Raw genomic sequence first — 57,671 nt, 5'->3', positions numbered from 1 at the left:
GGAACCTGACCGAGTGGTTCATCAACGACAGCCGCGGTCTGGAGCAGGGGTGGGATATCCGGGTTCGTCCCGAGCGAGCCGATCCGGGCGCCGCGCTGCAACTGCACCTGAGCACCCGCGGTAGCGTCCTGCCGCGGGTGAACGAAAGCGGAGATTGCGTTTCCTTCCACCACGAGCACGGCGGTAGCGCGCTCAGCTACGGTGGCCTCAAGGCTTGGGATGCCGAGGGCAAGAAACTTCCCGTGCGTTTCGAGCAGGGAGAGGGGAGGCGCTTCCGCATTGCGGTGGAGGACCAAGGGGCGCGCTATCCCATCACGATCGATCCCATCGCCCAACAGGCTTACTTGAAGGCTAACCACCGGGCTTATTGGTTTGGTGATTCCGTGGCAATCTCCGGCAACACGGTGGTAATTGGCGCTTCCATCGACGGTTATCAGACCGGCTCGAACAGCGGCACCGCATTTGTCTTCACCCGCAGCGGTGGAGTCTGGACCCAGCAGGCCCGTCTGAAAGGCAGCAATACCGAAAGCGGCGATCTGTTCGGCCGGTCGGTAGCGATCTCCGGCGACACTCTGGTGGTCGGGGCGATCGGCGAGGATAGCAGTTCCGGAGGCGTGGGCGGAAACCAAGCCGACAACTCGCTCTCCAGTTCAGGGGCCGCTTACGTCTTCACCCGCAGCGGCACGACTTGGACCCAACAGGCTTATATCAAGGGCGTCCTTCACTACGCCACGGGAGTCAGTTACAACTTCGGAAACTCCGTGGCTATCGAGGGGGATCTGTTAGCGGTGGGTGCTCCCGGCGCCGGTGCCGTGAAGGAGAGAGGTGCGGTTTGTACCTATATCCGCAGCGGCGGGATTTGGACGGAGCAGTCTCTCATCGAGGCTCACTCTGCGCCTCAGTTCTCCTACTTCGGCCAGTCTGTGGCCATCTCAAACGGCACCTTGGTCGTTGGAGCCTCCCGCCAGGGAGTAGTCTATGTATACACCCACAATGGGGCGGCATGGGGCCAGCAAGCTTACCTTAAAGTCGCCGACTTTGACGGAGCCGGTGCCTCCGTTGGGATCTCCGGTGATACGCTTGTCACCGGAGCGAGGAGTGCCGGAGCTGCCTATGTGTTTACCCGTAGCGGGACCTCTTGGACGCAGCAGGCTTCGCTCCGGGCCGGTAGTTTGGGCGGAGGCTTCGGCTCCTCCGTGGGTATCTCGGGCGATACGGTGGTCGTAGGAGCCGACGGCGACAGTAGTAATGCCACCGGAGTGAATGGTAACCCGAACGCCACCGGAGCCGAGTACTCCGGTGCGGCTTGGGTCTTCCATCGCAATGGAACGACTTGGACGCGACAGGCTTATTTGAAGGCCAGCAACACGGGGGCGGGGGATGGCTTTGGCGAAGTGGTGGCGATCGGAGGTGATACGGTGGTCATAGGGGCTAAGTACGAAGACAGCTCTGCCACCGGTGTGAATGGCAACCAAAGCAACAATGATGCCCAGACTTCCGGAGCGGTGTATGTGATGCATCTCAATCCCGCGCCCTTCGAGATCGCCATCGAGGAGAACTGGATCAATATATCTCTCGGAGGAACCAAGTCATTCGGACCCGTCGTCGCGGGGGGCAGCAGCGAGGTCACGCTTGATTTGATCAGCCGAGGTACTAACGACCTGATTCTGACCGGTGACCCGAAGATCACCCTCACCGGCAGCAGCGACTTTACCGTGACCGCCCAGCCGAGCAGTCCGGTGATCGGCTACGGCGGCAGGACGACTTTCAAAGTACGCTTCACCCCGACGGGGACAGGACCGAAGGCGGCCTCCCTGTCCATGCCCACCAGCGACGGCGGCAGTCCGTTGGTCCTCAATCTTAGCGGCACCGCCTTGTCTTTCACCACCGACACGGACGGAGACGGAATGAGCGATGCCGCGGAGTTTAACATGGCCGCGCTCAACTTCGACTGGCAGGTGAATCAAAGCGCGTTGGTCGATACCTACCTCGCAAATGCAAACAAGCTGGGCTTCTTCACCCCGGCGCAGGTCGCGGCCTTCGAGGCGGAAGGAAAACTGATTGCCAAAGATCCTGTGAGCGGCCGCTACAAGATTACGATGGATTGGAAGAAATCCACGGATCTCAGCGAGTTCATCGATCTCCCGGCGTCCGTGGGGTCTTCGGTGTCGTTCACCGCTTCCCGTGGCATCCAATTTGAGTTCGCATCTCCGGAAGACGCGGCGTTCTTCTGGTTCGAGCAGGACTAGAGCTGGGGCACGGTGCCGGTTACAATGAACCGGCACCTTGTCCCTACCACTTCGGGATAGCTAACCGGCAGGATCAAGCGTAGCTGCGGATCGAGAGGTGCACGGCCTCGAAGGCGAGCGGCTCCTTGTGGAGTTCCGGCTCGGCACCTTCGCCCTTGTACTCCCAAGCGGAGACGTGGCAGAATTTGTCGTCGTGGCGCTTGGCCTCGCCTGGCTGGGTCTTGCCTGCCTGGACTTCGGGGTCGGCCTCGGTGAACTGGTGTTCGACGCGGAAGTGACCGCCGCAGGACTCCTCGCGGTCGCGGGCGTCGTAGCACATCATCTCGGCAAACTCGAGGAAGTCGGCGACGCGGCCGGCCTTCTCCAGTTCCATGTTGGTGATGTTGCCGGAGCCGGGGACGCGGACATTCTGCCAGAACTCCTCGCGGATCTTCGGGATCTCCGCGATGGCTTCGGTGAGACCTTCGCGGGAACGGGCCATGCCGCACTTGTCCCACATGATCTCGCCGAGCTGCTTGTGGAAGCTGTCCACGGTGCGCTTGCCGTTGATGTTGAGCAGGCGGTTGGTGCGGGCCGTGACTTCTTCCTCCACCTTTTTGAATTCCGGGTGATCGGTTTTCACCGTGCCGGGCTTCTGGGTGGCGAGATAGATCGCGATGGTGGAGGGGATGACGAAGTAGCCATCGGCAAGGCCCTGCATGAGTGCGGAGGCGCCGAGACGGTTCGCACCGTGGTCGGAGAAGTTCGCCTCGCCCAGCACGTGCAGGCCGGGGACGTTCGACATCAGGTTGTAGTCCACCCAGAGGCCGCCCATGGTGTAGTGCACCGCGGGGTAGATCATCATCGGCTGCTTGTAGGGATCCTCGCCGGCGATCTTCTCATACATCTGGAAGAGGTTGCCGTAACGGGCGCGGATGGTGGGCTCGCCGAGGCGGGCGGTGGCATCGCGGAAATCAAGGTAAACGCCCAGCCCGGTCTTGGCCACGCCGCGGCCGTCATCGCAGGCTTCCTTCGCGGCACGCGAGGAGATGTCGCGCGGGGCGAGGTTGCCGAAGGACGGATACTTGCGCTCGAGGTAGTAATCGCGGGCGTCCTCCGGCACGTCGGCGGGCTTGAGCTCGCCCTTGCGGATCTTCTCGGCGATGGCGCGCTCCTTCGGTGCCCAGACGCGGCCGTCATTGCGGAGCGACTCCGACATCAGGGTAAGCTTCGACTGGTAGTCGCCGCTGACCGGGATGCAGGTCGGGTGAATCTGGGTGTAGCAGGGATTGGCGAAGTAGGCCCCGCGACGTGCGGCGCGCCACGTGGAGGTCACGTTGCAACCCATCGCGTTGGTCGAAAGGAAGAACACGTTGCCGTAGCCGCCGGTGGCCATGATCACGGCATCGCCCGCGTGGGACTCGATCTTGCCTGTGGTCATGTCGCGGACGACGATGCCCTTGGCATGGCCTTCCACGAGCACGAGATCGAGCATCTCGGTGCGGGGATACATCTTCACGCCACCCTTGTGGATCTCCTTCTCCAGAGCTTGGTAGCAACCGATGAGGAGCTGCTGGCCGGTCTGGCCGCGGGCGTAGAAAGTGCGGGAGACTTGAGCGCCGCCGAAGGAACGGTTATCTAACAGACCGCCGTATTCGCGGGCGAAAGGAACACCCTGCGCCACGCACTGGTCGATGATATTGACCGAGACCTCGGCGAGGCGGCGGACGTTCGCTTCGCGGGCGCGGAAGTCACCACCCTTCACGGTGTCGTAGAAGAGGCGATCCACGGAGTCGCCGTCGTTCTGGTAGTTCTTCGCGGCATTGATGCCACCCTGCGCGGCGATCGAGTGGGCGCGGCGCGGGCTATCCTGGTAGCAGAAGCACTTCACCTGATAGCCGAGCTCGGCGAGAGTCGCGGCAGCAGCACCGCCGGCAAGACCGGAGCCCACGACGAGGATCGTGTATTTCCGTTTGTTCGCCGGGTTGATCAGCTTGGAGTTGAACTTGTGGTTGGACCACTTCTGGTCCATCGGCCCGGAAGGAATCTTGCTATCAAGAGACATGACGAAAGGGAGAAAGAGTTAGCGACCGTAGCCGAAGACGAGAATGGAGATCGGGATCGAGATGAAGCCGACCCAGATCAGGACCGCGTAGCCCTTTGAAATCGCCGTGACGACTGGAGCGGATTTTTTAGAGCGCAGGCCGAGGGTCTGGAACATCGAGCCGACGCCGTGGCTCAGGTGCGAGCAGAGCATTGTCATCGCGATCAGGTAGAAGAGCACCACCAGCGGATTGCTGAAGCCGTCGATCACCATCTGCCAGGCGTCGAAACGTTGTTCGCCGAACTTGTCGCGATCGACGTAGCGATCCGCCGGGAAAGTCACCCGCACCGTGAAGTGGAGCAGGTGGAAGATCACGAAGGCCAGGATGGTCAGGCCGGAGAAAATCATGCCCTTGGCCGACTTCGTGGTCTGGATCGTGGTCGGGTGAGCGTAGGCTTGGCGGGAGGCGCGGTTCTCGCGGGTGAGCGAGATGGTGGCGGCGACGTGCAGGACCACGACGACCAGCAGGCCGATCCGGGCGATCCAGACGCCTGCCCCGTGGAGCAACTCGTGCAGCATCTGCGCGTAATCGTTGAAGGCTTCCCGTCCGACGAAGACGAGCAGGTTACCCGAGAGGTGGCCGGCGAGGAAGCCCACGAGGGCCAAGCCGGTCAGGGCGACGATCAGTTTTCGCCCGATGGAAGACTTCCAGACACGGGAAACGATTGGAAATGAAGTAACGGCAGCGGCACTCATGGGGCGGCGATAATCGGATCAGCGCGCGGGAGAATTAGAACCCGGCCCGCGGGCATGCAAGGGGAGACTCCCCCACATGCAGGATCTGGCGTGAAAAAAGCAAATCCGGCGGATTAAAACGGCTTGGCAAGAGCGAGGTAGGCGGCGGTGGCGCCCAGAGCCAGACAGATGCCCACCAAGGCGCCCGCCGGCAGCACCTTGCGCTTGGCGAAGGCGGGTGCGGCTCCGATGAAAAGCCAGATCACCAGCTTCACCTGCCACCAATGCTGATCCATCGGCGGCTTCTTCAGCATCGCGAAGCCCATTAGCAGGAGCACAAGAAGGGAGATCCCGTGCAGGGCTCCGGCCAGTTTGCGGTGCTTGTCGTCCGCAGCGGCGATGATCGCCCCGATACCCGCGAATGCTCCGAGGGCACCCACGATGTGGAGCGTTTTGAGGAGGAAAGGATCCATGACCCCCGAATCTCTCCCGCGGCCCTCTCACCGGGCAAGTCAAACCTCCCCGGAGCAGCAACTCAGGTGGCGGGTGAGGCCCCCCGATCGGCTCAGACGCTCGCCTCGAGCTTCGGAATCGCCGCCAGCAGCTTCTTGGTGTAGGCGTTTTGCGGATTGGCGAAGAGCGCCTCGGCTTCACCTTCCTCCACGATCTTGCCCTTGTACATCACCACGATGCGATCGGCCAGATAGCGGACCACGCCGAGATCGTGCGTGATGAAAATCATGGTTAGGCCCAGCTCGGCGCGCAGCTTTTTGAGCAGATTCAGGATCTGGGACTGGATCGAGACGTCCAGCGCGGAAACCGGCTCGTCCGCGATCACCAGCTTCGGTTCCGGGGCGAGGGCTCGGGCGATGGCAATGCGCTGGCGCTGGCCGCCGGAGAATTCGTGCGGGTACTTCTTCTGGAAGCGCGGATCGAGGCCCACGGTTTCCATCAGCCGGGTTACCCGGGCGGTCAAGTCGGCACCCTTGACGCCGGGGTGGCGCTGCTTGATCGCTTCCGCAAGGGTCGAAAAGACCGTCATGCGCGGATTCAGGGAGGCGTAAGGGTCTTGGAAGATCATCTGGAAATCCAAGCGGCGCTTGCGGACTTCCGAGCTGCTCAGTTGGCCTAGAAACTCGCCGTTCAGCATGATGGATCCAGCGGTGGGCCGGATCAGCTGCATGATCGTGCGGGAGAGCGTGGACTTGCCGCACCCGGATTCCCCGACCAAACCGAGGATCTCGCCCTTCTCGATGAAAAGGCTCACGCCATCGACCGCCTTGATGGTCTCCACCGCCGGAGCGAAGACGGAACCGGCACGCTTCTTGAAGTGAGTCTGGAGATCGCGGATTTCGAGGTAGGCCACGGGCCTGTTCAAAGCATGACACAGTCCGGGCGGCACGGAAAAAGTGGAGGGAGCCCGGAAAATGCCTGTTTTGTCTCGCCAAATGCCGCAACGGCGAATGACCTAATAGGAAAGTAGGGTGACTTGGCCCATGCCCTGCTAAAGTGAGTTTCACCCCAAGACTGCACATGTTTGAAGCCTACGAGGCAGACGGATTTTTCGATGAGATGTTCGCCGGGAACGGCGAGGTGAGATCGCACTACCGGGCGTTGCTCAGCCGCTTCTCCGCTTTCCCCCCTGAAGATTTCGAGGCGCGCCGGGCCTCCTGCGACCAGCACTTCCTCCGGCAGGGCGTGACCTTCAACGTCTACCACGACGACCGCGGCACCGAGCGCATCTTCCCTTTCGACCCCGTCCCGCGGGTTATCCCGGCGGATGAGTGGGATCATCTGGAGGCAGGCCTCACGCAGCGGATCATCGCGCTGAATCTTTTCCTGCACGATATCTACCACGAGCAGCACATCCTGCGCGATGGAATCATCCCGCGCTTCTACATCGAGGAAGCGAAGCACTACCGCCCGGAGTTCCGGGGGATGAAGGTGCCGAAGGACATCTACATCCACATCTGCGGCAGCGACCTGATCCGTGGTGGGGATGGGACATACTACGTGCTGGAGGATAACGGCCGTTGCCCTTCGGGCGCTTCCTATCTCCTGGAGAACCGGAACGCCTTGAAGCGCGCTTTCCCGAGCTTGTTCGAATCGCTGGGTGTCCGCTCCGTGGATGCTTATCCGCGCGAGCTTCTGGAGATGCTGCACCACGTCTCCCCGCACCGCGAGGGCGAGCCGGTTTGTGTGCTGCTCACGCCGGGATGCTACAATAGCGCCTACTTCGAGCACTGTTATCTGGCCCGCGAGATGGGTATCGAGATCGTGGAAGGCCGCGATCTGGTGGTGATGGATGACTTCGTCTACATGCGTACGACCAAGGGTCTGGTGCGGGTGGACGTGATCTACCGCCGTATCGATGACGATTTCCTGGACCCGACGGTGTTCCGGAAGGACTCGGTGCTCGGCGTGCCGGGGATCATGCGTGCCTATCAGGCGGGCAATGTCGCCTTGGCCAATGCGGTCGGGACCGGTGTGGCGGACGACAAGGTGATCTACTACTTCGTGCCGAAGATCATTGAGTACTACCTCGGCCAGGATCCGATCCTGCCGAACGTGCCGACTTACCTCGCTTCCGAGGAGAGCGATCGCAAATACATCCTGGAGAACCTGAAGGACTTGGTAGTGAAGGCGGCCAATGAATCCGGCGGCTACGGCATGCTGATGGGACCCTCAGCGAGCAGCGAGGAAATCGCCAAGTTTAAGGACAAGATCATCGAGGATCCTCGGAATTTTATCGCCCAGCCGGTGGTATCCTTGTCCCGTTCGCCTACTTGGTGCGAGGGGAACATGGAAGGCCGCCACATCGACCTGCGTCCCTACATTATCTACGGCAACGACGTGAAGATCGTGCCTGGCGGCCTGACCCGCGTCGCCCTGCGCAAAGGCTCGCTGGTGGTCAATTCTTCCCAAGGCGGCGGCAGCAAGGATACCTGGGTTTTGAAATAATTTTCCGACATGCTCTCCCGCGTTGCCAATAGCCTCTACTGGATGGTCCGCTACATCGAGCGGGCCGATAACCTCGCCCGTCTAATCGAAGTCAACGGCCAGTTGCTTCTCGATCACGAACGTCTCGATAGCGAGCGCCTGCGCGCTTTCTGGAAGCCGATCATCCTCAGCACGGGGGACGAGACGCTCTTCTCCGATCTCTACAGCGAGGCGGGGAGCGCGGAGGTGATCCGCTTTCTGACGGACGACCGGAAGAATCCGAGCAGCATCGTCTCGTCCATCGCGCAGGCCCGCGAGAACGCCCGGATGGTGCGCGACCAGCTCTCTGAAGAACTTTGGGAAGAGTTGAACTCGCTCTACCTCTTCATCAATTCGCGTGATGGCGAGCTACTGCTTTCCGCGGACCCGACCCGTTACTACGAAACGATCCGGCGCGCCACCTTCACCTTCCACGGCATCGCGGCGGCTTCGATCGCACGCAACGAGGCTTGGGAGTTCATGGATCTCGGACGGCATCTGGAGCGTGCGGACAAGACCACCCGCTTTCTCGATATCACCAGCTTCTTGCCGGAGGAGGAAGTTCCGGCGAATGGCACCGCCACCTTCCACTGGACGGCGATCCTGCGCTCCTGCGGGGCTCTCGGGGCCTTCCGGGCTTCGCATCAGGGTGAACCGGATCCGGACAGCGTGGTGGATTTCCTGATTTTCTCGCGGGAGTTCCCGCGCTCGGTGCGCTTTTGTGTCGACCGGATCGACCGCAACCTGCACCGCATTTCCGGGGCGCCGCGCGGTACCTATTCCAATGATGCCGAACGGGTTGCGGGCCGTTTGTTGTCCGAGCTTTCCTACGGCTCCACCGAGGAGGTGCTGGAGAGCGGTCTGCACCAGTTCCTCGACCAGACGCAGGAGAAGTTCAATTCGATCGGGGAGGAGTTGTTCCGCACCTACGTGCTGTTGCAGGACGCCAACAATGCCCGCCCGCCAATCCCGGCGGCGAATATGTCCGCGGTTGTTGCTTGGCAAATGGCCCAGCAGCAGCAGTGATCCGCGGCAACCCGAGATCCCGCTTTTGACCTTATCAGCCCCTGAATTGGTCGCGCGCCGTGCGCCGACTCCCGGACCGATGGCACAGCCTCCGCAGCCAGGCCCTGTTTTCAAAGTTCTCCACCGCACCGTGTTCGATTACGACGCGCCGGTGCGGGACAGCATCAACACGCTGCATTTGGAGCCGCGCACCTTTCCTTTCCAGCGCACCCTTTCCGCCGTGGTGAAGGTGCTGCCCGCCACCCGCGTACGGCGCTTCCATGATCTCTTCGAGAACGTGACTCATCACTTCGAGGTCCCCGGCGATCACAGGAGGCTGGAGATCGAGAGCCGCATCCGCATTCAAAACCTTCCGCTGGTGGTGCCGGAGTCAGACCAGAAAGCGCTTCTCCACGAGTATCGCGGCGATGACATTCCAGAACGCACCTGGGCTTACCTCCAGGACAGCCCCTTCGTTTCGCGGAATCCGTATGTCTGGCGTCAGGCGCTCGATATCACCAGCGGGATCGGCCCGGTCTTCGAGCAAGCCGTGGCGATCATGCATTGGATCCACGCGAACTTCCGCTATCAAGCTGGCACCACGAATGTGAGCACGCGCATCGAGGAAGCCTTCGCGCTTCGCCGCGGTGTCTGTCAGGATTTCACGCATGTGATGCTGGGGCTCTGCCGCGCGGTCGGGATTCCGGCGCGCTATGCTTCCGGCTACCTCTACAACGGCCCGCGCGATTCGCTTGTCGGTGCGCAGGCCTCGCATGCATGGCCGGAGGTCTTCTTCCCGAGCGTCGGCTGGATCGGCTTCGATCCCACCAACGAGACCTTGGCGGATGAACGCTACATCAAGATCGCGGTCGGCCGCGATTACGACGATGTGGCACCGGTGAAGGGCAGCTACCACGGCAATGGCCACGGCAAGATGTCCGTCTCCGTGGAGGTGGAGAAGGTGGATTAGTCGGTGCTTCGTGCCTTCCTCAGGGTACTGGCACCAGCTTCACGCCTCGCAGGTTCATCAGGCCGATGCCCTTGATGGAGAGCGGGCGCACATGCAGCGACATTAGCCCTGCCTGCCCCACGGTCACGGTTCCGACCTTGATCTCTTGGAAGTCGCGCCAGTGGGCAGTCGCGGCCAAACGGTGATTCAGGGTCTGGTCGAGCAATCGGATCTCCACTTCGCCACCGGCATCCGGTGCGATGGCAGCGTCCAGATAGACATCGAATTTCCCCGGGATCTTCTCGGCCTTGTCGCCGACCATCCGGGTCGTCCACGGAACGCGAAGCACGAAAGGAAACCAGACACTCTCGCCGGTATCCGACCAGAATCCGATGTGGCTCTCCTCCAGCCTGATCGGATTGGTGGCCGTCACGGAGGGCGCGAGGATCGCTTGGCTGGCGGACAGGGCGATGGATCGGTCCGCCGCCTGACGCGGGTAGGGAGATGAATCGAAGACCGGCGGACCGTTCAAACGGATGGCCACGATCGGCAGGGGATCAGTCGGGTCGGGCGGCGTGGCGGGCAGCCGGATTACCGGTGGTCCTCCCTGTGTTTGGTCGAGCGGCAGGAAGCCGCCTCCCAACAGCGTGGCCGAGCTGCACTGGGTTTGAAGGCCCTCCACCGAGAGCAGCCCGCCCTCGGGCCATTCGCTCAGGTGGCAGTAGAGCGTCGGATCGCGCTCATCCGCGGAGAGCGTGATGCGGCCTTTGAAGGGCGGATAAAGAAGGGGGGACGCGGTGGTGCCATAGATTGCCTCGCCATGGGTCCGGAGCCAGGCACCAACCTCTTTCAGCGTGCGGACTGCGGGATCGGGGATGCGGCCTCGTGCGTCCGGTCCTACATTGAGCAATAGATTCCCACCCTTGCTGGCCACATCGGACAGGAGGCGGATGACGTCGGCAGGGCCCTTCCACGAGTCGTCGTGATAGCTGAAACCGAAGCTTTCGTTCAGCGTGTGGCAGGCCTCGAAGATACGACCGTGATAACCGGCAGGGGGTACATAACGCTCGGGCGTGAAGAAGTCGCCGTTCGGGTTCTCCAGCCCGTTCCAGAAGCGGTTGTTGAAGATCGCGGCGGGTTGGTGGGTCCGCCAGATGTCGAGGATCGAGCGGGTTCCCCAATGGGCCCCTTCATTCCCGGCGGAGGAGTAGTCCACCCACAGGATTCCGAGCGGGCCGTAGCCCGATGCGAGTTCGGCCAGATGCTGGTGCAGGTAGCGGCGGTAGCGTGCGGGATCGGGGTACTGCCAATCGATCAGCGAGTAGTAGGCTCCGGGCACCAGACCTTCGCGGCGGAAGCTATCCGTATACTCGCGGAAGAGATCGCGACCGGGCGGTGAGATGTTGGTGCTGCCGGTGGCTGGATTGTGGGCGGAATACTCAGCCTTGCTGTTGAAAAGAGTGTAGCCCTCGTGGTGCTTTGCCGTGAAGACCGCGTAGCGCATGCCGGCCTCCTTCGCAAGTTCGGCCCAAGCATCGGTGCAGCCGGGCTCGGGATTGAAGAGCGGCTTGAGCAGGCGACCGTATTCCGGTTCGGGCACCGAGGCCCAGGTGCGGATCCGCTCGGTCTGCGGTTGCTCGTAGAGCCTGCCGATCGTCCGGTCGGGCGGCCAATAGCCACCCGCCCCCGAATACAGACCGAGGTGAATGAACATGCCGAAGCGGGCCTCGCGGAACCACTTCACGCGCTGCTCGTGATCGGCCCGCCATTCATCACTCCCGGCGTAGGGTAGCATCTCCGGATCGCCCTTGCTCGCGTCCTCGGCGAAGCACCATGTAACCCCAAGCAGCGCGAGGATCGCAGCCCGCGTAGTCCTCACAGTAAGACGCTGCGCGCGCAGTCCGGGAACCGGTTCGGATGACATTGCGGAATGCTAGCGAAAGCAGGCGGAACGAAACCAAAAAAATCCGGCACCGCCGCCAGGCAGCGATGCCGGACTCCAACGGATGATCAGGGAATATCGACCCTCAGTCGGGCGAAGAGGGAGGTTTCACCCGAGGGCAGGGGAATCCTCACTCGGACCCGATCGATCCCCTGACCGTGGAAATCGTTGTCGTTGCTGATGGTCACCCCGGCCGTGCCGTTCTGGGCGATGGCCCAGCCACTGAGGTCCGAGCCATATTCGACAAAGGGTGTCGATGCTGCCGACTCGTCGGTGCGGCGGAATGTGAATTCGAAGTGGGTGGCATCCTTGGTGGCGGTGGGCAGCAGCGATGTCGAGTTGGAGCCCGGTCCGCTTGGATCGCCGCCGAGCACGAACTCGATGCCGTTGGCAATGCCATCGTTGTCGGAGTCCGCGGCTGAGCCCGCGCCGGAGATGCCGTTTGTAGTCTCCCAAGTTTGATAGGGCGTGGTAGTGGGGCCGCTGGTCACGGTCAGGCTGCCGATGCCGCTGAAACGTCCGCTGGCATGAGCGGCGGCATAGACTCCGGCGGCTTGCTGGACGCCATTGATGAAAAGCGCCGCGACGGTATCCGTTCCGCCGTAGCCCATGTCGAGCACCGCGGCGCTGCCCAGGTTCACCGTGGAAGCATCCGCAAGACCTGTTGCCGTGAGGGACAGGGTGCCTTCCGCCACGGTGGTGTTCCCCTGGTAGGCATGGTTGCCGGACAGTAGAAGTGTCCCGGTGCCATCTTTGTTCAGCGCGCCTGTGCCGCTTGCAGAACCGCTCAAGGTGATCGTAGCACCGCCATCGGCATGGATGGTGGTGGATGGCGCGCTCAAGGTCACGGTGGACTCGATGCTCGCGCTACCATCGACACCGGAGGCGGTGGTGCTGATGCGTCCGCCGTTCATCACGATCGGCTTGGTGCAGGTCACCGGAGCGAAGTAGTTGCTGAAGCCGAGTGTGCCGGAGTTCACCGTGATCGAACCGGGATTGGTGTTATCCACGGTGGCACCGGCTTCGAAGGAGAGGAGACCTCCATTCACCTCGATGTCCTTCACGGACACCGTGCCCAGCACCATGCTGATGTGATTGTTTCCGATCTTGGTCAGCTTGAAGTTGCCCGTCACGGAGGAACCGCTGCCGCGGACATCCCAACGGTTGGGGCCGCCGATACTTGAATCGCTCGCCAGGATGAGTTGCCTCACCCCGTCGAGCTGGCCCGCCGCAGCGGTGTTGATGATCGCGCCCTCGCCGTTGATCCCGCTGCCGTTGATCGTGACCGGTTCGTTCCCCACGCCTGCGGTGAAGACATCGAGCGTGGCACCCGCGGCGACGGTGGTTCCGGCGCTATCGCTTCCAAGGCTGGAAGAGTTGGCGGAAGCGATCACCCCGCTGGTCAAGGTCACCGGTCCGCTGAAGCTGCTGGATCCGCCGAGCACCAGACGGCCGTCGCCGGTTTTCTGAATGCTGGCATCTCCGGTGATGGCGTTGGGCATGGTCAAGCTGCCGCTGCGGTTCACCAGCAGGTTGCCGTTGAGCGTGGTGTTCCCGGTGCCCAGCGAGCCGGTCGTTCCTCCGTCACCGACCACGATATTGGAGCCGTCCACGTAGATCGAGCCGCTGTGGGTGTTGGCATTCGTGAAGGTGACGGTGCCTCCGCCGGTAATTTCAAGCGCTGCGGAGCCGGCGATGCCGGCACCACTGAAGCTATAGTTTTGCCCGCCGGTGATATAGACAGTGGAAGGAGTGACTGCGACGCCCACGCTTACGTTCTTATTCGTGGCCGTCTCATCGAAGCGCACGGCGTCGCCCGGGAAGAATTGCGTCGCGGTGCTGCCGCCGGTGAACTTCCAATTCGAGTTGCCTTGGATGTTCCAAGTGCTGCTGCCGGTGCCGGTCCAGGTGATGTCGCCCGGCTCGGAGGCGGTCACTACCAGATCGATGGTGGAATCCACGGTATTGTTCACCAAGGTGCCGGTGATGCGCCCCGGAAGCGGTGCGAGCTGCAAGCCGGTGAAGCCGAGCCCACCGATACTGCCGGTATAGTAGATCAAAGGATAGCTGCCGACCGGGATCTCGCCTTCCTGGGAAATGTTGATGATGTGCTTCGGTGCGGTTCCGGCTGCCACCGAGAGACCGTCCGTTTGGGTAAGGACCGCGGAGTCCTGCACCGCGCCACCGAGACGGAAGATGGACTCCTCGTCGGTTGAGAGACCCGCGGATTGGAACGTGGCTCCCACCCCGGTTTCCACGAAGGAGGATGGCACGATGCCACTCTGCAAAGCGGTGAGGATGTCCTCGACCGCTTCGTCGGAGGTGAAGCTGACCACACGGGCTTCATCCAGATGCCCGTCGAAGTAGGAGCCGCCACCCGGTGCCACGGACATGTGGGGAGAGGCATGCACGGCGGCCCCGCTGAAAGTCCCGTTGGCCACGCCGTTCACGTAGAAAGTCGTCACGCCCCCCTTGCGAATCAGGGCCAGGTGCACCCAGGTATCGGGCTGGAAGGAACCGGGCACGCCTCCCGGCGGTGCGATCCAGTTCACGTTGTGCGCGCTGGAGGACCAGCCGTTGCCTTCGAGCGAGAGCTTGTGCGAGCCGCCCGTGTTGCCGAGCGTGAAGATGTCGCCTTGATGGTCGCCGTCGTTCGAGGACGCACGGGCGAAGACCCCGAAGGCGAAGTTGTCCGTCGGCAGGGAGGAATACATGTTGCCGGAGTACCAGCCTTCGTTGCCGCTCGCGGAGGTATCGAGGTAGGCGGTCGATCCCGTGGCGTTCGGGTGGAAGGAGGCGCTTCCGGTGACGGCGGAGCCGCCGTTGATGTCGTCCGAGAAGTGGCGGTTGTTGCCGGTGGCGTCCTGCGGCTTGTTGCTGGCTCCGAGGCTTCCTGCTTCGCCGAGGTGATACTCGGCGTAGGGATAGATCGCGGCGTTCGCTGCGGTGGCCAGCAGCGAGGCGAAGATGGCGGTGGATACGATGGGGCGGGTTTTCATGGGTTTCGGGAATCGGCGGGACGGAGGCCGGGGGAGAGTCATGGCCCGGAAATCGGCAGCGCCCCGGGTTGTGCCGGGACGCCACCGTGACCTCCTGGAAATCAGTACAAGCGACCGCGGCGCGAAATCGCGGCGGCCGGGCGTGCGGAACAGCGCGCCGGAGAGAGAAGGGGAGAGGAGTCTGGGCTTGGATTCATGATCTTGGGTGGATCAAGCGCTCCCGGGTTTCAGGAACGCTTACATCCAAGACCATGTTGGCGACTTCCGTCAGTCGCATGCTTGGGTGACAGGATGTGTGTCCCTGTCACCTACGATGTCCCAAGTACTTCACCACCGCTTCCGTGCGGGTGTGTACGTGCAGCTTCTCATAGATCCGGCGCAGGTGGGTGCGCACCGTGTCCAAACTGATACCGAGGGTTCCGGCGATCTCCTTGTAGAGCGCACCATTGGCTAACAGACCGAGGATCTCCTGTTCGCGGGGCGAGAGTCTTGCACCCTCCGGTTCCGGTGGGCTGGGAGCCCGGAAGGAGTCCACGACCTTCCGGGCGATGCTGGGCGACATCGGCGAGCCGCCGCTGCGGATCTGCCGCACGGCTTCGCAGAGTTCTTCGCCCGCCGCCCGCTTCAAGAGGTAGCCGGAGGCTCCGGCCTTGAGCGCGTCGAAGATCAGGTCGCTCTCCTCGTACATTGTGAGCACGAGGATCGGCAGGTCCTTGAAGCGCGGCTTCAAGGTGGAAATCAGCTCCACCCCATCCATTCCGGGGAGCCGGATGTCCACGACGAGGATGTCCGGAAGCTTCGCGGGAAGGGCGTTGAGCGCCTCCTCCGCGGAGGGATAGGCGGCAAGCACCTGCATGTCCGGCTGGCTGTCGAACAATGCTTGCAGTTCCTCGGCAAGCGGCAGGTTGTCTTCTACTAGGCTGATCGTACAAGGTTTCATGCTCCGGCGGTCCATGGGACCGAAAGGGTGACGCGGGTTCCTCCCGCAGGTGAGGGGGCGATCACGCAGGTCCCGCCGATTTCGGCCAAGCGCCCACGCATGTTTGAGAGGCCGTCGCCATCGTCGGGCACGCTAACATCGGGCTTGATCCCTTTGCCGTCGTCGCTCAGGTCCAGCTCGATGGCGTCGCCCTTCGAGTGCAGGCTGATGGTTACGCGGCTGGCACCGGCATGTTTCACCACGTTCTGGAGCGCTTCCTTCACCGCCATCAGCAGCGGATGGCGGATGGCAAAGGGCAGGATGGATTCACGGTTCGAGGGCGGCGATTCAAAATGGCAGGAGAGACCGGCATCTGCGAGATAGCCGGTCGCATGATTGCAGAGGTAATCCGAGAGGCTGCCGAGGGTGTCGTGGCGTGGGTTCACCGCCCACACGATCTGGTCGAGCGCGCCGACGGTGCCGCGCGCCTCCCCGGCGAGTTTCGTGAGAAGCGAGGGATCGTGCCCGGGCGAGCGCTTCAGCCGGTCCGCGAGCAAGGCCATGTGGGTGAGACGGGCACCGATGTCATCGTGCATGTCCCGTGCGATGCGGAGCCGGTCCTGCTCAATGGCACGCGCCGCCTGGGCGAGCTGCAGCTTGTGGCGGAGCCGCCGCACCGAGGCCCACCACGCCAGGCCCGCCGCCAGTAGGAATCCTCCCAGCGCGAGCGCACCCATCCGGATCGGGCTCCGCCACCACGGGGTAGGGATGGTGAAGACATGCGATTGGATCTGCCGGCTCCAGCGTCCGTCGGTGTGGCGCGCTTGGAATTCGATCGGGTAAACGCCGGGATTCTCGCAGGAGATTGTGGCAAGCTCTCCGGCTCCGCACTCGAGCCATGCCGAGTTCGTCGCAGCCTGACGCCAGCGGAAGACCAGCAGTTCCGGGGCGACATCGTCTTTCCCCGCCGCAAAGTTGAAGTCGAGTCGTTTCGTGCCCGGCGGCAAGCTCTCCGACTGCCCGATCTCCTGGCTGTCCGCACTGATCCCGGCAATGCGCGGGTGAAGCTGCGGATAGACCTCCAGTTCTCCCACCTGCGGGCGGCAGATCGCATCGATGGGGTTCACGATGCGGACGAAGCGTCCGGAGAAACTTTCACCGGTGCCATCCTCCGCCTGAATGATATCCCGGCCTCCCGGCGGAACATGCGAGCCATCCTGCCGCATGCGGGCACGCCATCGAATCTCTCCGGGTTGGCCGCTGCCATCATCGGCCAGCACCTGCAGCTCATAGTCGCCGAGTCGCTCCGGTGCCGTGCCGTCGAGCCGGCTGCGCAGCACGATGTAGTCGAGCGAACGGGTGCTGCCTAGATCCACCTCGAAGTGGAAATCCCGCGCCGGTTGCCAGTCCGCCGGGTGGGAGAAGGACGCCGCGAACCCGTCCGTGAGGAAATGCGGATACAGTCCGTCGTAGACGGCGCCCGATGCCCTTACCGGTCGGCCCAGTGCGACATTCGACGAGCGCAGCGGATCCGCCTGGATCTGGAACTCGTTGATCACGCAGTTCCCGTTCCGGCTGCGGCCGATCACGCGCTGGCCGCTGATGTGGCTCGCCTCGACCTGTAGGAAACGGAGGCGGAAACCAGTCACCCCGGTGAGCGCCGCAGGGGCGCGCACGGTCAGCACCGTTTGGTCGAGCCCCTCCGACATGTAGATCCAGTCGCCCTCCGAGCGGATCAGCCCCGGATTCCGCGGAAAGGAATCGGTGAGCACTTGGCTCGGCTTGAGCGGCTTCCAGTTGCCTTGGCGGCTCGGCTTGTCGTCCGAAGTGACCGCAAGCTCCAGTTGGGCCGGGTAGGCCCCCTTCTCCTTGGAGATGTGCCAGGTAGTGAACTGGAATACCTGCGCGAAGAGCGGCTTCTCCGTGGCGAAGACGATCACCTGCTCCTGAAATTGTGCCCGGTCCATGTCCAGGCCATTGCCCGCGTTCACATCGCCATCCAGAAGCTCGGACAGAGGGTGGCCGAAGTTCATCTGCGTCGATTCCACGACACGGAGCGGCAGCAGCGGGGCAGCCTGAAGGCCGCCGGCCAGGAGCAGGCCGAGGATGGGTTTCCGGAACAGCATCGCCTTTCCAGACGGGAGCTTACGCCGGAAAGCCCCGCCTGTCTCGTAAGCCTGACAGCCCGCGAGGAACCTGCAAGAGTCGCATGAAGATGCGACGGTCCGATCAGGGCGTCACCGTCAGGCGGAGGTAAACGGCTGCCGGAGCCGGTCCCTCCGGGAATGTGAGCACAGCCTCGATGGTTTCCGGATCTTCCATCTCGGGCGAAACGGTGCGGGTGGCAATGCTCCCGGTGCGCTTGCCATCGCTCGCTCCGGAATCGTGCCAGCCGGCCAGATCGGTCGACCACTGCACCTTGGCATTCACGTCGGTCGCGCTTTTCGAACGGGGGAATCGCGCGGTGAAGCTGCCCTCACCGACGGAGACTGCCTGAACCGTCGCATGCTCCGGGGGGCTACCGAAATAGTACTCCAAGATGTTCGGGCTGCCGTCGCCATCGTCATCGGCTTCCGGGTTGCTCATGCCGCCGGCACGGAGGAAGGCCTGCAGCGGGCGATCCTTGATGGTGCCCGTGGCAGACACCGCCGCGGACAGCTCATGGAAGTCGCCATCGATCAAAGTCAGGATCACGGTCTCATCTCCCTCTGCCGCAGAGTCTTCCAAAATCTGGATGGTCACGACCGCCGAGCCCTGACCGGCCGGGATCTGGACGAAGCCCGGAGGCGCGGTGAAGTCGAGTCCCGCCTGAGCCGTGCCGGAGGTCGAGTAGGCAACCGTCAACGTGGTATCGGTGGATCCCGTCCGGCTTACCGTGAAGCTCATGCTGCGATCTTCGCCATACTCGCCTCCGATCGCGTCCGTGCCCTCGATGCTCACTTCGGTCGGCACCGCCGCGGAAGCTGCGTAAGGAATGGCCACGAAGCGCATGTCGATCTTCTGGAAGTTCCCCGCAAGCTGCGGCAGATCCTGGCTGAAGATCCGGAAGGCATTTCCGCTGGCCGAGTAGCTTACCAGATTGTCCGGCGCGGCGGAGGAGTCGCTTGCATCCGGCGTCAGGAACAGCGCGCAGTTGGATGGATTGAATTGGGTGCCATTGCCGAAGGTGAGGTCGCAGTGGGTGGAGGTATCCACCAGCGTCGCTCCCACCGTGGCCAATTGTCCGTTCAGCGCGGTCACCGTGCCATTGGCGCGGATGCGGCCGCTCAGAACTCCCGGGGTGGAGGAGGGGATGTAAAGGAAGTTGAAGGCGCCGTTCTGCTCCTCGGAGGAGTTGTCGCGTGTCTGCACGAACCATTGGCCCTGCCCCTTGCGGATGGAGAGCACGTTGTCCCCGTCGGTTCCGCCATTGCCGGTGGCGAAGGCCATGAAGTTGCCCGAGGTCGAGAGGCCCGAGATCACATAAAGCCCGTCGCCGCTGCGCACAACGCTTGTGCCGGAGGGCAGGTTGCCGCTCAGGATATCGCCATTCGCGGAGATCGAAGCTCCGGTCCATCCGCCGGAGTAGGGCAGGTAGGCCACAGCCGTGCGCTCGTTCTCTTCCGCCGTCGCGGGATTGGCGTCGGCCGCGTTGTCGTTGGTGTTGTCGAGCACGCTCACCCATGCCTTCCCGCTGGCGCTGGCGTAGGGCAGGGAAATGTTGTCCCGCGCCTCGCCCGCACCGGCCGGAGTCGCTAGCGTGACACCGGCCGCGTAGTTGGCAGCGGTCCCGTTGATCTTGAGCTCGATGTCACCCGCGTTGCTGCCGGGTGCGGTGAAGTTACGCGGGGCAGGCGTTCCCGCCTCCACTTGCCAAGCGGGGATGATGACCGCGGAGGACGCCGTCGCCGCGGTAGGAGCAGCAGGCTCGGTCGTCACCAGCACGGAGACAGGGGCGGCCACTCCGGTGTTGCCTTCGTTGTCGATCGCCTTCGCGATGATCGTGTAGTTGCCGGTCGAGACGCCATTCCAGTTCACGGAATAGGGTGCGGTGTCATCCTGGCCGATCAAGGTGGTCCCGCGGTAGAACTCCACGCGGCTGATGCTGCCATCGATGTCCGAGGCATCGGCCTCAAGCACGATGCTCGCCGGGGCCGAGGCGACCGTGCCATTGGCCGGGGATGTGATCTCGACACGCGGCTCGAAGTCCACCCCATCGGTGATGAAGCTCTGTACCGGAGTGCTCACGGACGCGATGCCATCGCTCACCGTGGCATACCACTCGTAGCGGGTGCCGGGTTCCAAACCGCTCCAGACAAGGGATGCTTGGCCCGGGGTCGTGGAAATCTGGCCGATCTGGCTGAAGGGGCCCATGCCGTTCTTCAGATCGATATCAATGGAGAACTGGCTGTCCCCGTCGGTCTCGTATTGGTCGAGCGTGGGCGAGTAAGTCTGCACGTCCACGCGATTCAGCGAGGGGCGGAACTTCATGATCCGCAGCCAGCCGTCGCCGCCATTGCTGCGGCCCTGGTAGTCGGCCAGGAGCGAATGGACCGTCCGGCCCTGGAAGGTGTCGGTGCGGCGGCCTTCACCATGGATGTGGCCGCCGTGCATCAGGATCAGGTTCGGGTTGTCCTTCAGGGCTTCGTAGATCGCGGAACCCTGGGTGCTGAAGTTGGCCGGATTGCCGGTGTTCACCATGTGGTGGGTGATCACGATGCCGCGGCGCTGCGGGTGCGCTTTCAGCAAGGCATCCGCCCAGTCGAGATCGACGGTGTCCGGCGTCGTGTCGTACTCGAAGCTGATCACGATGAAGTCCATCCCGCCTGCGGTGAAGAGCGTGTAGTTGTTATCGGCTTTGGTCGGTTCGGAGGTGCCGCCGTAGTAGGACTTGTCGTGGAAGTGATTGATGCCGGTCTCCGGGTGCACGCCGAAGTAGCGGTTGAACCATTCGGTGGTCCCTTCGGCATCCCCGATGGGGTACTGGTCGTGGTTCCCCACCGCCATGATGTAGGGCACGCCTTCTGCCAGGAAAGTCGTGGCTGGATTCTCCAGACGATACATCGCGTTCGAGGCATTCGCCCACTCCTCGGCGGCGGTCGCCGGGTTGTCGCCGCGCTGGGTGATATCGCCCAAGTGCAGCACGAAGCCGATATTCTCCGCTTCACGCTCCGCCACGATCCAGTCGGTCTGCGCGGAGAAGATCGCGGCGCGGTTGCCGCCGGTGTTCTCGGAGTAGAATTGCGTGTCCGGGAGTGCGACGACGGAGAAAGAGTCCGAGGGCTCCACCGCAGCGACACGGCGTCCGTGGAAGGTCACCTGCAAGTTGCCGCCGTCCACATCCCCGGCATTCACACGCAGCTCGGCATTCACCGGCACCTTGATCGCTTCTTCCGCGGGAGAGACGATCGAAGCGGTGGGCGCGGTATTCGTGCCGGTGGCAGCGAGCGAAAAGAAGGCGAAGCTGAAGGCGTCCTCCGCGGCATTTGCCATGTTCTGGAGAGTGGGAACTTGGGGGGCTGTGCCGTTCAGATCGCGGCTCTCGATGATCCAGCGGTTGTTCGCCGCGTCCCAGCTGGTGGCGATAATGTTGTCGATGTTGTTCGTGCCGCCGCCTTCCGGGCTCACAATCAAGGTGCCGGTCGCTTCGGAATGGCCGGGGATTTGAAGATACCATTGGCCGGTGCCGCCCTTGGTCACGGTGAAGTTTCCGCCTGCTACATCGGTCGAGGCATTGCCATTCACGCGACCCACGGCTGCCAGGTGATTGCTGCCCACCGCGCTCACGGGCAGATAGGCGAATCCGACGCCATCGTTTTCGTAGCTCGCACCGTTGGTGCCGCTGTCGTGGCAGAAGATGTTGAAGCTGCCGTCCGCATTGGCGCGGGAGAGGGCGAAGTTGTCCTCGTTCCGCACGCCGGTCACCAGTAGCACCCCGACCTGCGACGCGTTTGGAACCAGACCGTTGATGTCGAGCGAGTATTGGCCCCCGGGTGTCGCGAGGTCCACGAACTGCGTTCCCAGCGCGATGCCCGGGCTGCCGGTCAGCGTGCTCATCTCGCCGTTGTTCACGCTGTTCGTCACCACGCCGCCGATGAACTCATCATAGGGCAGGTGCGCGTAGGAGGTATCGTAGTTCACCTCGACGCTGTCATCCACCTCGGCCCAATGGATCGCCAGCCAGTATTTGTCGCCTGTACCGTTGATCGCGCTGCTGCTGGTGGCGAAGAAATCTCCGGTCGCCGGACCGCCGGTCGCGCTGTCATTACGGACGCGCTGGGCCAGCGAACTCAGCAAGACGCCGCCGGTGACGTCATTGCTGCTGCCGAAGCTCATGTCATAGTCGCCGCGGTTCGCGCCGCTCTCGAAGTTCCCGCCGCTGGTGCTGCCCGTGCCCTTGGCAATCGAGATGCCCGGCGTGGCATGGCTCAGCGGATTGTTATTGTTGGCAAGCTGCGTGACCCGCAGCGTGCCGAATTCGGCAGCGTGGATCGTGGTGGAAAGGGCGGCCGAGAGAAGAAGCAGGCGTGCGGGGAACGTGAACGTCATGGCGGGAGTCCGCAGAGGCCTAACCGCTCACCATTTCCGTCAAACCTCCATCATGTGAGGAAATCGCGACGTGAAGATTTGGTCACTTGCTACGACGCCGTGCCAAGATTTCGTGACGGAATCTTCAGCTCAGCGGACGCCGGCCTTCTTCTGGTTTTCCGCCTTGCGCGTGCTCAGGACCTGGAAGTGGTGCTGATAGACCACGCCGCGCTTCTTCGCGGAAGGTTGTGCCTCTAACAACGCCAGCGCGGAGTCGCAGGCGTTTGCCGCCTCGCCGAAGCGCTTCGCCTTCTCGAGGATCTCAGCACGCTTGAGGGAGAGCTCGACGGAAGGGCGGAAGCGGGCTTCCAGCGCATCGATGCGGCGCAGGGCGGAGTCGTATCGTTCGAGCCCGATCTCCAGCCCGATCGCCCTTTGTTGGAGGCCGCTCAAGCAGCCCACTTTGCTCAGGCATTGGTCCAGGATCTTCACCGCGCCGGCGGCATCTCCTTTCTCCTCCATCCAGCCGGCACCCATCAGAGCATCGCCGGGATTCGGCTTCGCGGCCAGATCCATGTGCTTGCTCAACGCCATGATCGCTTCCTCCCGCTGGCCACGAGCTTCTTCCGCGCGGGCGCGCACCCGCCAAGCTTCCGCATGGCGCGGATGTGCCTCGGTCAGCACGCTCGCCTTGGACGCCGCCTCCTCGCCCTGCTCCTGATCCAGTAGCAGACGGATATCGAGCAGGCGGACTTCCGGATTCTTCGGCTGGGCTTCCAAGAGCTTGGCGATGATCTCGGCGGCTTCATCGTGCTTCTTGGTCTGCAGAAACAGGTCCGCCTTCCGGATCAGAAGCTCCGGGTCATTCGGCGTTTCCAGCAGGTGCTCTTCGATCTCGTCGAGCGTGTGCCGGGGATCCGGATGGGCGGCGAGCGGGGTGGACAGCAGTGCGGCGAAAAGAAGAACGTGTTTCATGGCCCGGATTCGGAGCAAGAGAAGGCTAGGCTCGGGGCTCCTGCTTGAATCCTCATTGTGTGAAGAAATCGAAACATGAGCGCCCGCAAGCGGGCGGCTGCCGCCGATTGCCCTTGTCATCAGTCCCTTCCCGGAGCGCGCTCATCGTCATGGAAGCCACCGATCTGCGCCGAATCCCGAGCTCCGACCCGCTCCGCGCCTACCGCTACCGGGACGGCCTGTATGCGGCGGACTTGGTGACCGCCGCCTTGGTGCACCTCGATTTCTTCACCTGGCTCGCTGCGAACCCGTCCGATCTGGCGGCCATCTGTCGCCACTTCGGTTTCGCCGGGCGTCCCGCCGATGTGATGATGACCCTCTTCTGCGCGAATGGCTTCGTGACCAGGGAAGGGGATGTCTTCCATCTCTCGGACTCCGGCCGGGACTTCCTGCTCGCCAGCTCACCGTGGTCCCTCGCTCCCTACTATCGCTCGCTCAAGGACCGCCCGGTCACGAAGGACTACCTGAAGGTGCTCAGCACCGGAAAGCCGGCGAACTGGGGTGGCTATGACGAGTCCGCCGATTGGCACCGCGCGATGGAGGATGAGGCCTTCGCCCGGCAATTCACCGCGGCCATGGACTGTCGAGGCGTGCTGATGGGTCCCGCCATGGCGCAGGCGCTGGATCTCTCGCGCTTCTCCCGCCTGCTGGATATCGGAGGTGGCTCCGGCATCTACGCCTGCTCCCTGGTGGCGAATCATCCTAAACTCAGCGCCACGGTCTTCGATCAATTCTCGGTGGAGAAGATCGCCCGCACCCGCATTGCCGAGCTCGGCTACGCGGACCGGGTGGATGTCAGGGCAGGGGACATGCTGAAGGAGGAGCTCCCCGGCGGCTACGATCTCCACCTCTACTCGAACGTCCTGCACGACTGGGATCTTCCGGAGGTCCGCCAGCTTCTGGCTGCCTCGTTCCGGGCCCTCGCGCCCGGTGGCATGCTCCTGATCCACGACGCCTTTATCGATGCGGACAAGTGCGGTCCACTCCCGGTCGCGGAATATTCCGCCCTCCTCATGCACTCCACCCAAGGCAAATGCTATTCCACCGCGGAGTACGAGGTGCTCGCCACGGAGGCGGGATTCCGCGGATTCAGCTTCCGGACGACCGCAGCGGACCGGGGCGTGATGACAGCGGGGAAACCTTAGCCTCATTTGGGGCCGATTCCGTGAAGTTCGTCTTGGTCTCCAAGCAGGCAATCGATGCTGAGGCCGCCGGTGGCCATAGCCTTGGAGGGCGGGAATCTGCTAGCTTGATGTTTAAGGGGGGGCTGGTGCAAATAACTGGCCTCCTGCGGCTTCTCTCTTCAGCCGACGACTTCAAATCATGAAAGCTCCCGGCAAGCGTATCCTCGGGATTGGACTTGCGGTTCTGGTCGCGTTCTTCGTGCTCGTGTTTCTGGCCGTGGTCCTATGGCGGCATCAGCCCGCGCCCCACTTACCGGCTTTTGATTCGGCCTCGCTTTTCCGCCATGACATCGCCTTGGAAGGACTCGTGAAGCAGGAACTGCCTTCCGCCGATCTTGGGCGCTTGCGCTCGGAATTGGAGGCAGCCGACTTTGATAGGGAGCCGATGAAATGGGTGTTCGTCGGGCAATTGGAACTCCGCCAGGATGGGGTAAAGGTCTTGAATATTACCCTGTTCCGTGGATCGGGCGATTTCCTGCCAGTCCAGATCGGCGGGCATTATTACCGGCTTCAGTCTCCGGGGATGCTTGGGGAGCTTCTGAAAACCAAAGATTTGCGGTCGGATTGAGTTCTCCGGGGAATTTTCCAGAGACAAGTTGCCCTCCCGGCGGTTTTACGGGACAAGACTGCCAGCAGAAGACCCCGCCGAATGACCGATTTGTTGATCGACCCCGCCCGCCGCAGCGGCTGCCAAGACTTGGAAAAACTCGGCGAAGTCCTGGAAGGCGCCGTCCAGCGGCAGCGCTCGCCCATCGACGACGTGCTGGATGCCGGAGTGGTGGATGAGGAGGCCTACATGCGGGAACTCGCCGCGGAGCTCGATATGGAGTGGCTGGAGAATATTCCGCAAGCCGAGGCCCCCCTGCCGCTTCGCGAGGCCTGCGGTCCCCGCGTGGCTCTGCGTTACCGCCTCCTGCCCGTGGCCATCACCGGCGGCGAGGGCGAAGTGCCGCACCTGAAGCTCGCCACCTTCGACCCTTTCAATCTCGTCGCTCGCCAGGCCGTCGCCCAGGAGATCGCGATGCCGGTGGAGTGGTGTATGGCTTCCCGCCGCCGCATCCACGAATCCCTGCGCAAGCTCTACGGGGTGGGTGCGGATACCTTCGAGCAGATCCTCGAGGGTCGTGAGCTGGACTACGAGAACCTCGAAGGGCACGACGAGGCGAACGTCATCGACGCCGACGAGGATGAAGAGGCCAGCGTGGTGAAGTTCGTGAACCAGATCATCCGTGAATCGCTCGAGCAGCGGGCCACGGATATCCACGTCGAGCCGCTCGCGAATAACCTGCGGATCCGCTACCGCATTGACGGCAAGCTCTTGGAAGTCACGGTGCCGGAGAACATCAAGGCGCTGCAAAGCTCCGTGATCGCCCGTCTCAAGATCATGTCGCGCCTCGACATCGCCGAGCGCCGCCTGCCGCAGGACGGACGTATCAACCTCCAGTTCGAAGGCCGCACCATCGACGTCCGCGTCGCCACCGTGCCGACGGTCGAGGGCGAAAGCGTCGCCCTGCGTCTCCTTAACCAGGAGAAGTTCAACTTGGACAAGCTGGGCATGGAGCACCACGTGCGCTCTAAGATCGAGGGCCTGCTCCACCTCTCGAACGGCATCATCCTGATCACCGGTCCCACCGGTTCGGGTAAGTCGACCAGCCTCTACTCCTTCCTCAGCGAGATCAACCACCCGGACCGCCGCATCGTCACGATCGAGGATCCGGTGGAAAACAAGCTCTCCGGGGTGATGCAGATCGCGGTGAAGTCCGACATCGGCCTCACCTTCGCCGCCGGTCTCCGCTCGATTCTCCGTGCCGACCCGAACGTGGTGATGATCGGGGAAATCCGTGACCTTGAGACCGCGGAGATTGCCATCCGCGCCTCGCTTACCGGTCACTTGGTGTTCTCCACGCTCCACACCAACGACGCGCTCGGTGGTATCAGCCGTCTGATCGACATGGGCGTGGAGCCTTTCCTGGTCTCCGCCGCTGTCCGTGCCTTCCTCGCCCAGCGCCTCGTCCGTCGCCTCTGCCCGCACTGCAAGGTGCCGCGCGAGTTGACCATGGACGACCGCCGCGACCTCGGCATTCCGATGAATCTGGAAGGCCAGCCCTTCGTGGCGAAAGGTTGCGACCGCTGCCGCAATACCGGTTTCCAAGGCCGCCTCGCGATCTACGAGGTGGTGGTCCTTAGCCAAGCCATGCAGGACATGGTCGCCCATGGTGCGTCCGCCCCGGATATCCGCGCGCAGTCCGTGAAGGAGGGCTTCGTTCCGATGCGCGGTTACGGCTGGATCAAAGTGATGCAGGGCATGACCACGATCGAGGAAGTCATCTCCGTGACCTCGACCGACATCGCGACCGAGTAATTTTCATTCATCTGCCCTCGTGCCAGTCTTCTCTTACAAAGCCCTGAGTTCCTCCGGCGGTGTGCAAACCGGCGAGGTGGATGCTGCTGACCGGCCCGAGGCGTTGCGCGTGCTCGACCGCCGCGGCCTGCAACCGGTGAGCTTGAAGGAGTCCGCGGCTTCCTCCGCCGGTCCGGCCAAGAAGAAGGCGAAGAGCGATGGTGCTGCTGCTCCGGCGAAGCCGTCGTCGAAGGCAGCCGCGAAGGACAAGCTCAAGGAGGGCGATGACAAAACTCCCGATGGTCCGCTCAAGCTGAAGCGCGCGGAGGTAATCATGTTCACCGAGGAACTCTCGGACATGCTCGGTGCCGGCCTGCAGCTAGAGCCCGCGCTCCAGTCGATGGAAGGCCGCCAGGAACTTGGCGGCCTGAAAGCTGTCGCGAGCGGTATCCGCCAGCTCGTGCGCGATGGCATGAACTTCTCCACCGCGCTCAAGCGGGTGAGCCCCAGCTTCGGCCCGCTCTACTGCTCCCTCGCCGCGGCGGGCGAGGCTTCCGGCGCGCTCGATACCATCCTCAAGCGTCAGGCCCATTACCTGAAAACTTTGGCGGAACTCCAAGGCCGCCTGATCCTCGCCTTGATCTATCCGGCCTTCCTCGTGCTGGCGGGTATCGGCGTGGCGGTGGTCTTCGTTACCATTCTCATTCCCCAGCTCACCACCCTCATCGAGAGCACTCCCGGCGGCAAATTGCCGCTGCCGATCCAGCTCATGATGAAGGCCACCGAGCTGATCAAAGCCTACTGGTATGTCATCGCGATCCTGCTGATCGCGGCAGGTCTGTTCTTCAAGGCATGGAAGGACAATCCCGACAACCGCATGACTTGGGACCGCTTCAAGCTGAATGCCCCGATGATCGGCCCCGTGGTCGCCAGCCGCTTCTACGTGCAGTTCCTCGAAACGATGGCGAACCTCGCCGGCAACGGCTTGCCGCTTCTGCGCGCCCTCGAGCTTTCCCGCGATGCCACCCAGAACCTCGCCCTGCGCGCGAACCTGAATACGGTAATCGACCAAGTCGGCGATGGCCGTGCCTTCTCGAAGGCTCTCATCCGCACCGGTGCCTTCCCTCCGCTCTTGATCGACATGGTCTCGGTGGGTGAGCAGACCGGTAAGCTGGATCTCTCCCTCCGCCGGGCCGCGGAGCGTTATGACAAGGAACTCGATAAGAGCCTCTCCCGCATCATGGCGCTGATCATGCCGACCATCCTCATCATCATGGCCAGCCTCATCGGCACCATGGCCTACCTGATGATCACGGCGATCTTCCAGACCATCAAGAACCTCCAGCACTGAAGCGGGGACTTCTTCACAAAGCTGGAACAATCACCTCGGATTCTCTTCATCCGTGCTATCCGCGCCATCCGCGGTTTCGCCCTTCTTCCTCTAACGCTCTTCCAGCGCCTTCCGCACATCCTCCGGGATCTCGTGTGTGTTCATCCACTCTTTGGCGGCCTTCGGATCGGCTTCCTGCCAATCGCTCAACAGCCGCCGGTAGATCGGCTTCCGTCTGGATTCGTCGCGAATGTTCGTGATCTGTTCCAGTGCTACCAGCGGGGCTCCGTTTCTCGGACTCGTCAGCCATAGCTCCAGCCTTTCCTCGTTGTATTCCGGTGTGGAACGCTGCATGGCCTCGAACGATTCCTTCTCCTTGCCCATGATCAGATAGGTTCGCGAGATGCCTTCGTAGGCGGCTTCGCGCAGCTCGGGCTTGTCCAGGGTCTCGATGGATGAGAGCGCAGCGGCCTCGTCGCTCCGGATCCAGTCCGCATACATGTGATTCACCGGGCCCGGGCTCGCAAGGCTCGGGTAGCGCTGCATCCACTCCAGCTTCTCAGCCGTGCGCGATCCCGGGAGGGATTGCAGCATCAGGCCGAGAGCTTGCTGCCGGAGTGCTGCTGGCAGCGCATCGATCCATGCTTGCAACCCGGCCCTGTCCCTCAAACCGAGATCTCGCGGAACGATCGAGTAGAGTGCCACTCCCTGCTGGTCTGGTGGCATGCTTTCGAGCAGGGCCTTCGCCGCAGCCGGATCTCTCCGCATCAGAACACTGACGACTTGATTCTGGAGAACGATCTTCTGCTCGGGCTTGGTTGTCTCGATCCAAGCAAGCGCCGCCTTGGGATCACTCTCCGCCCAAGCGCGGATCAATGGCGGTAGAATCTCCTGCCGTGGCGAATTCACCAACTCGGTGAGGGCTCGCTCCGGCTCCCTCTCCACCCATGCGGATAGTAGCATCAAGCATTCCTTTGATTCTGGACCGAATCCCAGTGTGATCAACGCTTCGGCAGCATCCAGATAATCCGCGCTGCTATAGCGATCGAACAGCTTGGCCAGGTTTCGATATCGCTCCGCCACGTTACCCGTGGCACAAACCTTGAGAAGCTGCTCTCTCGCCTCGCCGATACCCGCATGCACTCGTGCGGCGGTGGCTTCCGGATCCTCTCCCGCGTTGCCGCTTCCTTCGCCTCGGGCCAATGCCGAACCGGGGGACTTTCCCGGCTTTATCGCGGCTTGGTCCGTGGCCACGCCGGCGCCTTCTTCCTGTGTCGAAGATCTTCTAACATGAGGCAGGGCCAGCAAGCAGACCGAGCCTGCCAGCAACGAACCGGTGATCACGAAAGTAAGCGTCGCCGCTTTCATATGCCGGAGGGATCGAGGTTGGTGTTTTCGGACGGCTGCTCGCGTAGCTCTTGTTGCACGGATTCCGGGATGGGATTCCGGCGGATCCATTCTTCCGCTGCCTCCTTATCCTGCTCTTGCCAGTGATGCAGGGCATTCGGCAGCGTCTCCTCCCGGAGACGTGTGTCTTGAATAGCCATCATCCGACCCATCATGCCGGGCGGGTCTACGAGGACAGCGGTGGTGGCGAGCTTCGCCACACCGGTATCGGTTGCCGTCTCCGGATACTTCTCCAGAACCTTGAATGCCTTCGCTGGGTCGGTCATCGAGACGGTGAAGCAGACCTGCATCACCGCCTGCTGCCGGATCGCCCCCGGTTGAAGCTTGTTTAGCCCCAAGATCGCGCCATCGGGCATCTGCTGCGCCCAACCCTGATAGACCTCGGCGATCTTGTTGGGCCCTCCGACCGCGGGGTGCCGGAGCAGAAGGTCCACGGCCGCGGGAGGATAGCTATGTGCCACCATCATGACGCCCCGCTCGACCAAGCGTTCGCGTAGCGCCGGCTCCTCGATTTCCTGGAGCAATCTCGGCATCGCATCGGCCTGCTCGTGAAAGCTCCCCCACAGATCGAGCAAGATCCTGATCCTCGTTGCTTGATCCGGAATCTTCTCGATGACGTCGACAGCCCTTTTCACATCCGTGGCCGCGATGCCGCTGAGCACATCACCTAGACATCTGTTGGATTCCTTCCCGATCGGGTTGGCCTTTGCCCAGGCAAGCGCCGCACCGGGATCCTGCTCTGCCCAGCTCTCCAGAACCCGCCCCAGATGGAACATGTTCTTCCCGGCCATCACATGCGCCAGGGCGGCGTGCACATCCACCTTGGTCCACGCGGCCAAGAAGAGGTGGTACTCGTCGACGGAGGTGTATTGGTCCTTGTTACGATCTCCGAGGAACGCCGCCGCCTCGGGGAATTGATTGGGCCGCAATCTGTCGATGAACGAAGTCAGCTCGCGGTAGCGCCTCGCATGACTCTCGATCTCCAGGATCTCCTTCAGCCGTTCCAAGCGTCCCGCCGTGCTGCTCGGCAAACGCGCTTCCCGGCGGCTGCGCTCGGATGCCCCCGCGCCCTCCACTGCAAAGGACGGGATAGCACCGTTGGATGAAGTGTCCGCCCTCGCATCCCTGCCACTCGTGATCACGGAGTAGCTTGCGGACATCAGGAAGATCAGCGAGGCAGCGGCGATGGAGGCTTTCTGCGTGGCATTCATGGCAATCAGGGCGGCGTGAAAAGGGGAGGGGGCCAGCGGTGCGATACCCCGCGTGGCTTCAAAGACTCCCGCAGCCAAGGCCGCCGGCGGGGAGGGGGCGGCATGGGCAGGCAAGCCTGCCGCCAGTGCTGCTGCCGTGGTGACGATGCCGCGCTTGGCCAGTGCGCCGCGCAGCCGCTCCAAGGCCCGCGACGCCCGCTTCCGGGCGACTACCTCGCTCACGCCGAGCTGGCCCGCGATGGAAGCATGCCCCTGATCGCAGAAATACCGCAGCAGCAGTACCTGCCGCTCAGCCTCCGGCAGTTCGTTCACCAATTGGTCCACCAGCGGTGCCAAGGCGGACCACCCGGGCTCTTGCGGCTCGTTCATGGCGGAGGGTGCTAGCTGTTCGCGCTTCTTCCTCCGCTCTTCCGATCTCACCAGATCGATCGCGAGATGGCGGCAGATCCGGTGCAGCCACACCGGCAGTGGGAGATTCGGCGGAATCATGGCGGCACGCTCCGCCAGCCGGATGAAAGTCGTCTGGGCCACGTCACGCGCCAGATCCTCGTTCGCCGTGACCCGCCGCGCCACCCCGTGGACCAGCGGCAGATGCCTCATCACCAGCGCACGGAAGGCCGTCTCATCGCGCCCGGCGATGTAGCGGCTCAGCAGCTGGCGGTCGCTCGCTTCCATGATTCTGCCGGAATCCGGCACCACCGGCGGAATGTGACCGGAAAAAAGCGCGGCGTGAAATCAATCAATCCTCCGGAGCGGTCATTCCGCGTCCTCGGCGAGTCTCTTGTCGATCGCCTCGATCCATTCCCAAGGGCAGCGTTTCCGCTGGTATTTGCGCCACAGGATCTCCCGCAGCTCGGCCCACAGCTCGCGCGGAACGGGGTCCACCGGCTCCCAGTCGGGATCGGTCTTCAGCGTGGTTTGGAAGGTCCACTTGTTCGCATAGCGGGAGGCACGCCAGAAGCGCAGTCCTTCCTCCGTTCGCTCGCGCCACTCGTGCATTTCCATGCGGGAAGCCTGAAGTTTCCGGCCGGGAGTGCCAAGTGCCAATGGGGAGAAGCTCCAAGTTTCAAAGCCCGAGGTAAGCCCATGACGCCATCGGCAAAGCTTTGCCGTAACTTGGAACTTGGAACTTTCAGCTAGGAACCACATGATCCGGGCGTGCGGCGCGGTTTGCAGAGTGATGTATTCAAGATCTTTGCCTACGTGGCAGCGTCCCTTGCCCTCGCCGCTTTGATCTCCCCATGGCTTTTCCAGTTGGGCAAGGGCTTTGCCGAGGTGTTCTCCGAGAAATCTTCCGGCTGGCCGGTGAAGGACTTGGCAGATGCCGCCGCCCGTTCGGATTTCCCCCGTTACTTCAACCGCGCGGTGATGCTTTCCGCCGTGGTGCTGCTTTTCCCCTTTGTCAGTTGGCTGCGCTTGGGCCGCCCGCCGGGTAGCTATCGGGATACCCCTTGGTCCCTGCGCTTGCCGGATCATGCCGTGGTCAGCGACTTGGGCCAGCCGCTGCAGCGGAATCCGCATGGCTGGCTTCAATTCGGCACCGGCTTCGTGCTCGCCGCCGGCCTCCTGCTCTTCTCCGGCTGGGTCATGGTCCAGTCGGGCTGCTTTATCTGGCGGGATGCCCCGGTTTCCACCCGTGGAGTCCCGAACCGCTTCATCGAAACGATCCAATGGCTTAAGGTGGTGGAAAAGGCCATCCCCGCCGCCCTGGTCGTCAGCCTGATCGAGGAGATCCTGTTCCGCGGCATCCTCCTCGGCATTTTCCTCCGCGCGATGCGCCCGCCTGTCGCCATTGCCGTGCTTTCGTTCCTCTTCGCCTTCGTGCATTTCATGGAGCCCCCGCCGGGTGTCGTGATCTCCGATCCGGAATCCTCCGGCGCCGGCTTCTTCCTCCTCGGGAAGATCTTCAGCCAGTTCGCGGACCCCATGCCGATGGTTTCCACCTTCCTCGTGCTCTCGGCAGTAGGTGTGGTACTGGCCTATTCCCGCTATCGCACCGCCTCCCTGTGGCTGCCCGTAGGGCTCCACCTCGGCTGGGTTTTCGGGGAGAAGGTGTTCAAGGCTGCCACTTGGCCGGTCCGCGGTTTGCCCAGTGAACTCCATTGGTTCGTGGGAGAAACCTTGAAAGAGGGGCTTCTGCCGCTCTCGGTGATCGCCGTGACCGGCTTCCTGGTCCACGCGATGACCCGCGAGCGCGAGCAGATCGCCGATTATCGAAGCTGAATCGCCATGGACACCGTCCCGGCCAAGGGCATCCGCCGCCTGTGGAACGGGGCGCTCGACCTCCTTTTTCCGAGCATCTGCCACGTCTGCGGCGATCGCACCCACGGAGAGCGTTCTCTCTGCGATACCTGCTCGGCAGCCATCCCTTCGCTGGAGGCGCCTTTCTGCCTCCGCTGTGCCGAACCTTTCGAAGGCAAGATCGAGATGGATTTCGAGTGCGCGAACTGCCGGAATCTCGACTTCTCCTTCGACTTCGCCCGGCCGGCGATCGCCAATCAGCCGGTGGTTCTGGACATGATCCACCAGCTCAAGTACCAGCGGCGGATCCACCTCGCCCCGGAGCTCGGCCGCTTGGCCGCCCGCTCCTTCGAGGAAGATCCCCGGCTTCTGGAAGCCTTGGACCAGAAGTGGCCGCTGGTGCCGGTTCCCTTGCACCGCCGTCGCAAGCTCTGGCGCCACTTCAACCAAGCCGAGGAGATCGCCCGTCCCGTCTCCCGGCTCACGGGACTACCGCTGCTCCTCGGGCTGAAGCGGCTCCGGGGCACGGAGAGCCAGACCCGCCTCAGCCGGGCCCAGCGTCTCCTGAACCTCCACGGGGCCTTCGGCCTATCCTCCGCAGGGCGCAGGTTTTTTAGAGAGAAGCCCGCCGGAGCCTTGCTCGTGGACGACGTTTTCACCACCGGTGCCACCACCGGCGAATGCGCCCGCATCTTGCGGCGGGAAGGGGTTCAAAAGGTGGTTGTCCTCACCGTAATGCGCGGTTAGCGTCGCCGCCTCACACGACCCATGGGTATCTTCAACAAGCCTCCCCTCCGCCCCGGCCGCGGCCGCGATGACATGCCGGAGGGTCTCTGGGCCAAGTGTCCCGACTGCGGGGCCATGCTGCACAAGCTCGAGCTCAAGCAGCACCTCCAGACCTGCCATCACTGCGGCTATCACTTCCTGATGGATTCCCGCGAGCGCATCGAGCTCCTCGCGGATCCGAATACCTTCCAGGAAACCGAGCAGGGGATGATTTCCGCGAACCCGCTGGGCTTCACCAACTACCGCGAAAAGGTCGGCGGCATGCGCGACAAGACCGGCTTGGATGATGCGGTCGTTACCGGCCGTCTCAGCATCGGCGGTCAGCCCGCCATGATCGCGGTCATGGACTTCAAGTTCTTTGCCGGCTCGATGGGCTCGGTGGTCGGTGAGAAAATCACCCGTGCCGTGGAGCTCGCCATCGCGGAGAAACGCGGCGTGGTGATCATCTCCGCATCCTCCGGTGCCCGTATGCAGGAGGGCATGCTCTCCCTCATGCAGATGGCCAAGACCTGCGGCGCTCTCGCCCGTCTCTCGGAGGCCTGCCTGCCTTACATCTCGGTCATGACCCACCCGACCACGGGCGGGGTCACTGCCTCCTTCGCGACCATCGGCGATATCAATCTCGCGGAACCGAAATGCATGATCGGCTTCGCTGGTCCGCGCGTGGTGAAGGAAACAACCCACCAGAATCTGCCGCCCGGTTTCCAGACTGCGGAGTTCATGCTCGAGCACGGCCTCGTCGATGCCATCGTGCCGCGCCCCAAGCTCCGGGACAAGCTGGCCCAGTTGCTCGGCTATATGATGCCGGTCGCCTGACAGGCGATGGCGTCATTCAAGAGTTCCTTATTCGTCATTCCTCATGACCTATCAGGAATCCATCGACTGGCTTTTCTCCACGCAGCTTTTCGGCATCAAGCTGGGGCTAGAGGGGCCCCGGCGTTTGTTGAAAGAGTATCTCGCCTACCCCGATCACGGCGTGAAGGTGATCCATGTCGCGGGCACGAACGGGAAGGGGAGCACCTGCGCGATGATCGACGCGGTATCCCGTTCCGCAGGCAATCGCACCGGCCTCTTCACTTCGCCCCACCTCATCGATTTCCGTGAGCGTATCCGCGTCTCCGGAAATGAGATTCCGGAGGTCGACTGCGCGGCGATGCTCACCGAGCTCCGGGGCATCTGCGAGGGACTCGATCCGCACCCCACCTTCTTCGAAATCACTCTCGCTCTCGCCATGCGTTGGTTCCGCGAGAGGGATTGCGAGGTCATCGTTCTGGAAACCGGCATGGGCGGCCGCTTGGACGCCACCACGGCGGTTCCCGCGGATGTGTGTGCGATCACTCCGATCGGCCTCGACCACATGCAGTGGCTGGGTGAAACCATCGAACAGATCGCGGCCGAGAAGGCCGGCATCTTCGTGGAGGGCAAGCCTGCCATCTCTGCTCCCCAGGAAGACGGCGTGCGTCGCGTCTTGAAAAAGGAAGCGAATGAGCGGCGCTCACCTCTGAGCTTCATCGAGCTTCCTTTGGAGGGATATCCCATCGCGTTGCCCGGGCTCCACCAACGCTGGAACGCGGCCCTCGCCGTGGAGTGCCTGCATGCCGCAGGGATTCATCTCGACTACGGCACGCTTCATCACGGGCTCTCCACGGTCCGCTGGCCGGGCCGCTTCGAGGTGATCACTTATCGTGACCGCGAGGTCATCTTGGACGGCGCACACAATCCCCAAGGGGCGGAGGTTCTGGTCCGCACTTGGCGCGAGCAATACCGGGATCGGAAGGCGGTGCTCGTCTTCAGCGCTGTGGCAGCGAAGGATGTCAGCGGCATTCTCGCTCTGCTCGCGCCCTTGGCAGCGGAGATTCACCTCTCCCCGGTCGACACACCCCGGGCGCTGCCTACGGAGGAGATCGCCGCCAGCTTGCCCCCGGGCTCACCCGGGCACGAATGTCATCCAAGTTTCGATGCCGCTCTTGGAGCCGCCCTGCGAGCCGATGGTCCGATCCTGATCGCGGGATCTCTCTTCTTGGTCGGCGAGGCCAAGGCCAAGCTGCAAGGCGGCGAGTTCCAAGCCAGTACGCAGTGAAGGAGGGCCGGAGCCCTCCTTCAGACAACGAACTCAATCGAACCGGGCCGCTTAGCGCGGGAAGTCACCCACACCGTAGTTCACGTAGTAGACGGTCGGGATCCGCTTCACGATCTTTACCTTCACGAATTGCAGCCACACGCCGGTGGGCTCGCCTTCCGAGTTCTTGTAGACCGTGGCGAGCGGCGGGGTCGGGGCCTTCCGAGTGGGAAGCCCGACGTAAATGTTGTTCTGATCCGTCGCGGTCTTGAAGGGGATCTTGATTCCCGGGGCGAGCAGCTCGCCCTTCTTGCCGATGGTGAACTTGATCTGTTGGCCTTCGGTGTAAGCCGGGATACCGGCCGGCGGAGCCACCGGCTGGGGCTCGCCGCCTGCCACTTGGGAGGAGGAATCCCGGAAGGTAATGGGCAGGGTGAAGGTCTTCCCGACTTCAAAGCCGCCGATGATAACCGGGGGTTTGGGTGCCCGGGCTTGCGCCATGTTCACGGGAGCGAGGACCGCACAGAATGCGAGGAGGTGGAGGAACAGTGTCTTCATACTTGGGGGTGGCAGGAGATGCCGTGCGTCCGTTAGATAATCCCGCATCCTATAACAAGTCGGAAAATCAATCTGACGGTATAATGCGGATGGATATTTCTAACCACGCCTCTCCGTAAGGATGCATTCTGCAAATCGCTTGGTATCAGGGTATTGGCGGGGTGTTGCTCAGATCTCCTCGCCTATCTCCGGTTAAGCTAACAGGGTCTCCCTTAATTCGGGAACAATCCCATCCCGTAGTTCACGGAGTAGTTATCGGGATTTGGTCGATGCGCTGTTGGGATCGCAGCAGACTAGCAGCCCACGTAATCACAAGCGACAATTCCGGCCGCAACCGACTGTCTGCTCAGTTATGCGACAGCTCCGGAAGAGCAGGGGCACCATAGAGCGGGCAATCGTAATCGAGCGAGGGGCCGCTTGGAGGCACCGGCAGGGTGGCTGGTGCAAGCCAGGTGGGAATGCGCCGCGTGATCTGATCGCGGCGGTCGGTGAGCCGGAGATAAGGACCGGAATCCTTGTGCAACTCGATGATCGCTCCACCTGGAACGGTGTGCTTCCACATCGGGGGCAGGCTGCCCTTTTTCTGGCGGTGACCTTCGAGTCGCAGCGCGGAAAGCGTGGAGAGACGCCGCCAGGTGAGACGGCGATGCTGTTCGCAGAAGTCCAGGATCAGGGACGCCTCACCGGCAGACACGGCGACGGGCATGCCAATCTGCGGCGGTAACTCGCCCACCCGGCGTGTGTTGTTCCAGTGGCGCGCAAGGGCAACAGAAGCCGGCACCAAGGTGGAATTCTGTTCTGCCAGAAGCCGCCGCACCGTGCGAATCCGCGGATAGAGATCGCGCCAGAAACGGGGATCGAGGGAGGCCTGGGCGGCGGCATCCGAAATGGCGGAGAGACGACTGCGTTCGGCCCAAGCGGCCACCAGCAGAAGGCCTTCCACCTCCGGCACCGGGGCCACGTTGCGCTCGGAGATACGTTCGTCGAGACGGCCGAGAGACATCCCGTCGAGACGGCCCGCACCCGCTTCGCGTTCGACGATCGAGAGCACCCGGAGCTCCGCCTGCGTGAAGGCCTCGCGCCGCTCGTAGCTGGTGGCTGGCTCGATCTCGGAGAAAAGATGCAGCAGCACTTCGGCGCGGCGAACGGTTTCCGGTCCCCGGTTGTCCGCAGCGGAAAGTTCAAGCTGGCGGACCTGCACCTCGACCCAGATCGGTAGGACATGGGCACTGATCACGTTGGTGCGTGACGCGATCGTCGCCTTCTGCCAATCCACCTTGTCGACGCGCGGCCCGAGCACGGAGGCCAAGGCCACGGCCACATCACGCGGCCGGTCGAGGTTCGGTGTGGGCGTGCCGTCGGGAGCCTTTTCGGTATCCGCCGCGAGCTCGGTAAGAGTCAGCCGGTCTTCGGCGGAAAGCGTGCGGTTCTCCCTCGGATAGATCTTCCGGAACTCGGACACATGCTCGACTGTGCGCACCATGCGTCCGGCATCGCCGAGCACGGGACCGAGCAGCACGCCGACGAAAAGCAGCGAGGGCATCGCTCCGGCAGTAAGAAGCAGGCCGCCACCGGCGAAGCGGGTCGCCAGGTTCGGTCGCTTCCGCATGACCTCCATCAGGAGTGCCTCGATTTTCTTGTGCCAGCCATCGCTGCCGATGAAGGAGCCATGGCCCTCCTGGCGCAGGCCGCGGAAGATACGGCGCAAGGCTTCGCCTTCGTCGTTCACCTCTCCGGCCCATGGTAGCTTGCGGGCACCGCGCACCACTTGAATCGTGCGCACGTCCCAGATCACACCGCCCAGCATCGCCATCGCGATGTGCTTCAGCACCCGCGACTTCAGAACCATTGCAGCGGCGAAGGCGGAAATCGAAGCGGTGACAGTGAAGAAGGGGCGCAACAGCGGCAGATCGCGGAAAACCAGAAGGTCGATGATCTTGCCGCCGTCCATCGGTAGCACCGGCAGCAGGTGAAGGGCATTCAGCGCCACCGCCATGCCTGCCGCATCCAGCAGCCATAGCGGCGTGTCCGGGCGGAAATAGCCGTGCGCCAGCATCGCCAGGCCGGCGATCAGGCCGGGCAGGGGACCGCCAAGGGCCACCACCAGCTGTTGCCAAGCCGGAGCATGGAGCTTGCGCCCGCGCTCGGTCGCGCCGGTGAACGGGATGAAGAGCGGCGGAATCCCGCGATACCCGAAGAGGCGCATCGGCAGCCAGTGCCCGGCCTCGTGCAAGGCGGAGAGCACCACCACCGTGAGCGCCGTTTGCAGCGGCTGATCCTGCCCGAAGAGGAAGATGAAGAACGCGATCGTTCCGGCGAGCAGCACCAAGCGCCGCACGTGGTCGAGAGGACTGGATCCTACCGCTTGCAGGGCACGGTAGCGGGTGAGGTCCTGCTCGACCGCTTGATTCAGCGAAAGCCCGATGGCCCCTCCGATGCGTTCGGACTCATCCGTCTTCGCCTTTGCTGGAGCCGCCACGTCCCGGCGCGAGGTGGAACCGAGGTAACCGCCACGGAAGAAGTCTCCCAGCATCGGCAGCACCCGGGAAGGAAGACAGGCCAAGCGCAGGCGCAGCACGTCAGGATCCTGGCGAGTCGGTGTGAACTCGCCGCCGGCCACCAATGCCGCATGCCGGGCCTCCTCATCGGCGGCCAACATCTCGGTGAACTTCTCCGTCGCTGGCAGGATCCTCTCCTGCTCACCGCGGATGCGGGCGTAGTGATGCTTCCACTGGGAAGTCACCGTGCCGAAGTAGCGCTGCACGTCCCGCCACCACGAGGGGGGATGGCGCGTGAGACGGCGATCAAGGGTAACGATCAGGGTGCCATCCCGCAGCGGCGTGAAGAGGGAGAGCGATACCCGCGGACCCGCACCGGAGACCGGCACCGTGCGCTCCAGCGTCGCGTAAGTCTTCTCCTCGTCGTTTACCAGAATCCAGCGGTGGGCTTCCGCGAATCCGGCGCTTTCAAGACGGGCGATCTGAACCTGCCGGAAACCGAAGTGACCCAAGCGGTTCAACCATGGCGCCATCCGGCGCTTCACATCGGTCGGGATCACATGCGCTTCGCAGGGGTGCGCCTTCACCCGATAGCGTCGCACGTTCATCAGAGCGATGAAGGCACAGATCAGCGGCAGGCCCGTCGCAAAGACAAGGGCCAGTAGGACGAGACCAAAGGTCATGCCTAGAAATGCTGGGGGCATCCGCGGCCGAGTAAGGTCTGATTTGTAAAAAAATCAAGTTCGTTTTACTTTCATGCAAATGACTTTTTCCGCGAAGGGCGACTTTTTCGCGTAATGTGACAATTTCCTGGGCGGATTTCGTCTCTTGGTTTTGTCCTTATTCGTTGGTTTTAGGTATATTATGATCTGATCGACCGATCTGGCTTTGGAGTAGGGATCAAGCGCGGATGTCCGAAAATCCCCCTCGGTCTACCTGTCCGCATCTCATTGAAGTACTTAAGGTAAATTGATATTCTATGGAGCCGTGGTGCTAGGCCGCTGCCTTGTCCTCAGCTTCAAGGATAAGGGTAGTCTCAGGGTGTTTTTAAAAGAACCCGTCATGTCCCCCGCCTATTTGTACATGATTTCGTAGCCGGATTACAGTGCAATCCCCCAGCCACAAGGTGCTTCTCCCGAAGCTTACCTCCCTACTTCTTCGACAGTTCGGGTGCTCCGAAGAGCGGGCAGTCGTAGTCCAGGCGGGCCTGCGTGACACCCGTCTGAGTCACCCAAGCAGGCAAATTCATCCCTACCTGCCCACGCCGGTCGCTTAACCGCAGGTAGGGACCGGTAGTCTGATCCAGTTCCACAACGGCGCCCCCCGGGAGACTGTGCTTCCATAACGCCGGGAGCCTTCCGTTCTTCAGGCGATGGGCCTCCAATCTCAGCGCGGAGAGGGTTACCAGACGCCTCCAAGCCATCCGGTTGTGATTGTCGCAGAAGCGGGTGATGTAATCGGCTTCGCGGGGACTGATGTGCTCCGCTCCTGCCAGGTTTCCGGGCAGGATTCCCACGCGCCGGCTTTTCTTCCACTCTGCGGCGAGAGCCAGACATACCGGCTTTCTGCCGAGATTACCCAGATTCTCGATCCCTGCTCCGATCAGGCGGTAGGCGTCCTGCCAGACTTCCGAGCCGTCATCTTTCCCGGGGTCGGCCATGTCCACCGGCCCGATCGCACGTTCAAGACAAGCCTCGTTCCAGCCGGAGACCAGCAGCTTGTTCTCCACCTCGGGAAGGGGAGCCTTGTTCAAGAGGCTGATACGTTTGTCCAAGCGGTCCAGCGCGACGGCGTCCAGCTTGCCGGAAGCTCCGAGACGTTCGACTACGGCCAGCGCCCGCAACTCCGCATCGCACAGCAACTCTCGATCCTTCTGCGACATCGCGGGCTCCAGCGAATTCACGGCGTGCAGCAGCGTTTCGGCTCGGACCAGGGCCTCGGCGTGGGCCTCGCTCTTCCAGCTGCTTTCCAGCTTTGAGCAGAGAACTTCCAGCCAGAGGGAGAGTTCGTAGTCGTGGAAATCTTCCTGGTGGTAAGCCAGCCCGGCATGTTGCCAGTTCAGCCGGTCGAGCAGCGGCAGCAGTTTGGCGGAATTCTCCGCAGCAAGTTCGGTCCGCTTCTTGCCGGACCTATCCTCCAGACCCTCGCTCTCGTCCTCATCATGGGTGGCTTCCAGCAGCCGGTCCATCGGACCCGTGTGGGCCGGTTGGATGCCGGCGGTCATGGTGGGGAAATCCTTCTCGTATTCCTCCCCGGCTTCCCCCGTATTCGCCATCGCTCCGAAGAGACCGAACGAAGCGATCGCCAGCGAACCAATCACGAGCGCGAAGGGGAGCACGAAGACCGCACCGTAGAGCCCGCCGCCGAAGATCCGCATCAGGAAGCCGGGACGCTTGCGCATCACTTCGCCCAGTAGCACTTCGATCTGTCGCGGCCATTTCGGATCGCGGAAGAACCCGTTGTTCTCCTCTTCATGGATGCCTTTGAAGATGCGGCGTAGGGTTTCGTCCTCGTCCTCGGCGTCCGACCAGCCGAGACGGCGCCCGCCGCGGACCACCTTGATCATCTTGATGTCCCAAGCCAGTCCCGCGAACATCGTGATCGCGACATAGCGCAGCACCCGCCCGGCGGGCCCGGTGAAGATCGAAGCGGCGAACACCGCGATTGCGGAGCTCAACGTGAAAAGAGGCCTCAGGAAAGGCAGGTCACGGAAGATCAGGAGGTCCACCACCTTGCCGCCGTCGAGTGGCAGGAATGGCAGCAGGTGGAAGGCATTCAGCAGCACCGCCATCGCCCCGATTTCCGGTGCCAGTGGCGGCAGGCTCGGGCTGAAGTATCCGGTCACTAGCACCGCCATGCCTACCATCAGGCCGGGCAGCGGACCTGCCAGGATCACGGTGAGCTGCTGCCATGCAGGTGCATGCAGCTTCCGTCCCCGGTCGACAGGGCTGATGAAAGGGATGAAGAAGCGGCCCATCCCGCGGTAGCCGAAGAGCTTCATCATGATCCAGTGGCCGAAGTCATGGATAGCGATCAGTCCCAATGCTGTTAGAACGGTCGAGACCGGATTGCCCTTGCCGAAAGCGAAGAAGAGCACGGCCACCGTTACCGCTGTAATCAGGATACGGAGGAAGTAGTACTTTCCGTCGGCTTTGCGAGCGGTCCGCGCACGGTAGGACTTCAGGTAGTCCTCCACGATCTGCTCCTTCGTCCGCTTGAACTCCGCGGCCGGTGCTCCTTCTTCGTCCGGATCTTTGCGCTTGGAGACGGAAGCCACGTCGGTGCGGCGTCCCGAGCCGCGGGCATTGAACAGTCCGAGAAAACCTTGGAACGTGAGCTTCGGCAGGGCCGCGATGGACGCACAGGCTGCCGGGCTTTCCCCGGGGATGGCGGTAAACCGGCCGCTTGCCATCAGTGCGTCGAACAAGGCCTGCTCTTCCACAGCGAGACGGCTGCCCAGCGCGGCCGCCTGGGGCATTACCGCCGTCTGACCTTCCATCCGTTGGCGGTGGAACTGGAGCTGGTCCTGCAGGGTTGCGAATTGCCGGTGCGCTTCCTCCCAGTGCTTGGGCAACACCGGCGCGATCGGGCGGTCGGCACTCACGACCACCCGACCGTCAGGTAGGAAGGAGAGCAGCGTGAGTTGCAGCAGGGGGCGACCCTCTCCGGAGACCAAGGCCTTCACCAGCGCCACGCAGCGATCGTTGCCGTGGACCATCCGCCACTGGTAGTGCTCGCGATCGTTTGCATCTCGTCCTGAAACGCAGCTCTGGTTGGTAAAGCCCAGGAACCCGAGGCGTCCTAGCCAAGGCTGCGTGTAGCGCCGCACCTCATCCGCGATCTGAGCGGGCTGGACCTCAGAATGCTGCGGCACCCGCCAGAGCTTCATTCGCACCCTGACCGCGATCAGCCCCAGCACGAAGACCGGAAGCAGAACCATCAAAGCCAAGTAGGCGGCGAGCCACCATCCGGGCAAAATGGCGTCAAACGGGAAAAGGCTTAGGGCGAGCACAAGAGTCTCATACTGAAAACCCTGATTTTTTACAAACGGATATTCAGGAAGTCTTGATTTTCAAAAACTCCGCAACTTGAGACCCGCCTATCGCTTATCTTTTGCGCGCTGATATCTCGATCGCCGCTCCGACTCGTCGGCTGGCTCCTGCTTGGCGGTTACGATTGGCTTCTCATCCGGCACGGTCGGCATCACCGGAGCTTCCGGCTTCGGCGCCTTCACCTTCTTCGGCTTCACGATCTTCTCGCGTTTTTCGAAGCTCGGCAGCGCCGGGATCGGCAGCTTCCAACCGGTCCGGGTCAGCAGGGCTTCGGCGATAAGGAAGACCAACATCGCCAGCGCAATCCACAGACGCAGCGAGACATCCTGCCTCGAGGGCGGGCGCAGCCACGCTTTCGACAGATCGAGCAGCTCCCGGCCACCCGTGAGTGAGGAGACCGTGCGGAGCTCGGCCAGACGTTCCGGCTCGAAGGCCCACTCCACGGAGGATCCCACCGTCAGCGGGCCGAAGGGCAGCGCATGCTCGCCCACTTGGATCGCGCCACGCACGACCGCGCCTTCATCCAGATCCCGGGTCACGGAGAAATGGCCCGGCGCGATGCGTTTCCACGGCACGTCATAGGGCTTCGCCCCGGGACCGCTCTCCATCATACGCAAGAGCGGAGGAGCAGCGGTCAGCTTGGTGGACCACAGCTCCGGGTCGTAGAGCAGGTCGAGCGTCAGTCGTGTGCCATCCAGCCGATGCTTCAGGCCGATTCCCGGTGGCAAATCCATCCCCATCAGCCAGCGCGTCATGGTCTGCACGAAGTCGCCGTACCCCTGCCAATCCCGGATCCCCTGCGAGAACTCGCCGCCCAGCGGGAAGGACACCGCCGCGCTGCGGCCCAAGCCGCGCCGCGCATGCGCTACCAGCGGTGCTACATACTCGTCCTTGCTCACCAGCGAAGTCGTCGCGTCTTCCCGCGCATACGAAAGATTGTAGCCGTCGACCTGCGGCAGCCACTCCAACAGCTTCGGCGAGACCTCCGCCCAGCGCCCGGTTGGCTGCGCACCCACCGGATCTTCCAGGAACGCGGAGCGGGCGATCGTCACCGTCTCCTGCGCGAAGATCTTCGGGATATCCACCGGCCGGTCGGTGAAGAAGACCCGTCCCTCGCCGCGCTTGCCGATATCCTCGATCAGCTTCGCATCGACATCCGCCGGTGTCCCGAGGCCGATCACCGAAACGGTGCAGCCTTCTTTCTTCATCTCTTCCAGCAGGTTCTTGTAGTCCCCCGGCTCTTCCGTGTCGTTCGCGTCGGTGAAGAGGATCACGTGGCGCGTTCCCACCTGAGCGTTTTTCAATTCGTCCCACGCAGCCTTCAAGCCTTCGTAAACGAAGATACCGCCACCCATCGACTGCACCTTGCGCACCCGCGCCTGCAGCGCGGCGTGGTTGCCCTTCACCTGTGTGAGCGGCACCACCTCCTCCGGCTGGCTGTCCACGGCATGCACGCAGATGTAGTCCTGCACGCCGAGCAGACCGATCGCTTCCGCCGCACCGGCATTCGCCAGGTCCATCTTCTTCAGATCCATGCCACCCGCACCCGGACCCACGCTCACCGACATGGAGCCCGAGCGGTCGAGCACGATCGCCAGCGCCACCGCCAGCTTGCGATGCTCGTTCTTCAGCTCCATCGAAACCGGCAGCAGCGTGTCGATCGCCGATTGGAAATAGCCTCCCGAGCCGAAGGACTGCTTGCCGCCCGCCATCAGGAAGCCACCCGCCTGCTCGCGCACGAAGAAGTCGAGCGCGTTCATGAAGGGCAGGGGAACCTCGTAGGCCGGCACGTTGTTGAAGATCACCGCCCGCGCCCCGCTCAGGCGGCCGGGGTTCAGCTCCTGCGGTGTGGCCACGTCCACGGTGAAGTCCAGCGAGGACAGAACCTTTGCCACCGGGTCGTCGGTATACTTGCTGACCAGCAGCACGCGGGGGCCGCCCGCGATCTCGATCCAACGCGCTGCACGGTTGTTGCCGGGATGAGCATCGCTCAGTCCGCTGCCTGAGATCACGCTCACCTCCGCCTCATACTGGAAGGATCCGGAACGCGTCAGCCGGTCCGTGAACTCCGCCCGGCCCACACCGTTCACCAGCTTCACCGTGGTCTCGGTGAGGGTCTGCTTGCCACGGCGCAGGATCAGCTTCACGTCGGCATCGGTCGAACCGCGCACCGTCGCCGCGATCAGGAAGGGTTCGCCCGCCTGCACCCGCTCCGGCAGCTCGATCCGGGACAAGCGGAAGTCATTCAGGGTTTCCTCCCGCACCAAGCGGAAGTCCAGCGGGATACCCCGTGCTTGCAGTTCCTCCACCGCCTCATGCAGCGGTTCCGTGGCGAAGCCATCGGTGAAGATCAGCACCCGGGATGGGCGCTTCTCATTCGCCAGCGCCGTCACGTGGGAAATCGCCAGCCCGGTGCGGGTCAGCTTGCGCGATCCCGTGTAGCTCGCGCCATCGCTGCCGTGCTCCACGATCTCCCCCCCGTAGTCGAAGAGGTGCATCTTGTCGCGGCGGCTTGGCTTGGCCTTCTCCAGCAGCGGTTCCCATTCCAACAGACCCTTGTCCACCAAGTCTTCCGTGGACTCGGATCGGTCGAGCAGAACCCACAGGTCCATCGCGTCCTCGGTCACGTTCACCTTCGGATCCGCCAGCCCGAATGCTGCCAGCAATACCAGGATCAGCCGCAGCGGCGACCACAGGCGCAGGCTCTTCCAGAACCACCCGGCGAAGAGGCAGACGGGGATGATCAGGAACCATTCTGGGGAGCCGAAAGTCATGGGATGAGCCAGTGATAAAAGGGCTTCGGCGCGTTCTCGTCGCGCAGCTTGTGGGTGCCGTTCACGCGGGCGATCTGCCAATTGCCGCCCATCTTCTCCGCGATCTGCACCTCGATCCGGCCGCGGTGCGTGGTGTCGATGAAGCCGGTGCAATTCAGCGGGATCGCCTTGCTGCCCTTCTGCTTGCGGTAGATCGATACATCATCGGCCCGCTGGATCTGTCCCGGTTTGGCTCCCACCAGCCAGTAGCTGGTTGGCTCGCCCGGGCTGAAGAGCGTGCCCTTCCGGGCCACCGTCACCGATTGGTCCTTGTGCCGCCACGCCTTCGTGCTGGCGCAACTGGCGCTCAGGCCGACGAGCACGCACAGGGTAGGGCGGGTCATGAGGGGCAGCATCTTCATGCGGGATTCTCCTGTTGGGGGCTAAGGGGAGCCTGCGATTTCCGGGCCTCCCGCTCACGCGTGAAATGCCATGAAATCAGCAGCGCGGCCAGCAGCACCAGGAACCAGGTACGCCACAGGTGATCTTCCTCGGTATGCCGCTCGACCAGCGCGCTGCTGCCCGTGCCGATCGTGTCCACCGCCGCGCATTGGGAAAAGTCCGCCTCGCGGGTGTCGGCGAAGTAGACACCCGCCTCCAGCAGCGTCGTGTCACCCTGCCGAACTCGCAGGAAGCCGGAATCCAGCGGAGCTTCCAGACGCACGCTGCCAGCCACAGGCTCGTCCTTGGTCTCGATTACCTTGCCCGCCAGGTCCAGCGTCTCGATCAGCAGGTCGGGCGACTCCGCTCCAGTTTTCGCTGCGATCACGAAGGGCTGTGCTGTCTCCAGATTCTCGGTCGCCGGGGCCACCTTCGCGGCTCGCAGCTCCTCCGCGAAACGGTGCAGCATCACGATGAATGCCGGCTGGGTCTCGGCGTTCGAGAGCCGCAGGTCGAAGTTGAAGCAGAGCTGCCGCGAAGCGGGGGTTTCTCCGCTGGCCGGGGTCTCGCGCAGGAAAATCAGCGCCCGGTCACCCTGCCACAGCAGCACGCTGTCGGCGTCGCGACGCTGCAGTTGAATCGTCTCGCGCACCAGCAGGGACTGCCAGTTTAGCCCGTCGATCAGCGTGCTCTTCTCCGCCACGATCCCGCCCTTCAGGTAGGCACCGCCGCGCGTGTCGTCGCGCACGAAAACGATCGCATTGCCGGTGGCCGTCACCGGATCCAGGGGATCGTAGGACAGGATCGTCAGGTCGGCGGAGGCCGTGTCGTTCACCGCTTCCGTGGACTCCAGCGAGCGGAGCAACTTCTTGGAGAGTTCCTCGTAGGCATCGCCCGTGGCGGCGAAGAGGTTCAGCTTCTTCGGCTGGGCCACCACCATTGGCAGCGTGTCGTCGAGCGTGAAGGCATCCGGCGAAAGCACCAGCCGCGCCTTCAAGGCATTCGTCGGGAAGGCCGCCTGCAAGGTGACGATCCCACCCGGTTCCAGGTCGAAGGACTTCGGCTCCGTCTTCTGTCCGTCCGGCAGCTCTAATTGCCAGGTCCGCGAGCTGCTGGACTTGGAGTAGTTCCTCACCAGCGCTTGGAAAACCCGTGCGCCTTCCTTCTCGCCGATGCTCAGACCGGTGAAGCCGACATTGTCCACCGGCTCGCTCACGGAGACGACGCGCGCGTCGAAGGGCGGCGCCTCGATCGGGATGTCCGTGGCGTAAACCACGATGCCGTCGCGTGAAACCAGCGAGCGAGCCAGCCTCAGCGCATGGGCGGGATCGGTCAGACCCGCGCGCGGCTTCCAGTCGTCCAGCGCCGCGGCAAACTCTTCGGGAGAATTTCCGGCATAGAGCCGCGGCTTGCCCGGCGTGCTTTCCAGCAGCGTCAGGTCCAGCACCGCGGCAGGTCCTTGCAAGTCGGGCAGGGAGGCTACCAGCTTCTCCTTCAGTTTGTCCTTCGCCACCGCCATCGAGGCGGACGAATCCAGTACGATCGCCACCCGCTGCGTGCTGCGGGATTTCTGGTAACGCGGCTCCGCCAGTAGCCAGGTCAGCAGCAGCACCCCGAGTAACTGCATCCACAGCGGTACCGAGTTCATCAGCCGGTCGAACTTCCGTCCGCTCGCCGATTCGCGCTGCGTCTTCTCTAACAGGAACAGGGTGGACACCGGCAGCAACACCGACTGCCGTTGCAGGAAATGGATCGCCAGCACCGCGGGAATCCCGAGGAGCGCCCAAAGGCCGGCAGGGTTGGCAAGCGTCAGCACGAGGAGATGGTGGATGGCAGATGGAAGATGGCGGATGGCGGGCTGCCGTGCTGCTCACGATGATGGGCGAAGACCGTCATGCAGCGTGAGACGAAGTCCTCGGGCAGGGGTTCCACGTCGGAGATAATGTCCCATTCCGCCAACAGGTCGGCGACATGTTCCGGAATTCCGCTCGTCGGTTTTTCCGGTGGCAAAGGAAGCCACAGCCTGAACAGGATAGGGAGGGCCTCGTCCAAGTCGATAACCTGTTGATCGAAGGCCGTGACAACGAGGGAAATCCTCTGCTCGGCATCCAGAGTTTCAGGCACGTGAGCTTGGATCACGGACGCATAGTTCCTGCTGTCGGAGCTTCTCAATGTCGAAAGCTCGATCAGGAAAAAGGGCGGGCGGTCCAGATCCATGACCTTCGCATCAGACCACGCTATGATGGATTCAGGCGTCGCGACTCCGAGACGAGCGGCTTCAAACATCCAAGGCGCTTCCTCCAAGGCCTGCGACTCAAGCAGCAGCTGAATTGCTTGATTCAGGGTTGCTTCAGCTTCTTCCTGCGTGTCGCCTTGGCCATTGGCACCCGCGATCTCCGGGCAATACGCCCAAAAGCCGCCCTCCTCGGCGGCCTCGATCACTGCGGTAAACCTCCCCTTCATAACTTGCATGCTATCGACCCTCGGTCTCCGGACAAAACTTGAATCTTAGAGTTTAGAATTTGGATCTTCCCGCCTTCCGCTTGGAACTTCTCACTTGAAACTTCGGCCTAATTCGTCGTCTCCAGCGCTCCGCTTGGCAGGGCTTCCGCGAAGAGCGCCGTCTGGAGATCGGTCTCACAAGCCACCCGCGCCATCCGGCACTGGTGCCGCCGCGCGGCGTTCTTCCACATAGCGAAGTGGTTGGTGTATGCCTCCTTGTAGCGTTTCAGCACGGAGGGCTCGATCCGGTGGTGGTGCCGCGAGTTGCGCTCGGCATCGATGAACTCGTAGTTCCCGGTCCACTCTGGAGCCGCTTCCTTCTGCAGGAAGGGTGCAAGCAGGATCGGGCTGCCCTGCCGCGCCGCCAGCAGGCGGATCGCATGGTCCGGATCGCCGGGGAAAAGCAGGTCGGACACCAGCACCCGGATCGCATTCCCACGAAAGGGGATTCGGGAGAAGTCCGGCGGCATCGCCGCGTCGGAGGGCTTCAACGCCCGCGCCTCCTCCAGCCAGCGGTGCACGCTTATCGTCTCCGGAGGCACCGGTCGCACTGCATCGCCGCGCACCAGATACACCGCGGTCGCGGCACCCGAACGACGCGCCGATTCCACTGCGAAGCAAAAGAGCTCGGCGCTGCGCTCCGCCTTCTCCGTGTCGAAGAACATCGACTCGGAAGCATCCAGCACCACGTCCACCACCGGTCGGACCTCCTCGCGGTAGAGCTTCATCGTATATTGGCCGGTCCTTGCGTAAGCCTGCCAGTTGATGTGGCGCGGATCGTCCCCCGGCACGTAGGTGCGGTGGTCTTGGAAATCGAGCGAGGAACCGACACCCGCCCCTTGGAATTCACCGGCCTGGCCCTTCCACACGCGTGAGCGCAGGGGGAGGCGCAAGCGGCCGGATGCGGCCAGTGCCCGGGAGTGGCAGCGGGAGATCTCGTCGCGGGTCATGGGCTGGTTTCCGGTTTGTTCTCGGCCTCCTCCTCAACCCGCGCGATGGCCGGGAACTGCCGGAAGGCAAAAGTCAGAAGGGTCAGAAGATAAATCCCGTTCGTGATCAATCCGGTGACCAGAACCGGCGAAAGATCGGGCGAAGCGTAACTACCCCCGGAGCTATGGATGGCCGCGTAGTATTCGCTTCGGATCATGTCGGTGATCAGGAACTTCACCGGGGGTAGCCAGCAGAAGAGCCAGAGGAACTCGTCGTTCTCCGTTTTGTCCGCGATCATCCCGAGCCCGATCGTGAGCACGCAAAGCGCCACCACGACGAGGATGAGGAAAGTGAAGGGCTGCCGGACCTTGGATGACAGCAGGCGCAGAAAGACCGCTGAAAGCAGCAGCGTGCCGGTGAAAACCAGGATGGTGATGCTCGTCTGCGCATCCATGTGATACGCCGAGTAGTGCGAATTTGGCGTGATCACCAGCACCACGAATGCGCCCAGAGCCAGAAGCAGGGTGGTGAACATCACGCCGGAAGGCCAACCGGGATAAAGCACCCGACCGGCCACTTTTCCCAGAGCTCCGAATCTCAAAAAGGGCCGGCAGATCGGCGGCAGCAGTTGGAAGGACTCCGTCAACGCGATCGACAATGCAGGGACACAGAAGAGCACCAGCATCACCGTGGCCTGCTCGCGCTGGAAGTCGGCGGCCCATGCCAGGATTCCCGTGAGGACCACGGTAGCCAGCGCCATCAAGCGGCGCGAGGTGCTGTGGTTCTCCGCCATCGGCGCGATCATCGAGGCACCCAGTGCGAGACAGGTCCAAGCGAGGTAGGTGCCGCAGAGCAAGGCCGCCAGCAGTCCCCAGACCTCATCCTTATCCTGCAGGGTGCAGAAATCGATCATCTCGTTCAAGCCATCGTCGAACACGATTCCGAAAATCCCGAAGATCAGCAGCAGCCCCATCCCCAGCGGAAACAGCCCGCGGATGATAATCGGCCCGATCGCCGAAAGCCCTACCGTCACCGCCGTGAACACCGCCGACCCCAGGAACACCAGCACGAGCAACAGCAGCTCGGCGAAGAGGTTCATCCGCCCGAAGAAGTAGCGCAGGATCAGGTACGGCGCGATGGCGGTGAGCAGCAGCGCCGATTGGCTCACGATCGCCACCCACTTGCCCAGCACGATCCGCCACGCACCCAGACGCGTTAGCACCATCAGGTCGATCGTGTTCCCCTTGATCTCGTTGTGCAGCGCTCCGATGCCTCGCAGCGGCTGCACCACCAGCACCGCCAGCGAGAAGAATAGGAAGATCACCGAGCTCACCACCTGTCCCGCCTTCTCCGGCGAGTTTGCTCCCACCGCGCCTAACAGCACTACGGCCAGCAGGGCTTGGAGCGAAAGGAACACAACTACGAAGGTCCTCGCGCGCAGACCCTGCCGCAGCTCCTTCACGAGCATCGGCGAGAGCTTGTCGCTGAAATCGTCGAAGCGACCTCCACGCGGAGGGGCGACGGTGGGCGGTGGCGCAGCGGTGGCAGCGGCAGTGCTCATGGAAAATCAGTTCGGAAGATCCGTGGGGGTGAAGCTCGGCGCTTTCGGCTTGCCGATCTCTGGGAGCGCTCCCTCGCCGCGGTCGATCCGCCCCAGCATGTCGATGAAGGCGTCTTCCAGATTCCGCTGCTCCTTGTGGAATTCCACGATCTTGAGCCCGTCCTTCACCATTCGCGCCAGCACATCCGCCGCCCGGCCCGGCTCGTCCGCCTCGATCCGGATCCGCCCGCCGGCCTTGCGGGATTCCAGGAATTCCACGTTCGGGTTCACCACGCACCAGTCGGCCACTGACTGGGGATCTCCAATCACCTGCACATCGTAAAGGAGGCCGCCATGGGCATCAGTGCCCTGTTTGAGTGTTTCGGCATCGCCATGGTGTACGATCCGGCCGCCGTTAACGAATAGCAGCGAGTCGCACATCTCACCCAGTTCCGAGAGGATATGGGAGGAGATGAAGATCGTCTTCCCCTCCTGCGCCAGCACCCGGATCAAGTGCTTCAGCTCCACCCGTGCCTTCGGGTCCAGACCCGCGGCGGGTTCATCCATGATCAGCACCTGTGGATCATGCAGCAGCGCGCGTCCCAGACACAACCGCTGGGTCATCCCCTTCGAAAGCTTGTTAGAGAAACGCTCCGCCAGCGGGATCAGGTCGGTGAATTCCATCACTTCCTGCACCCGCGTCTTCCGCTCCTTACCGGAGTAGCCGAATGCCCGGGCGTAGAAGTCCAGGTACTCCATCACCGTCATGTGCTCGTAGTTGCCGAAGTGGTCCGGCATCCAACCGATCAATCGTCGCACTTCCTCCGGGTGGTGCACCACGTTGATCCCGCAGATCTCGGCCACTCCCATCGTCGGGTAGTCGAGCGAGGCGAGAATCCGCATCGTCGTCGTCTTACCCGCCCCGTTCGCTCCCACGAACCCGCACACCGATCCGTGCGGGATCTCGAAGCTGATCCCGTTCACCGCCTTGAGCTGGCCGAAGTAACGGTAGAGGTTATGGACTTTGATTGCGGGTGCGGCAGACATCGGGGAAAAGTTCCAAGTAAGAAGTAACAAGTGCCAAGTCGGGGAGACTTCAGGGAAGAGCGACGGGGCCGGTGATGAAGGTCTTCGTCTCCTTCCACTCGATCCCCTTGAACGTATCGATACCCGGCGCTGCGGCACTAACAGCGATGAAATGCCGGTCGCCTCGTTCAAGCGGTGAAAGCTTCGACAGTGCCTCTTTACTCCTCGTCGAGAGCTTCGACTTCGCCTCGTTCACGAAGCTCAGCACCTCGGTGGGTTGCACTTGGCGCGGCTCGAAAGCTTTGCCGCGCTCGATGTTCTCGGCGCACCAGTAAACATCCGAGCTGTCGCGGTAGTAGATTTTCTCGATCGGGAAATCGAAGGTGGAGATCAGCGAGGGCGGGCCGGACGTGCTTCGCAGCTCGATCCGTCCGCGCGTCGGCACGATCGCCCGCACCAGCTGCCCCTGCTCCGAGCGGCTCTGAAACCAATCGCCATCCACCTCCAGCTTGTTGTCCCGCAGGTTCGCCTCATAGCGCATCCCGCCGCCGTTGTTCCGGTCGGTCAGGCGGCTCCATTGGGAGGACGCGAGCGGCACCGGTGTGATCGCCGCCGGCTCGCCCACTCCGAACCCGCCCCCGAGCAGCACCCCGGTCCGGCTCACCTGCTCTTGGAAGATATACGCCGAGTTCTCCCCGTCGTCCGGCCGGACCTCCATCAGCGCCACCCGCGCCCCACGACCGCCGAAGCCGTCGATCACGATGATCAGCACCACTAGCAGCAAGCTCGTCCCCAGCGCGATGATGGGCGTGGTGATGAACAAGCGATGACGCTGGCCCGACTTCGCGAAGACAAAGAGGTTCACCGGTCCCACCAGCACGCCGAAGCCGATCAGGATCAGGATGAAGAGCATGTAATTGTACCCCTCGTTGCCGAAGTCGATCTGCAGCGGCCAGCTCGAGCTGAAGTCTCCCCGGATCGCGGAGTTCAGCGGTGGCAGATTGTCCTTCGACTTGAAGCGGGCGATCATCTCGTCCGCCTGATCCGTGGAGAAACTCAGGCTTCCCCCCGCCGGCACGATGCTCACGCTGCCGAAGCTCCGCTGCGCGCTCTTCTGCCCGGACGCCAGATTGCTGATGCCGAGCGTCGCCAGATCGGAATTCGCCGATTGGGCATAGATCACGATCTGTCCTCCCAGCCGGTTCCAGCGCAGGATCGCATTCCGCGCTCCGGGCGAGAGCAGTCCCCAATCGCCGTCGGTCATCCCGATCCCGTCGTAGCCGCTGTAGGCTCGCCAGTCCTCCGGCATCTCCCGCGGGTCGAACTTTCCGGCGAAGTTGATCGCGCCGTAACCGGACGAACGTCCCGAACTGCTCAACTGCGAGTCCAGCGTGGACGCGTTCGGCGTATAGAGCGGCTCGCTCAGCAGCACCGCGGGCTGGTCGTGCAGATAGCTGCCCGAGACCGATCCGGAGTTCGCCCCGAACGACCCGCTCATCGTCACGGTCACATTCGTGGTCCCTAGGGACGCGTAGCCGTAGTTGAGCAGCGTGTTGCAGGGGATCAGGATGTCATGTTTGGTGGATTTTCCGGCCGGCGCATCCAGCTTGTAGGAGGAGTTCATCTCGCTCCCTTCGCCGCCATAGTTGCCGTCGTTGGCCACGCAGCGCAGCGTGATATCGCCATCCTGCTCGCCGGCGTTCGTCACCGTTACCCGCACCGGCAGGAAGCCGCCGGGCGAGGGTCGGCTGAAGAGCGCAACCGCCTCCACCCGCGTGTTCGATTTCGGATCGGGCTGCTGCTGGAAGAGGGTCTCCTGAGCCGCAAGAGGCGCGGCAAAGAGCAGGGCGGCGAGAAGGGCGCGCGATGGCATGGGTGAGGGCGAAGGGTCTCAGGCCGTGGTAGCAGGCTTCAGGGTCTTGGGCGTGGCGTTGCCTTGGAAGGGAATCTCCTCGATCAGGCTGCGCACGATGTCGTTGTTTGTCAGCCCCTCCACCCGCGCATTGTATTCCAGCACGATCCGGTGGCGCAGCACCGACGGCGCCACGAAGCGCACGTCTTCAAAGGAGGCATGGGGCCGCTCGTTCATCAGCGCCCGGGCCTTCGCCGCGGAGGCCAGCGAGAGCGCCGCACGCGGGCTCGCGCCGTAGCGGATGCCCCGGGCCGCGTTGCTCTGACCCGGATGGGTGCCATCCACCAGGCGGGCGATGTAGTTCGCCACCACGTCCGGCAGATAGATCCGGCGCACCAGGTTCAGCACATCCTCGAGCGTCGATTGATCCATGATCGCTTCCACCACCGGTTCGGTGCCCAGCTCACGCTGAGTCACGATCCGCTCCAGCGTGGAGACATTGTTGCGCGTCACTTCCAGCTTGAAGAGGAAGCGGTCGAGCTGCGCCTCGGGGAGGGGATAGGTGCCCTCCAGCTCGATCGGGTTCTGCGTCGCCAGCACGAAAAAAGGGCGGGGGAGCTCATGCGTCTCGCCCAGCACCGTTACCCGCCGCTCCTGCATTGCTTCCAGCAGCGCGGACTGCGTCTTGGGTGAGGCCCGGTTGATCTCGTCCGCCAGCACGATGTTCGTGAACAACGGCCCCGGCTGGAAGACGAAGGCCCGGCGGCCGTCCACCTCCTGTAGCACCGGGTTGCCCGTGATGTCACCCGGCAGCAGGTCCGGTGTGAACTGCACCCGCTTCGTGCCCAGACGCAGGCTCTTGGACAGACCCTTCACCAGTTCGGTCTTGCCGAGCCCCGGCAGGCCTTCCAGCAGGATATGGCCGCGTGCAAGGACTCCGGTCAGCACAAGCTCAATCAGTTCCTCTTGCCCGAAGAGGACCTGGTTGAGCGCGGCGGACAGCGAGCGAACATGCTTCCCGGCGGCGGCGACTTCGGTTTCGGAGGCGTATTCCATGTGATCTGGGGTTCTAACGATTGCAACCCTTGGGGATGTAGCGGAAATCCGCATGAAGTTGCCATGAAAAATCCGCCGCATTCTTGGAATGTCGCTAGATCTTCGCGTCCTTGCCCTCCCTCCCGGAACCGGTATAGAAGCGGAACATGGCAAATGGATACTACGAACTGAAGAAGGGGGCCTCCGGCAAATTCAGCTTTGTCCTCAAGGCCGGTAACCACGAGGTCATTCTCACCAGCCAGAGTTATGATTCCAAAGCCTCCACCGAGGGCGGGATCGACTCCGTTCGTAGGCACGGCCCGGAGGCCAAGAACTTCGAAAAGAAAAGCTCCTCCGCCTCCCAGCCCTACTTTGTCCTGAAGTCCTCGAACGGTCAGATCGTCGGCACTAGCGAGATGTATTCCTCCGAGTCCGCCCGCGACAATGGCATCGCCTCGGTCCAAACCAACAGCCCGAGCACCACGATCAAGGACTCCACCGCCGCGTGACCGCCCGGGCCGCCCACGGGGCTGTAACAAAAAAGCTTAGGACGCCCCAAGATGGGGACTCCTCAAGATCCCCGCGGCGAGTTCGTTTCTCCAAAGCCCGAAGGGCGGAAAGGAGAAGGCTTCGGACACATCAAGATCCCTTAGGAGTGTTCGTTGCTCCAAAGCCCCAAAGGGGCGGCAAGGAGATAGCCCGGGGTAAGCGCAGCGCAACCCCGGGTAAGCCCGCCAAGCCACCGTGCTCTGAAGGAGCACCAGGAGGCGGCTGCGTTATTCCGTCCCGGCTTTCGAGATCGGGTATCATGTGACCTTGGTGATGCGAATCAACCGGCAATGGATTCACTCCATGCCTGAAAGAAATCCGTAAATCCGTCGGAATCCGTACAATCCGTCGCTACTGTCCGAAGCCATCCCCAAGTCACCTCATTGAGTTTCCAAGCCCGGTGACGCCTCGTCCATCATCCTCACTCGAAGAACTTTTTCAGAGCCTTCTGCTCCTCCGGATCCAGCGCGTCCTTCCACACCCGGTCGCCACCTGCGCCGGTCGCGCCCGCGGCACCGCCTGCCTGCGGCCCTACCGCAGACTTGTCCACGTCGTGCTCGCCGTCCTGAAGCTGAAGCAGGTCACCCGGCATTGCCCTTGAAAGATCTTTGGACTCCACGCCTTCCAGCGCGCCGATGTCCACCTTGTCACCCTCCTTGCCCAGTACGCCGGGGGCATGGCCGGGACCGCGCTGTACGCCGCCCTTGCCTGCGCCTTCCTTCTCCTGATCGCCCTCGCCCTCGCCTTCGCCATTGCCTTGGCCGTCCAGCAGCTCGTCCGACCATTCGTCACCCTTGCCGCCGCCTTGGCAGTCCTTGCAGGCTTGGCAGGCCTTCTTCATGCCTTCCTTGAGCTGCTGCATTTGCTCAGGGCTCAGCTTGCCGAGATCGTTGGGATCCAGACCTTTCAGTTGCTCCAGCAGCTTCTGGTTCGGCTTCAGCGCGCCGTTCTGAAGCCCTTGCAGGGCTTGGTCGAATTGGTTCAGCAGCTTCTCCTTCTCCGCCGCAGGCATGCCGCCCGCATTCTTCTCCAGGCTTTCCAGCGCCTTGTCCGCACGACCCATCTCCCGGTCCAGCTTCTCCACCGCGGCGGAGTGCTCCTTCTTGAGCGTGTCCGTCGCTTCCAGCGAGGAGTGGCTGAACCATTCCTCTTCTTCCTGCGCCTTCAGCTCCTCAAGCTTCTTCTTCATCTCCTCAATGTAGGCCTCATCGATCACTTCTTCCTGATCGAGACGCTCGAGGTCGCTTTCCAAATTCTTCCAAGCTTGCGGCTGGTCGAGATGTTCCCCGTCGCCGGCCGTCCGTGCCGATACCGGGATCAGCAGGCCCGCCGCCAGGAAGGCAAGGGCGGCTACCGGCGGCACCAGCACCCGCTTCCACTCCCAGTCCACACCGGCATCCACCTTCGGCGGCATCTCAGGCCACGGGGCCACCCCGGCATTCGCGGCCGAAAGCGCGTTGCGCAGCCTCATCGACGCCTCGATCCGCACCATCGATTGCTCCGGTTTCTCAAATCGTCTCCGCGCCACCAGCCAGGCGATCCCGCCCAGCACCGCCACCACGCCGCCCGCCGCGGCCCATAGCACCCATGGCTGCGATTCCGGCAGCTCCCGCCGTACCAGCAGCAGCACGCAGGCCCCCACCAGCCCAACCGTCACCAGTGGTACCGAGGCTGTCTCGATCCACCATCCCAGGTTGATCTTTCTCGCCACGACCGCAGCCTGACGGTTCCAAGCCGCACGGAGCTTTTCGGAGGATGTTTGCATGATGCGCTGTCCATACTAACGCCGCCGCCCCGCTTCGCGATGCGAAAAATCGGTGAATTTCCCGCCCGCAATCCTCCCGAGATTTCGGCCCCCTTCGCGCCCCTGATGCCTTGGCGCTTATCTTTTACCCCTCCGCCCTCTTCAGCGACCGCTGACCGGGCGGCAGAACCATTGGATCCCATTCGCGTCAATTGGCGTCCATTCGCGGTTCTCGAATCTAAATGCGGTTGTCCTGCTTCCCCCCGAATCCGCCATCGACAATCCCCGATCCGCAATCCGCAATCTCCCCG

39 protein-coding genes and 1 pseudogene (2 of these 40 only partly in view) are annotated in these 57,671 nt (G+C 62.9%); 14 read left to right on the top strand and 26 right to left on the bottom strand.

Annotated elements, in window-relative coordinates:
• On the top strand, positions 1–2,249 hold the 3' portion of the coding sequence (locus OJ996_RS17550) for a hypothetical protein (protein ID WP_264514942.1). Its footprint begins 358 nt before the window's first position; 2,249 of the gene's 2,607 nt are visible here — the last part of the coding sequence; its start codon lies beyond the left edge, outside the window; it ends in the stop codon at positions 2,247–2,249.
• A 73-nt stretch (positions 2,250–2,322) separates the two neighbouring features.
• Here OJ996_RS17550 and OJ996_RS17545 read toward each other — a convergent pair whose 3' ends face one another.
• The 4 genes from OJ996_RS17545 to OJ996_RS17530 form a co-directional block, all read right to left on the bottom strand.
• On the bottom strand, positions 2,323–4,293 hold the full coding sequence (locus OJ996_RS17545; protein WP_264514941.1) for a fumarate reductase/succinate dehydrogenase flavoprotein subunit: 1,971 nt from the start codon (positions 4,291–4,293) through the stop codon (positions 2,323–2,325).
• Between the two features lie 18 nt (positions 4,294–4,311).
• Entirely contained in the window at positions 4,312–5,028 is a 717-nt protein-coding gene (locus OJ996_RS17540) for a succinate dehydrogenase cytochrome b subunit (RefSeq protein ID WP_264514940.1), read from the bottom strand.
• A 113-nt stretch (positions 5,029–5,141) separates the two neighbouring features.
• Entirely contained in the window at positions 5,142–5,480 is a 339-nt protein-coding gene (locus tag OJ996_RS17535) for a hypothetical protein (RefSeq protein WP_264514939.1), read from the bottom strand.
• A gap of 92 nt (positions 5,481–5,572) precedes the next feature.
• Positions 5,573–6,373, bottom strand: coding sequence for an ATP-binding cassette domain-containing protein (locus OJ996_RS17530; protein WP_264514938.1), 801 nt, complete (start codon positions 6,371–6,373; stop codon positions 5,573–5,575).
• A gap of 167 nt (positions 6,374–6,540) precedes the next feature.
• Here OJ996_RS17530 and OJ996_RS17525 point away from each other — a divergent pair, with 167 nt between their 5' ends.
• Genes OJ996_RS17525 through OJ996_RS17515 form a run of 3 tightly spaced genes read left to right on the top strand, consistent with a single transcriptional unit; the run spans position 6,541 to position 9,961 of the window.
• Positions 6,541–7,968, top strand: coding sequence for a circularly permuted type 2 ATP-grasp protein (locus OJ996_RS17525; protein ID WP_264514937.1), 1,428 nt, complete (start codon positions 6,541–6,543; stop codon positions 7,966–7,968).
• Between the two features lie 9 nt (positions 7,969–7,977).
• Positions 7,978–9,012 carry an alpha-E domain-containing protein gene (locus tag OJ996_RS17520; RefSeq protein WP_264514936.1) on the top strand — a complete coding sequence of 345 codons (1,035 nt, stop codon included), beginning with the start codon at positions 7,978–7,980 and terminating at the stop codon, positions 9,010–9,012.
• Positions 8,939–9,961: a transglutaminase family protein gene (locus tag OJ996_RS17515; protein WP_319800699.1), complete on the top strand. Its 1,023-nt coding sequence runs from the start codon at positions 8,939–8,941 to the stop codon at positions 9,959–9,961. Before OJ996_RS17520 ends, OJ996_RS17515 begins: the two co-directional genes overlap by 74 nt.
• Before the next feature lie 19 nt (positions 9,962–9,980).
• Here the strand turns inward: OJ996_RS17515 and OJ996_RS17510 are convergent, their stop codons facing one another.
• The 6 genes from OJ996_RS17510 to OJ996_RS17485 all read right to left on the bottom strand — a co-directional run bounded on the left by OJ996_RS17510 (position 9,981) and on the right by OJ996_RS17485 (position 23,282).
• Complete coding sequence (locus OJ996_RS17510; protein WP_264514934.1) at positions 9,981–11,864, bottom strand: alpha-L-fucosidase; 1,884 nt, start codon at positions 11,862–11,864, stop codon at positions 9,981–9,983.
• 86 nt (positions 11,865–11,950) lie between these two features.
• The gene (locus OJ996_RS17505) at positions 11,951–14,881 is read right to left on the bottom strand and encodes a beta strand repeat-containing protein (protein WP_264514933.1); all 2,931 of its coding nucleotides are present in this window, start codon (positions 14,879–14,881) and stop codon (positions 11,951–11,953) included.
• A gap of 304 nt (positions 14,882–15,185) precedes the next feature.
• Complete coding sequence (locus OJ996_RS17500) at positions 15,186–15,821, bottom strand: response regulator transcription factor (protein ID WP_264514932.1); 636 nt, start codon at positions 15,819–15,821, stop codon at positions 15,186–15,188.
• A complete protein-coding gene (locus OJ996_RS17495; RefSeq protein WP_264514931.1) occupies positions 15,818–17,926 on the bottom strand; it encodes an ATP-binding protein in 2,109 nt (702 codons plus the stop codon). Before OJ996_RS17495 ends, OJ996_RS17500 begins: the two co-directional genes overlap by 4 nt.
• 103 nt (positions 17,927–18,029) lie before the next feature.
• The gene (locus OJ996_RS17490; protein ID WP_264514930.1) at positions 18,030–22,328 is read right to left on the bottom strand and encodes an Ig-like domain-containing protein; all 4,299 of its coding nucleotides are present in this window, start codon (positions 22,326–22,328) and stop codon (positions 18,030–18,032) included.
• A gap of 129 nt (positions 22,329–22,457) precedes the next feature.
• Positions 22,458–23,282 carry a tetratricopeptide repeat protein gene (locus OJ996_RS17485; RefSeq protein ID WP_264514929.1) on the bottom strand — a complete coding sequence of 275 codons (825 nt, stop codon included), beginning with the start codon at positions 23,280–23,282 and terminating at the stop codon, positions 22,458–22,460.
• Positions 23,283–23,431: 149 nt separating this feature from the next.
• Between OJ996_RS17485 and OJ996_RS17480 the strand changes: the two genes are divergently transcribed.
• From OJ996_RS17480 to OJ996_RS17465, 4 genes are all read left to right on the top strand, one after another.
• Positions 23,432–24,466: a methyltransferase gene (locus tag OJ996_RS17480; protein ID WP_264514928.1), complete on the top strand. Its 1,035-nt coding sequence runs from the start codon at positions 23,432–23,434 to the stop codon at positions 24,464–24,466.
• 178 nt (positions 24,467–24,644) lie between these two features.
• The gene (locus OJ996_RS17475) at positions 24,645–25,073 is read left to right on the top strand and encodes a hypothetical protein (RefSeq protein WP_264514927.1); all 429 of its coding nucleotides are present in this window, start codon (positions 24,645–24,647) and stop codon (positions 25,071–25,073) included.
• 81 nt (positions 25,074–25,154) lie between these two features.
• Positions 25,155–26,867 carry a GspE/PulE family protein gene (locus tag OJ996_RS17470; protein WP_264514926.1) on the top strand — a complete coding sequence of 571 codons (1,713 nt, stop codon included), beginning with the start codon at positions 25,155–25,157 and terminating at the stop codon, positions 26,865–26,867.
• Between the two features lie 19 nt (positions 26,868–26,886).
• The gene (locus OJ996_RS17465) at positions 26,887–28,197 is read left to right on the top strand and encodes a type II secretion system F family protein (RefSeq protein WP_264514925.1); all 1,311 of its coding nucleotides are present in this window, start codon (positions 26,887–26,889) and stop codon (positions 28,195–28,197) included.
• Between the two features lie 90 nt (positions 28,198–28,287).
• Here the strand turns inward: OJ996_RS17465 and OJ996_RS17460 are convergent, their stop codons facing one another.
• The 3 genes from OJ996_RS17460 to OJ996_RS17450 form a co-directional block, all read right to left on the bottom strand.
• Positions 28,288–29,544: a hypothetical protein gene (locus OJ996_RS17460; protein ID WP_264514924.1), complete on the bottom strand. Its 1,257-nt coding sequence runs from the start codon at positions 29,542–29,544 to the stop codon at positions 28,288–28,290.
• Positions 29,541–31,469, bottom strand: a complete 1,929-nt coding sequence (locus OJ996_RS17455) for an RNA polymerase sigma factor (RefSeq protein WP_264514923.1) — start codon at positions 31,467–31,469, stop codon at positions 29,541–29,543. Before OJ996_RS17455 ends, OJ996_RS17460 begins: the two co-directional genes overlap by 4 nt.
• A gap of 81 nt (positions 31,470–31,550) precedes the next feature.
• Entirely contained in the window at positions 31,551–31,799 is a 249-nt protein-coding gene (locus OJ996_RS17450; protein ID WP_264514922.1) for a hypothetical protein, read from the bottom strand.
• A 198-nt stretch (positions 31,800–31,997) separates the two neighbouring features.
• Here OJ996_RS17450 and OJ996_RS17445 point away from each other — a divergent pair, with 198 nt between their 5' ends.
• Genes OJ996_RS17445 through OJ996_RS17430 form a run of 4 tightly spaced genes read left to right on the top strand, consistent with a single transcriptional unit; the run spans position 31,998 to position 35,901 of the window.
• A complete protein-coding gene (locus OJ996_RS17445) occupies positions 31,998–33,017 on the top strand; it encodes a CPBP family intramembrane glutamic endopeptidase (RefSeq protein WP_264514921.1) in 1,020 nt (339 codons plus the stop codon).
• A gap of 6 nt (positions 33,018–33,023) precedes the next feature.
• Entirely contained in the window at positions 33,024–33,782 is a 759-nt protein-coding gene (locus tag OJ996_RS17440; protein WP_264514920.1) for a ComF family protein, read from the top strand.
• A 21-nt stretch (positions 33,783–33,803) separates the two neighbouring features.
• A complete protein-coding gene (gene accD, locus OJ996_RS17435; RefSeq protein ID WP_264514919.1) occupies positions 33,804–34,637 on the top strand; it encodes an acetyl-CoA carboxylase, carboxyltransferase subunit beta in 834 nt (277 codons plus the stop codon).
• Positions 34,638–34,680: 43 nt separating this feature from the next.
• Positions 34,681–35,901 carry a bifunctional folylpolyglutamate synthase/dihydrofolate synthase gene (locus tag OJ996_RS17430; protein ID WP_264514918.1) on the top strand — a complete coding sequence of 407 codons (1,221 nt, stop codon included), beginning with the start codon at positions 34,681–34,683 and terminating at the stop codon, positions 35,899–35,901.
• A 51-nt stretch (positions 35,902–35,952) separates the two neighbouring features.
• Here OJ996_RS17430 and OJ996_RS17425 read toward each other — a convergent pair whose 3' ends face one another.
• The 12 genes and pseudogenes from OJ996_RS17425 to OJ996_RS17370 form a co-directional block, all read right to left on the bottom strand.
• Entirely contained in the window at positions 35,953–36,438 is a 486-nt protein-coding gene (locus OJ996_RS17425) for a hypothetical protein (protein WP_264514917.1), read from the bottom strand.
• Positions 36,439–36,784: 346 nt separating this feature from the next.
• Positions 36,785–39,619, bottom strand: a complete 2,835-nt coding sequence (locus tag OJ996_RS17420; protein ID WP_264514916.1) for a site-2 protease family protein — start codon at positions 39,617–39,619, stop codon at positions 36,785–36,787.
• 467 nt (positions 39,620–40,086) lie between these two features.
• A complete protein-coding gene (locus OJ996_RS17415; protein ID WP_264514915.1) occupies positions 40,087–42,876 on the bottom strand; it encodes a site-2 protease family protein in 2,790 nt (929 codons plus the stop codon).
• A 159-nt stretch (positions 42,877–43,035) separates the two neighbouring features.
• Positions 43,036–45,762: a VWA domain-containing protein gene (locus OJ996_RS17410; RefSeq protein WP_264514914.1), complete on the bottom strand. Its 2,727-nt coding sequence runs from the start codon at positions 45,760–45,762 to the stop codon at positions 43,036–43,038.
• Complete coding sequence (locus OJ996_RS17405) at positions 45,759–46,163, bottom strand: hypothetical protein (protein ID WP_264514913.1); 405 nt, start codon at positions 46,161–46,163, stop codon at positions 45,759–45,761. Before OJ996_RS17405 ends, OJ996_RS17410 begins: the two co-directional genes overlap by 4 nt.
• A complete protein-coding gene (locus OJ996_RS17400; protein WP_264514912.1) occupies positions 46,160–47,998 on the bottom strand; it encodes a BatA domain-containing protein in 1,839 nt (612 codons plus the stop codon). The genes OJ996_RS17405 and OJ996_RS17400 overlap by 4 nt, the downstream gene beginning before the upstream one ends.
• A 491-nt stretch (positions 47,999–48,489) precedes the next feature.
• A pseudogene (locus OJ996_RS26435) lies at positions 48,490–48,645 on the bottom strand (type II toxin-antitoxin system HicB family antitoxin); the annotation flags it as partial.
• 107 nt (positions 48,646–48,752) lie between these two features.
• On the bottom strand, positions 48,753–49,634 hold the full coding sequence (locus OJ996_RS17390) for a DUF58 domain-containing protein (RefSeq protein ID WP_264514910.1): 882 nt from the start codon (positions 49,632–49,634) through the stop codon (positions 48,753–48,755).
• Complete coding sequence (locus tag OJ996_RS17385) at positions 49,631–51,175, bottom strand: ABC transporter permease (RefSeq protein WP_264514909.1); 1,545 nt, start codon at positions 51,173–51,175, stop codon at positions 49,631–49,633. The genes OJ996_RS17390 and OJ996_RS17385 overlap by 4 nt, the downstream gene beginning before the upstream one ends.
• Before the next feature lie 6 nt (positions 51,176–51,181).
• The gene (locus OJ996_RS17380; protein WP_264514908.1) at positions 51,182–52,201 is read right to left on the bottom strand and encodes an ABC transporter ATP-binding protein; all 1,020 of its coding nucleotides are present in this window, start codon (positions 52,199–52,201) and stop codon (positions 51,182–51,184) included.
• A 49-nt stretch (positions 52,202–52,250) separates the two neighbouring features.
• Positions 52,251–54,053, bottom strand: coding sequence for a hypothetical protein (locus OJ996_RS17375; RefSeq protein ID WP_264514907.1), 1,803 nt, complete (start codon positions 54,051–54,053; stop codon positions 52,251–52,253).
• An 18-nt stretch (positions 54,054–54,071) separates the two neighbouring features.
• The gene (locus tag OJ996_RS17370; protein ID WP_264514906.1) at positions 54,072–55,088 is read right to left on the bottom strand and encodes an AAA family ATPase; all 1,017 of its coding nucleotides are present in this window, start codon (positions 55,086–55,088) and stop codon (positions 54,072–54,074) included.
• Positions 55,089–55,234: 146 nt separating this feature from the next.
• Here OJ996_RS17370 and OJ996_RS17365 point away from each other — a divergent pair, with 146 nt between their 5' ends.
• A complete protein-coding gene (locus OJ996_RS17365) occupies positions 55,235–55,576 on the top strand; it encodes a YegP family protein (RefSeq protein WP_264514905.1) in 342 nt (113 codons plus the stop codon).
• 461 nt (positions 55,577–56,037) lie between these two features.
• Here OJ996_RS17365 and OJ996_RS17360 read toward each other — a convergent pair whose 3' ends face one another.
• Complete coding sequence (locus OJ996_RS17360) at positions 56,038–57,381, bottom strand: hypothetical protein (protein ID WP_264514904.1); 1,344 nt, start codon at positions 57,379–57,381, stop codon at positions 56,038–56,040.
• Positions 57,382–57,670: 289 nt separating this feature from the next.
• Here OJ996_RS17360 and OJ996_RS17355 point away from each other — a divergent pair, with 289 nt between their 5' ends.
• Position 57,671: a 1-nt sliver of a Wadjet anti-phage system protein JetA family protein gene (locus OJ996_RS17355; protein WP_264514903.1), read on the top strand. The gene runs 1,451 nt beyond the window's last position; a 1-nt sliver of its 1,452-nt coding sequence is all that appears in the window; only part of the start codon is in view: it crosses the right edge, with 1 base visible at position 57,671; the stop codon falls past the right edge of the window.

Origin of the sequence: Luteolibacter rhizosphaerae, assembly GCF_025950095.1 — a bacterium.
In the GTDB taxonomy this organism is placed as follows: Bacteria; Verrucomicrobiota; Verrucomicrobiia; order Verrucomicrobiales; family Akkermansiaceae; genus Haloferula; species Haloferula rhizosphaerae.
Note: the sequence above shows the minus strand (reverse complement) of the source record. Positions and strands in the feature narration are given on the sequence as shown.

What these genes read in the sequence shown, in the direction of transcription:
- OJ996_RS17545 (WP_264514941.1), bottom strand. Translation starts at nt 4,293, where the DNA reads ATGTCTCTTGATAGCAAGATTCCTTCCGGGCCGATGGACCAGAAGTGG.
- OJ996_RS17540 (WP_264514940.1), bottom strand. Translation starts at nt 5,028, where the DNA reads ATGAGTGCCGCTGCCGTTACTTCATTTCCAATCGTTTCCCGTGTCTGG.
- OJ996_RS17535 (WP_264514939.1), bottom strand. Translation starts at nt 5,480, where the DNA reads ATGGATCCTTTCCTCCTCAAAACGCTCCACATCGTGGGTGCCCTCGGA.
- OJ996_RS17525 (WP_264514937.1), top strand. Translation starts at nt 6,541, where the DNA reads ATGTTTGAAGCCTACGAGGCAGACGGATTTTTCGATGAGATGTTCGCC.
- OJ996_RS17520 (WP_264514936.1), top strand. Translation starts at nt 7,978, where the DNA reads ATGCTCTCCCGCGTTGCCAATAGCCTCTACTGGATGGTCCGCTACATC.
- OJ996_RS17515 (WP_319800699.1), top strand. Translation starts at nt 8,939, where the DNA reads ATGCCCGCCCGCCAATCCCGGCGGCGAATATGTCCGCGGTTGTTGCTT.
- OJ996_RS17510 (WP_264514934.1), bottom strand. Translation starts at nt 11,864, where the DNA reads ATGTCATCCGAACCGGTTCCCGGACTGCGCGCGCAGCGTCTTACTGTG.
- OJ996_RS17505 (WP_264514933.1), bottom strand. Translation starts at nt 14,881, where the DNA reads ATGAAAACCCGCCCCATCGTATCCACCGCCATCTTCGCCTCGCTGCTG.
- OJ996_RS17500 (WP_264514932.1), bottom strand. Translation starts at nt 15,821, where the DNA reads ATGAAACCTTGTACGATCAGCCTAGTAGAAGACAACCTGCCGCTTGCC.
- OJ996_RS17495 (WP_264514931.1), bottom strand. Translation starts at nt 17,926, where the DNA reads ATGCTGTTCCGGAAACCCATCCTCGGCCTGCTCCTGGCCGGCGGCCTT.
- OJ996_RS17490 (WP_264514930.1), bottom strand. Translation starts at nt 22,328, where the DNA reads ATGACGTTCACGTTCCCCGCACGCCTGCTTCTTCTCTCGGCCGCCCTT.
- OJ996_RS17485 (WP_264514929.1), bottom strand. Translation starts at nt 23,282, where the DNA reads ATGAAACACGTTCTTCTTTTCGCCGCACTGCTGTCCACCCCGCTCGCC.
- OJ996_RS17480 (WP_264514928.1), top strand. Translation starts at nt 23,432, where the DNA reads ATGGAAGCCACCGATCTGCGCCGAATCCCGAGCTCCGACCCGCTCCGC.
- OJ996_RS17475 (WP_264514927.1), top strand. Translation starts at nt 24,645, where the DNA reads ATGAAAGCTCCCGGCAAGCGTATCCTCGGGATTGGACTTGCGGTTCTG.
- OJ996_RS17470 (WP_264514926.1), top strand. Translation starts at nt 25,155, where the DNA reads ATGACCGATTTGTTGATCGACCCCGCCCGCCGCAGCGGCTGCCAAGAC.
- OJ996_RS17460 (WP_264514924.1), bottom strand. Translation starts at nt 29,544, where the DNA reads ATGAAAGCGGCGACGCTTACTTTCGTGATCACCGGTTCGTTGCTGGCA.
- OJ996_RS17455 (WP_264514923.1), bottom strand. Translation starts at nt 31,469, where the DNA reads ATGGAAGCGAGCGACCGCCAGCTGCTGAGCCGCTACATCGCCGGGCGC.
- OJ996_RS17450 (WP_264514922.1), bottom strand. Translation starts at nt 31,799, where the DNA reads ATGGAAATGCACGAGTGGCGCGAGCGAACGGAGGAAGGACTGCGCTTC.
- OJ996_RS17440 (WP_264514920.1), top strand. Translation starts at nt 33,024, where the DNA reads ATGGACACCGTCCCGGCCAAGGGCATCCGCCGCCTGTGGAACGGGGCG.
- accD (WP_264514919.1), top strand. Translation starts at nt 33,804, where the DNA reads ATGGGTATCTTCAACAAGCCTCCCCTCCGCCCCGGCCGCGGCCGCGAT.
- OJ996_RS17430 (WP_264514918.1), top strand. Translation starts at nt 34,681, where the DNA reads ATGACCTATCAGGAATCCATCGACTGGCTTTTCTCCACGCAGCTTTTC.
- OJ996_RS17425 (WP_264514917.1), bottom strand. Translation starts at nt 36,438, where the DNA reads ATGAAGACACTGTTCCTCCACCTCCTCGCATTCTGTGCGGTCCTCGCT.
- OJ996_RS17420 (WP_264514916.1), bottom strand. Translation starts at nt 39,619, where the DNA reads ATGACCTTTGGTCTCGTCCTACTGGCCCTTGTCTTTGCGACGGGCCTG.
- OJ996_RS17415 (WP_264514915.1), bottom strand. Translation starts at nt 42,876, where the DNA reads ATGGTTCTGCTTCCGGTCTTCGTGCTGGGGCTGATCGCGGTCAGGGTG.
- OJ996_RS17410 (WP_264514914.1), bottom strand. Translation starts at nt 45,762, where the DNA reads ATGACTTTCGGCTCCCCAGAATGGTTCCTGATCATCCCCGTCTGCCTC.
- OJ996_RS17405 (WP_264514913.1), bottom strand. Translation starts at nt 46,163, where the DNA reads ATGAAGATGCTGCCCCTCATGACCCGCCCTACCCTGTGCGTGCTCGTC.
- OJ996_RS17390 (WP_264514910.1), bottom strand. Translation starts at nt 49,634, where the DNA reads ATGACCCGCGACGAGATCTCCCGCTGCCACTCCCGGGCACTGGCCGCA.
- OJ996_RS17385 (WP_264514909.1), bottom strand. Translation starts at nt 51,175, where the DNA reads ATGAGCACTGCCGCTGCCACCGCTGCGCCACCGCCCACCGTCGCCCCT.
- OJ996_RS17380 (WP_264514908.1), bottom strand. Translation starts at nt 52,201, where the DNA reads ATGTCTGCCGCACCCGCAATCAAAGTCCATAACCTCTACCGTTACTTC.
- OJ996_RS17375 (WP_264514907.1), bottom strand. Translation starts at nt 54,053, where the DNA reads ATGCCATCGCGCGCCCTTCTCGCCGCCCTGCTCTTTGCCGCGCCTCTT.
- OJ996_RS17370 (WP_264514906.1), bottom strand. Translation starts at nt 55,088, where the DNA reads ATGGAATACGCCTCCGAAACCGAAGTCGCCGCCGCCGGGAAGCATGTT.
- OJ996_RS17365 (WP_264514905.1), top strand. Translation starts at nt 55,235, where the DNA reads ATGGCAAATGGATACTACGAACTGAAGAAGGGGGCCTCCGGCAAATTC.
- OJ996_RS17360 (WP_264514904.1), bottom strand. Translation starts at nt 57,381, where the DNA reads ATGCAAACATCCTCCGAAAAGCTCCGTGCGGCTTGGAACCGTCAGGCT.